47 protein-coding genes and 2 pseudogenes (2 of these 49 running past the window's edge) are annotated in these 57,671 nt (G+C 62.9%); 34 read left to right on the top strand and 15 right to left on the bottom strand.

Going from position 1 to position 57,671, the window contains the following annotated elements:
• The 6 genes and pseudogenes from AC1D1L_RS19535 to AC1D1L_RS19510 all read left to right on the top strand — a co-directional run.
• Positions 1 to 652: the 3' portion of a mandelate racemase/muconate lactonizing enzyme family protein gene (locus AC1D1L_RS19535; protein ID WP_477343088.1), read on the top strand. It extends 707 nt beyond the left edge of the window; only the last 652 of its 1,359 coding nucleotides appear in the window; its start codon lies beyond the left edge, outside the window; the stop codon is at positions 650 to 652.
• 103 nt (positions 653 to 755) lie between these two features.
• Positions 756 to 1,082 carry an NIPSNAP family protein gene (locus tag AC1D1L_RS19530; RefSeq protein ID WP_477343087.1) on the top strand — a complete coding sequence of 109 codons (327 nt, stop codon included), beginning with the start codon at positions 756 to 758 and terminating at the stop codon, positions 1,080 to 1,082.
• A gap of 8 nt (positions 1,083 to 1,090) precedes the next feature.
• Positions 1,091 to 2,290: a mandelate racemase/muconate lactonizing enzyme family protein gene (locus AC1D1L_RS19525; RefSeq protein WP_477343086.1), complete on the top strand. Its 1,200-nt coding sequence runs from the start codon at positions 1,091 to 1,093 to the stop codon at positions 2,288 to 2,290.
• Between the two features lie 397 nt (positions 2,291 to 2,687).
• A pseudogene (locus AC1D1L_RS19520) lies at positions 2,688 to 4,744 on the top strand (SPFH domain-containing protein).
• Positions 4,745 to 5,256: 512 nt separating this feature from the next.
• Positions 5,257 to 6,786, top strand: coding sequence for an MDR family MFS transporter (locus tag AC1D1L_RS19515; RefSeq protein ID WP_477343085.1), 1,530 nt, complete (start codon positions 5,257 to 5,259; stop codon positions 6,784 to 6,786).
• A 51-nt stretch (positions 6,787 to 6,837) separates the two neighbouring features.
• On the top strand, positions 6,838 to 7,674 hold the full coding sequence (locus AC1D1L_RS19510) for an amidohydrolase family protein (protein ID WP_477343084.1): 837 nt from the start codon (positions 6,838 to 6,840) through the stop codon (positions 7,672 to 7,674).
• 55 nt (positions 7,675 to 7,729) lie between these two features.
• On the opposite strand, the gene AC1D1L_RS19505 is transcribed toward AC1D1L_RS19510, so the two are convergent.
• On the bottom strand, positions 7,730 to 8,515 hold the full coding sequence (locus tag AC1D1L_RS19505) for an SDR family NAD(P)-dependent oxidoreductase (protein WP_477343083.1): 786 nt from the start codon (positions 8,513 to 8,515) through the stop codon (positions 7,730 to 7,732).
• Between the two features lie 83 nt (positions 8,516 to 8,598).
• Here AC1D1L_RS19505 and uxuA point away from each other — a divergent pair, with 83 nt between their 5' ends.
• A complete protein-coding gene (uxuA, locus tag AC1D1L_RS19500; protein WP_477343082.1) occupies positions 8,599 to 9,783 on the top strand; it encodes a mannonate dehydratase in 1,185 nt (394 codons plus the stop codon).
• Positions 9,784 to 9,795: 12 nt separating this feature from the next.
• Here uxuA and AC1D1L_RS19495 read toward each other — a convergent pair.
• Positions 9,796 to 10,152: pseudogene (locus tag AC1D1L_RS19495) on the bottom strand (amidohydrolase family protein); the annotation flags it as partial.
• A gap of 124 nt (positions 10,153 to 10,276) precedes the next feature.
• Between AC1D1L_RS19495 and AC1D1L_RS19490 the strand changes: the two are divergent.
• From AC1D1L_RS19490 to AC1D1L_RS19470, 5 genes are all read left to right on the top strand, one after another.
• A complete protein-coding gene (locus AC1D1L_RS19490; RefSeq protein WP_477343081.1) occupies positions 10,277 to 11,566 on the top strand; it encodes a D-arabinono-1,4-lactone oxidase in 1,290 nt (429 codons plus the stop codon).
• On the top strand, positions 11,563 to 12,735 hold the full coding sequence (locus tag AC1D1L_RS19485) for an alanine racemase (RefSeq protein WP_477343080.1): 1,173 nt from the start codon (positions 11,563 to 11,565) through the stop codon (positions 12,733 to 12,735). Before AC1D1L_RS19490 ends, AC1D1L_RS19485 begins: the two co-directional genes overlap by 4 nt.
• 23 nt (positions 12,736 to 12,758) lie before the next feature.
• Entirely contained in the window at positions 12,759 to 14,471 is a 1,713-nt protein-coding gene (locus AC1D1L_RS19480; RefSeq protein WP_477343079.1) for an aldehyde dehydrogenase family protein, read from the top strand.
• 61 nt (positions 14,472 to 14,532) lie between these two features.
• Positions 14,533 to 16,185 (top strand): FAD-binding dehydrogenase, encoded by a 1,653-nt coding sequence (locus tag AC1D1L_RS19475; protein ID WP_477343078.1) that lies wholly within the window; start codon positions 14,533 to 14,535, stop codon positions 16,183 to 16,185.
• A 157-nt stretch (positions 16,186 to 16,342) separates the two neighbouring features.
• The gene (locus AC1D1L_RS19470; protein WP_477343077.1) at positions 16,343 to 17,227 is read left to right on the top strand and encodes a hypothetical protein; all 885 of its coding nucleotides are present in this window, start codon (positions 16,343 to 16,345) and stop codon (positions 17,225 to 17,227) included.
• On the opposite strand, the gene AC1D1L_RS19465 is transcribed toward AC1D1L_RS19470, so the two are convergent.
• Genes AC1D1L_RS19465 through AC1D1L_RS19455 form a run of 3 tightly spaced genes read right to left on the bottom strand, consistent with a single transcriptional unit; the run spans position 17,199 to position 22,018 of the window.
• Positions 17,199 to 18,740: a hypothetical protein gene (locus AC1D1L_RS19465; RefSeq protein ID WP_477343076.1), complete on the bottom strand. Its 1,542-nt coding sequence runs from the start codon at positions 18,738 to 18,740 to the stop codon at positions 17,199 to 17,201. The genes AC1D1L_RS19470 and AC1D1L_RS19465 overlap by 29 nt on opposite strands.
• A complete protein-coding gene (locus AC1D1L_RS19460) occupies positions 18,737 to 19,867 on the bottom strand; it encodes a glycoside hydrolase family 5 protein (protein WP_477343075.1) in 1,131 nt (376 codons plus the stop codon). Before AC1D1L_RS19460 ends, AC1D1L_RS19465 begins: the two co-directional genes overlap by 4 nt.
• A gap of 3 nt (positions 19,868 to 19,870) precedes the next feature.
• Positions 19,871 to 22,018: a GumC family protein gene (locus AC1D1L_RS19455; RefSeq protein WP_477343074.1), complete on the bottom strand. Its 2,148-nt coding sequence runs from the start codon at positions 22,016 to 22,018 to the stop codon at positions 19,871 to 19,873.
• Positions 22,019 to 22,251: 233 nt separating this feature from the next.
• Between AC1D1L_RS19455 and AC1D1L_RS19450 the strand changes: the two genes are divergently transcribed.
• Entirely contained in the window at positions 22,252 to 23,664 is a 1,413-nt protein-coding gene (locus AC1D1L_RS19450; protein ID WP_477343073.1) for a lipopolysaccharide biosynthesis protein, read from the top strand.
• Positions 23,661 to 24,755: a glycosyltransferase family 4 protein gene (locus AC1D1L_RS19445; RefSeq protein ID WP_477343072.1), complete on the top strand. Its 1,095-nt coding sequence runs from the start codon at positions 23,661 to 23,663 to the stop codon at positions 24,753 to 24,755. The genes AC1D1L_RS19450 and AC1D1L_RS19445 overlap by 4 nt, the downstream gene beginning before the upstream one ends.
• A gap of 112 nt (positions 24,756 to 24,867) precedes the next feature.
• Here AC1D1L_RS19445 and AC1D1L_RS19440 read toward each other — a convergent pair whose 3' ends face one another.
• Positions 24,868 to 26,370, bottom strand: coding sequence for a glucosamine inositolphosphorylceramide transferase family protein (locus AC1D1L_RS19440; RefSeq protein WP_477343071.1), 1,503 nt, complete (start codon positions 26,368 to 26,370; stop codon positions 24,868 to 24,870).
• A gap of 259 nt (positions 26,371 to 26,629) precedes the next feature.
• On the opposite strand from AC1D1L_RS19440, the gene AC1D1L_RS19435 reads away from it, so the two are divergent.
• Positions 26,630 to 27,778: a GNAT family N-acetyltransferase gene (locus AC1D1L_RS19435; RefSeq protein ID WP_477343070.1), complete on the top strand. Its 1,149-nt coding sequence runs from the start codon at positions 26,630 to 26,632 to the stop codon at positions 27,776 to 27,778.
• A gap of 93 nt (positions 27,779 to 27,871) precedes the next feature.
• Here AC1D1L_RS19435 and AC1D1L_RS19430 read toward each other — a convergent pair whose 3' ends face one another.
• Both AC1D1L_RS19430 and AC1D1L_RS19425 read right to left on the bottom strand, forming a co-directional pair.
• Positions 27,872 to 29,095 (bottom strand): FAD-dependent oxidoreductase, encoded by a 1,224-nt coding sequence (locus tag AC1D1L_RS19430; protein ID WP_477343069.1) that lies wholly within the window; start codon positions 29,093 to 29,095, stop codon positions 27,872 to 27,874.
• Positions 29,092 to 29,865, bottom strand: coding sequence for a WecB/TagA/CpsF family glycosyltransferase (locus tag AC1D1L_RS19425; RefSeq protein WP_477343068.1), 774 nt, complete (start codon positions 29,863 to 29,865; stop codon positions 29,092 to 29,094). Before AC1D1L_RS19425 ends, AC1D1L_RS19430 begins: the two co-directional genes overlap by 4 nt.
• Before the next feature lie 889 nt (positions 29,866 to 30,754).
• Between AC1D1L_RS19425 and AC1D1L_RS19420 the strand changes: the two genes are divergently transcribed.
• Together AC1D1L_RS19420 and AC1D1L_RS19415 are read left to right on the top strand one after the other, a co-directional pair.
• Positions 30,755 to 31,807, top strand: coding sequence for a Dyp-type peroxidase (locus AC1D1L_RS19420; protein ID WP_477343067.1), 1,053 nt, complete (start codon positions 30,755 to 30,757; stop codon positions 31,805 to 31,807).
• Positions 31,804 to 32,610, top strand: a complete 807-nt coding sequence (locus tag AC1D1L_RS19415) for a family 1 encapsulin nanocompartment shell protein (RefSeq protein ID WP_477343065.1) — start codon at positions 31,804 to 31,806, stop codon at positions 32,608 to 32,610. Before AC1D1L_RS19420 ends, AC1D1L_RS19415 begins: the two co-directional genes overlap by 4 nt.
• Here AC1D1L_RS19415 and AC1D1L_RS19410 read toward each other — a convergent pair.
• Positions 32,572 to 33,585 carry a GlxA family transcriptional regulator gene (locus AC1D1L_RS19410; protein WP_477343064.1) on the bottom strand — a complete coding sequence of 338 codons (1,014 nt, stop codon included), beginning with the start codon at positions 33,583 to 33,585 and terminating at the stop codon, positions 32,572 to 32,574. The genes AC1D1L_RS19415 and AC1D1L_RS19410 overlap by 39 nt on opposite strands.
• A gap of 86 nt (positions 33,586 to 33,671) precedes the next feature.
• On the opposite strand from AC1D1L_RS19410, the gene AC1D1L_RS19405 reads away from it, so the two are divergent.
• From AC1D1L_RS19405 to AC1D1L_RS19375, 7 genes are all read left to right on the top strand, one after another.
• The gene (locus tag AC1D1L_RS19405; protein WP_477343063.1) at positions 33,672 to 34,379 is read left to right on the top strand and encodes a DJ-1/PfpI family protein; all 708 of its coding nucleotides are present in this window, start codon (positions 33,672 to 33,674) and stop codon (positions 34,377 to 34,379) included.
• A 123-nt stretch (positions 34,380 to 34,502) separates the two neighbouring features.
• On the top strand, positions 34,503 to 35,237 hold the full coding sequence (locus tag AC1D1L_RS19400; RefSeq protein ID WP_112562068.1) for a FadR/GntR family transcriptional regulator: 735 nt from the start codon (positions 34,503 to 34,505) through the stop codon (positions 35,235 to 35,237).
• A complete protein-coding gene (locus AC1D1L_RS19395; protein ID WP_142868185.1) occupies positions 35,234 to 36,430 on the top strand; it encodes a PLP-dependent transferase in 1,197 nt (398 codons plus the stop codon). Before AC1D1L_RS19400 ends, AC1D1L_RS19395 begins: the two co-directional genes overlap by 4 nt.
• Positions 36,431 to 36,456: 26 nt before the next feature.
• Positions 36,457 to 37,734, top strand: a complete 1,278-nt coding sequence (locus AC1D1L_RS19390) for an ABC transporter substrate-binding protein (protein WP_477343062.1) — start codon at positions 36,457 to 36,459, stop codon at positions 37,732 to 37,734.
• 216 nt (positions 37,735 to 37,950) lie between these two features.
• Positions 37,951 to 38,874, top strand: coding sequence for a carbohydrate ABC transporter permease (locus tag AC1D1L_RS19385; RefSeq protein ID WP_192259506.1), 924 nt, complete (start codon positions 37,951 to 37,953; stop codon positions 38,872 to 38,874).
• Positions 38,874 to 39,722 carry a carbohydrate ABC transporter permease gene (locus AC1D1L_RS19380; RefSeq protein ID WP_477343061.1) on the top strand — a complete coding sequence of 283 codons (849 nt, stop codon included), beginning with the start codon at positions 38,874 to 38,876 and terminating at the stop codon, positions 39,720 to 39,722. The genes AC1D1L_RS19385 and AC1D1L_RS19380 overlap by 1 nt, the downstream gene beginning before the upstream one ends.
• A 3-nt stretch (positions 39,723 to 39,725) precedes the next feature.
• Positions 39,726 to 40,793, top strand: coding sequence for a sn-glycerol-3-phosphate ABC transporter ATP-binding protein UgpC (locus tag AC1D1L_RS19375; protein ID WP_112562063.1), 1,068 nt, complete (start codon positions 39,726 to 39,728; stop codon positions 40,791 to 40,793).
• A gap of 19 nt (positions 40,794 to 40,812) precedes the next feature.
• On the opposite strand, the gene AC1D1L_RS19370 is transcribed toward AC1D1L_RS19375, so the two are convergent.
• Positions 40,813 to 41,655 carry an AraC family ligand binding domain-containing protein gene (locus tag AC1D1L_RS19370; protein WP_477343126.1) on the bottom strand — a complete coding sequence of 281 codons (843 nt, stop codon included), beginning with the start codon at positions 41,653 to 41,655 and terminating at the stop codon, positions 40,813 to 40,815.
• 247 nt (positions 41,656 to 41,902) lie between these two features.
• Here AC1D1L_RS19370 and melA (AC1D1L_RS19365) point away from each other — a divergent pair, with 247 nt between their 5' ends.
• The 6 genes from melA (AC1D1L_RS19365) to melA (AC1D1L_RS19340) all read left to right on the top strand — a co-directional run bounded on the left by melA (AC1D1L_RS19365) (position 41,903) and on the right by melA (AC1D1L_RS19340) (position 50,889).
• Positions 41,903 to 43,369: an alpha-galactosidase gene (melA, locus tag AC1D1L_RS19365; RefSeq protein WP_477343059.1), complete on the top strand. Its 1,467-nt coding sequence runs from the start codon at positions 41,903 to 41,905 to the stop codon at positions 43,367 to 43,369.
• A 97-nt stretch (positions 43,370 to 43,466) separates the two neighbouring features.
• A complete protein-coding gene (locus AC1D1L_RS19360) occupies positions 43,467 to 45,575 on the top strand; it encodes an ABC transporter substrate-binding protein (protein WP_477343058.1) in 2,109 nt (702 codons plus the stop codon).
• A gap of 102 nt (positions 45,576 to 45,677) precedes the next feature.
• A complete protein-coding gene (locus AC1D1L_RS19355; RefSeq protein ID WP_477343057.1) occupies positions 45,678 to 46,685 on the top strand; it encodes an ABC transporter permease in 1,008 nt (335 codons plus the stop codon).
• A complete protein-coding gene (locus AC1D1L_RS19350; protein ID WP_477343056.1) occupies positions 46,686 to 47,819 on the top strand; it encodes an ABC transporter permease in 1,134 nt (377 codons plus the stop codon).
• A 10-nt stretch (positions 47,820 to 47,829) separates the two neighbouring features.
• Positions 47,830 to 49,497: an ABC transporter ATP-binding protein gene (locus AC1D1L_RS19345; RefSeq protein ID WP_477343055.1), complete on the top strand. Its 1,668-nt coding sequence runs from the start codon at positions 47,830 to 47,832 to the stop codon at positions 49,495 to 49,497.
• A 21-nt stretch (positions 49,498 to 49,518) separates the two neighbouring features.
• Positions 49,519 to 50,889: an alpha-galactosidase gene (gene melA, locus AC1D1L_RS19340; RefSeq protein WP_477343054.1), complete on the top strand. Its 1,371-nt coding sequence runs from the start codon at positions 49,519 to 49,521 to the stop codon at positions 50,887 to 50,889.
• A 32-nt stretch (positions 50,890 to 50,921) separates the two neighbouring features.
• Here the strand turns inward: melA (AC1D1L_RS19340) and AC1D1L_RS19335 are convergent, their stop codons facing one another.
• Positions 50,922 to 52,568, bottom strand: a complete 1,647-nt coding sequence (locus AC1D1L_RS19335; RefSeq protein WP_477343053.1) for an acetolactate synthase large subunit — start codon at positions 52,566 to 52,568, stop codon at positions 50,922 to 50,924.
• Between the two features lie 272 nt (positions 52,569 to 52,840).
• Here AC1D1L_RS19335 and msuE point away from each other — a divergent pair, with 272 nt between their 5' ends.
• The 3 genes from msuE (at position 52,841) to AC1D1L_RS19320 (ending at position 54,110) form a co-directional block, all read left to right on the top strand.
• A complete protein-coding gene (gene msuE / locus AC1D1L_RS19330) occupies positions 52,841 to 53,401 on the top strand; it encodes an FMN reductase (protein WP_477343052.1) in 561 nt (186 codons plus the stop codon).
• A 239-nt stretch (positions 53,402 to 53,640) separates the two neighbouring features.
• Entirely contained in the window at positions 53,641 to 53,898 is a 258-nt protein-coding gene (locus AC1D1L_RS19325; RefSeq protein ID WP_477343051.1) for a hypothetical protein, read from the top strand.
• A complete protein-coding gene (locus AC1D1L_RS19320) occupies positions 53,898 to 54,110 on the top strand; it encodes a YciI family protein (RefSeq protein WP_477343050.1) in 213 nt (70 codons plus the stop codon). The genes AC1D1L_RS19325 and AC1D1L_RS19320 overlap by 1 nt, the downstream gene beginning before the upstream one ends.
• Positions 54,111 to 54,115: 5 nt before the next feature.
• Here the strand turns inward: AC1D1L_RS19320 and AC1D1L_RS19315 are convergent, their stop codons facing one another.
• The 3 genes from AC1D1L_RS19315 to AC1D1L_RS19305 form a co-directional block, all read right to left on the bottom strand.
• Complete coding sequence (locus AC1D1L_RS19315; protein WP_477343049.1) at positions 54,116 to 54,238, bottom strand: hypothetical protein; 123 nt, start codon at positions 54,236 to 54,238, stop codon at positions 54,116 to 54,118.
• 42 nt (positions 54,239 to 54,280) lie between these two features.
• Positions 54,281 to 54,520, bottom strand: coding sequence for an exopolysaccharide production repressor protein (locus AC1D1L_RS19310; protein WP_477231669.1), 240 nt, complete (start codon positions 54,518 to 54,520; stop codon positions 54,281 to 54,283).
• A 190-nt stretch (positions 54,521 to 54,710) separates the two neighbouring features.
• A complete protein-coding gene (locus tag AC1D1L_RS19305) occupies positions 54,711 to 55,742 on the bottom strand; it encodes a hydroxyacid dehydrogenase (RefSeq protein ID WP_477343048.1) in 1,032 nt (343 codons plus the stop codon).
• A gap of 200 nt (positions 55,743 to 55,942) precedes the next feature.
• On the opposite strand from AC1D1L_RS19305, the gene AC1D1L_RS19300 reads away from it, so the two are divergent.
• Positions 55,943 to 56,998, top strand: coding sequence for a LacI family DNA-binding transcriptional regulator (locus AC1D1L_RS19300; RefSeq protein WP_477343047.1), 1,056 nt, complete (start codon positions 55,943 to 55,945; stop codon positions 56,996 to 56,998).
• A gap of 28 nt (positions 56,999 to 57,026) precedes the next feature.
• On the opposite strand, the gene AC1D1L_RS19295 is transcribed toward AC1D1L_RS19300, so the two are convergent.
• Positions 57,027 to 57,671: the 3' end of an aldehyde dehydrogenase gene (locus tag AC1D1L_RS19295; protein ID WP_477343046.1), read on the bottom strand. Its footprint extends 801 nt past the window's final position; the window shows 645 of its 1,446 coding nt (coding positions 802-1,446); its start codon lies beyond the right edge, outside the window; its stop codon occupies positions 57,027 to 57,029.

Here is a 57,671-nt window from a genome sequence, read left to right as displayed (position 1 = left end):
TATCCACGAAGTCCGCGAGGTGATCGGCTACGAGATTCCGCTCGCCGTCGACCATGTCGGCCACATCTCGCTGCAGGATGGCATTCGTCTAGCCCGGCGGATCGAGAAATACGCACCGGCCTGGCTCGAAGACGTGATCCCCTGGCAGTACACCGAACAGTATCGGCAGCTGCAGCAGGCTACGTCGGTGCCGATCTGCACAGGCGAGGACATCTACCTGAGGCAGGCATTCGAGCCGCTGCTCAACGCGGGCATCTCGGTCATTCACCCAGACCTGCTGACGTCAGGCGGCATTCTCGAGACCAAGAAGATCGGCGACGCGGCGCAGGAGCATGGCGTTGCCATGGCCATTCACATGGCGGAAAGCCCGATCGCGGCGATGGCCGCCGCGCATGTCGCGGTGGCCACGGAAAACTTCATGGCGCTCGAATATCACAGCGTCGAAGTAGACTGGTGGGACGATATCGTCACGGGCCTGCCCAAGCCGCTGGTCAAGGACGGCTTCATCACCGTGCCGGACAAGCCAGGCCTCGGCATAGACGACGTCGTCGACGAAGTTATCAGCCAGCATTTGCAGCCCGGTGTCACGGGGATATGGCAATCCACCGAGCATTGGGACAATGAACATAGCTGGGACCGGACCTGGAGTTAGCCCAGACCCCCCGCCCTCATTCCCCCAGGCTCACGGGGCCAACGACCGACCATTCGTGTCGACCTCTCCCAAGGTAGAGGCGAAGAAAGAAACGGACGAAACCATGATCTACGAACTGCGTATCTATGACTGTCTGCCGGGCAGGCTGCCGGCTTTGCTCAAGCGCTTTTCCGACCAAACGCTGGCCATCTGGGAAAAGCATGGCATCCGCCAAGCCGGGTTCTTCACCACGGTGGTCGGCGAAAGCAGCAATCGACTGACCTATTTCGTCGCCTGGGAATCCCTTGCCGAGCGCGAAGTGAAATGGAAGGCCTTCACCACCGATCCGGCATGGCTCAAGGTCCGCGACGAGTCCGAGCGCGATGGCCCGATCCTGGCCAATATTTCCAGCCAGTTTCTCGCGCCAACCGCCTTCTCGTCGGTGAAATAGAGGACATCATGAAGATCACCGATCTCCGGTGCGCCGTCATCGGCAAGCACCCCATCGTGCGCATCGTCACTGACGAAGGCCTCTATGGCCTCGGCGAGGTCGAGTACACCAAGCCCTATCTCAAGCCTTGGGTGCTGCATTTCCGCGAGGTATTGATCGGCGAGGATCCGACGGATGTCGAACGCTGTATGCTGAAGATCCGCCAGCGGGGCTCGTTCAAGCCCTATGGCGCCGCCGTCAGCGCCATCGAGCATGCGCTGTGGGACATCGCCGGCAAGGCGGCAGGCGTTCCTGTCTACAAGCTGCTCGGCGGCAAGGTCCGCGACCAGGTGCGGGTCTATAACGGCTCCATACGCAAGAAGCGCACCGGCGACAGGCCGGAGGACTACGCGGCCGACGTCAAATGGATGATGGAGCGGCCGGAAAACTTCTTCATGGTCAAGCAAGGCATCAGCTTTCACTCCAACATGAAGACCAGCGTGCCCGACTTCCACTACGGCGTGCGCCAGCCGCCGACCTATCATGGGGCGATGGACCAGGGCCAGATCAGCGAGCGCGGCATGGCGCATATGATCGAATGCGTCATCGCCATGAAGGAGGTGCTCGGCGACAAGGTCTCGCTGGCGCTGGATTGCGGTCCCGGCTGGTTCCTGCCCGACGCCATCCGCTTTGCGCAGGCCGTCGAGAAATACAATCTGATGTGGCTGGAGGACATGCTGACCGGCGACTACGTGCCATGGGTCAATCCGCAGGCCTACCGCGAACTCACGACATCGACGTCTACTCCCATCCACACCGGAGAACAGATCTACCTGCGGCATAATTTCAAGGAACTGATCGAAACGCAGGCCGTGCGCGTCATCGGTCCGGATCCCGCCGATATTGGCGGCATCGCCGAGCTCAAATGGGTGGCCGAGCACGCCTATATGCACTCGATCATGATGGCGCCGCACGGTACGGCGAACGGCCTGCTCGGCCTCGGCGCACTGATCAATGTCTGCGCCACGCTGCCCGCCAACTATATCGCCTTCGAATATCCCAGCGCCTCCGACCCCTGGTGGGAGGATATCGTTGTTGGTCTGCCCAAGGGGCAGATCGTGAAGGATTCGATGGTCGACCTGCTCGAAGCACCGGGGCTGGGCCTCGACATCGATGCCGCGGGAGCGAAAAAATATCTTGCGGAAGAGGACGCCGGTTTCTTCGACTAGCGTGTGCGGTCACGGGGGCCGACGGTTCTAACCCGTCAGGAGCGCCGTTTCGCGCTCTTGCCAATTATAAAAGCCAACGACCACGCTATTCGAAATAGCATTGGAAATAATTATTCGGTTTTCGCGCGAAGTATCTTTAAACCCGTTGGCGCTATGCCTACGTCATTTGGTGTAGTGTCTATCAAGGCAACACCGATGTGAGATAGCTCACGGCCACGCCTCCCTTCACTGGGGACTCGGGACGCGCGGTCGTTTTTCCACACAATGAGCAGCCCAAACGTTCGACACGCCCTAAGTGCGTCGAGCGTTTTGGTGCGCAGTCTCCCCGTTTCATCAATCAACACCAACCGGGTGACCCTCGGGTGAACGAACCCGCGCGCCCCATAGGAGAGAAGAGATGGACGCCCTACAATATCTCGGCCCGATCGAATGGACGGCGGTCGAGGTCGCCGTGCTGGTCATCGTGCTTGCAATCCTGCTCTGGTGGAGCGGCGTGGTCCGCTACATCCCAAACGACAGGCTCGGCATCCTGGAAAAACTATGGAGTTTTCGCGGTTCCATCAGCAATGGCTTCATCGCGCTCAACCGTGAGGCAGGCTACCAGCCGGAAGTCGTGCGCGGGGCCTGCATTTCTTCATGCCGTTCCAATATTCGATGCATCGCGCCAATCTTGTCACTATCCCGCAGGGTCAGATCGGCTATGTCTTTGCCCGTGATGGCAAACCGCTGCCTCCGACGCAGACACTTGCTTCCAACACCGACGCCGATGATTTCCAGGATGTTCGCGGCTTTCTCGAAAAAGGCGGACAGAAAGGGCCGCAGCGCAAGATCTTGCGTGAAGGCACCTATGCCATCAATCTCGCACAATTCATCGTGCTGACCGCCCAGTCGATCTATGCCGTCAATCTGAGCTCGTCGGAACAAAGCCTTTTTTCCAACATGTCCAGCATGATCTCGGAGCGGGGCGGCTTTGAGCCGGTCGTCATCCATAATTCCGATGACATGATCGGCATCGTCACCATCCATGACGGTCCGGCCCTGCCGGACGGCGAGATCATCGCACCGACCGTCGCCAACGATCCGAACGATCCGAACTTCCACAACAATTTTCAGGACCCGGAGAAGTTTCTCAAAGCCGGTGGCTACCGTGGCCGGCAGTTGCAGGTGCTGGCCGACGGCAGCTACTTCCTCAATCGCATTTTCGCGACCGTCGAACTGGTCGAGAAGACGATCATTGACGTTGGCACGGTTGGTGTCGTCGTCTCCTATAACGGTCGCCACGGCACGGATATATCCGGGCAGGCATACCGTCACGGCGAGCTCGTCGAAATCGGGGCACGGGGTGTCTGGTCAACGCCGCTGCTGCCAGGCAAGTATGCGTTCAATACCTATGCCGGCAAAATCATCACAGTGCCGACCACCAACTTCGTGCTCAAATGGACGAAGGAGCAGTTTGGCGAACACAGGCTTGACGAGAACCTGTCTGAAGTGTCGTTGATCACCAAGGATGCGTTCGAGCCTGTGCTGCCGCTCTCCGTCGTTGTGCATATCGACTATATGAAGGCGCCGCTCGTGGTGCAGCGTTTCGGTGACATCAAGCGGCTGGTCGAACAAACGCTCGATCCGATGGTTTCTGCCTACTTCAAGAATATCGCCCAGACAAAGACGCTGATCCAGCTTTTGCAGGAGCGTAGCGATATCCAGCGCAAATCGGGCGAGGAGATGCGCGAAAAATTCAATACCTACAGCCTCGAGCTGCAGGAAGTGTTGATTGGTACGCCCCGTGCTGCCAATGGCCAGAACAGCATAGAGCAGATCCTGATCCAGCTGCGCGAGCGCCAGATCGCAGTCGAAAAGGTCGAGACTTATAAATTGCACGAGAAGGCGGCCATTCAGGAACGCACGTTGCGTGAGAAGGAGGCGCTCGCCGAACAGCAAGCCAAGATCACGACGTCCGCACTTACCATCGAGATCAGTGAGAACGAGGGCAAGGCGCAACTCGCCCGCACCCGCCAGGAGGCGGAAACCATTCAGGTGACTGCCAAGGCGGAGGCCGAGAAGGTGCGTCTCGGCGGCCAGGGCGAGGCCGACATGATCAAGGCTATCGCGCTTGCCGATGCCGAGCGCATCAAGGCGACCGGTTTTGCGGAAGCCGAGAAGGTGCGTGCCCTCGGTCTGGCGGAGGCCGAGGCCACCGAGAAGAAGGTCGCGGCCTTCGGCGGCCCGGACTATCAGCTCAACTCGCAGGTTCTTATGCGCTTCGCCGAGGCGATCGAAAATGGCAGGCTACCGCTCGTGCCGCAGATCCAGATCGGCGCCACCGGTGGCGGGAAGGGGGCCGCCAACGGCCTTGTGGAAATGATGCTTTCGATGCTCGTTGCCGACCGGGTTGGACAGCAGAACCTACCGGATGCGATCCCGGCACCCGTTGAGGAGGAATCCGTTGAGGATTGATTGAAAATGGGCCGTTGTACCGGCCCATTCTGCGCCCTGCCGAAACATACCCGGCGGGGCGCAGGAACCCACTCATGCCGGCCGGTCCGTACACCGGCATAGACAGGCATGCGAAAGCGTTCCCGCATCGGCTGAATCCCGGCGCGCGGCGGAAACCCTTCCCGATATCGGCATAGTCGTCAGGGTCGATGGATTGTTGCCAGAACCGGATTTCTCGTTGAGGATCTGGCCGCAATGTTGCGCATCCGGAAAGAATAGATGGACCGTATCGAAGCCATGCGGGTGTTTGTAGCGGCGCTGGACGAGGGCAGTCTGGCGGCTGCATTGACAGCATCGTCGACCTGATCGCGCGCGACCCCGCGGAACAGGTCGCGACGATCATCCACGACTGCACGGTCCGCTGGGGCTCTTCCTTTTAACCGGACGGACTGCGTCCAGGCATGGCGTTATCGCCTATTTGACACCTCTCGGCCGTGGGCACATAAATCGCGCCCCAAGTTACGGAGACCCCGATGACTGTCGACCAGACGCTGCCGGATGCGGCGCCCGTGGAGGCCGAAGCCAGGCCTGATCTGACGACACTGGTCGTCTATTTCGGTGCGTTGATCGCCATGTTCATGGCCACCATCGACATCCAGATCGTCGTCACCGCCTTGCCCACCATTGCCGGTGAACTCGGCAATCTGCATCTGTTCGGCTGGGTGGGTGCCGCCTATCTGCTGTCGACCGCCGCAGTCTCGCCTTTCTATGGCAAGCTCGGCGATATGTATGGCCGCAAGAATGTCGTGTTGACGGCGATCGGCCTGTTTCTCGTAGGGTCGCTGGTCTGCGGCATGGCTTGGTCGATGGAGAGCCTGATCGCCGCGCGGGTGCTGCAGGGCATCGGCGGCGGCGGGCTGATGGTCTCGGCCTTCGCCATGATCGGCGAGTTGTTCGGGCCGCGCGACCGCGCCAAATACCAGGGCTATAGTTCGGCAGTGTTTGCGCTGTCGTCGGTGCTCGGTCCGCTGGCCGGCGGCTACATCACCAGCCTGTTCGGCTGGCGCTGGGTGTTCCTGGTCAACCTGCCGATCGGCATTATCGTAATGGCGGTGCTGGCCTTCGCCATGCGCAGCCGGTTCAACGAGAGAAAGCACCACATCGACTATCTCGGCGGCGCGCTGCTCGCCATCGGCACGACGGCCATCGTCTATTGGGGCTATCATGTGCTCGACCCGACAGGGCCGGACCTCATCACCTTCGCGCTGCCGCTGGTTGCGCTGGTCGCCATCGTCCTGTTCATCATGGTGGAGCGCCGGGCGGAAGAACCGATCGTGCCGTTGCGGCTGTTCGGCAACTCGACGGTCAGCATCGTCTCCGGCGTGTCGCTGGTCGCCGGAACGGTGACGCTGGGCATGTTCTTCTATTTCGCGCTCTACATGCAGACGCTGACGGGTTTAAGCCCGGCCGAAGTCGGCTTCCTGTTCCTGCCGGCGTCGCTGACGTCGATGGTCATCTCAATCGTCGCCGGTCGCGTGATTGCCGCAACCGGACGCTACAAATGGATGCCGGTGGTCGCGATGGCTATCGGCGGGTTCCTGATGCTGGGCTTCATCGTCACCAACCAGCACACGCCGATCTGGGTGCTGGCGACAATGATGGCTGTGTTCGGCATCAGCATGGGTCTGCAGTTCCAGGTGTTGATCGTGGCGATCCAGGCGGCGGCGCCCCTGCAGGACATCGGCGCGGTGACGTCGCTGATCACCCAGGCGCGGACCTTGGGGGCATCACTGGGACTGGCGCTGAATGGCGCGGTGATGATCTGGGCCCTGAACCGGCAGACTGCCGAACTCCCCGCCGATGCCGCAGCCCTGCTGCCGCAGGGCCTGAACGGGTTGACCCCCCACCTCGCGTCGAGCCTGCCGGGCGCGATCCGCGAAGTGGTGCTCGACCATTACTCCAGCGGGTTCAACGTGATGTTCATCTGGGTGGCGGCGCTCTACTTCGTTGCCATGGGGCTGACGTTGCTGCTCGAGGACAAAGAGATCCCGAAGCGGCATTGAACCAGGCCTGGAATATCTGGCGACGATACGAAATCGACTCGCGAGGAAAGCATGATCATCGACACCCATCTGCACCTGATCGATCTGTCGGCGCTGCGCTATCCCTGGCTTGCCGGCGCACCGGCGCTCAATCGCGATTTCCCGCATGAGGAGTATGCGACGCAGGCCCGCCGCGCCGGCATCGAGGCGGCATTGCATATGGAGGTCGATGTCGATCAAGCCTACATCGAGGCCGAGACCAGCCATGTCAAGGCGCAGTCGCAGCAGGCGGGTAGTCTTTTGCGCGGCGCGATTGCCGCTTGTCGTCCAGAGGAGAGCGGTTTTGCCGCCTATCTCGAACGCCAACAGGGCGATCCCTTCATCAAGGGGTTCCGCCGCGTGCTGCATGTCATGCCGGACGAGCTTTCGGACAGTGCGCTGTTTCGCGACAACATCAAACGGCTTTCCGGCAGTGGGCTGACCTTCGATCTCGTGGTCCTGCCGCATCAGATTCCACGCGCGATTGCACTCGCCGATCTCGCGCCGGACGTCCAGTTCGTTCTCGACCATTGCGGCGTGCCCGATATCAAAGGCCGCGCCGAGCACCCATGGCGCGAGCACATGGCCGAGATCGCGCGGCGCCCCAATGTTATTGGCAAGATTTCGGGCGTCGTGGCCTATGCGGACCCCAGCTCGTGGAGTGTCGAGAACTTGCGCCCCTATGTCGAACACACGATCGGGTCTTTCGGTTGGGATCGCGTCGTCTGGGGCAGCGACTGGCCGGTGTGCACGCTTGGCGGAGGGCTCGCGACCTGGGTGGCGGCGACGCACGCGCTGATCGCGGGCGCCAGCCCCGAGGAGAGGATGAAATTGCTGTCGGGCAATGCCAGGCGGATGTGGAAGCTATAGGGCGATCGGACAAGGTTCGCGATTGCCGGCAAGCGTGCAGAACGCCACCACAGCCTTACTTCACGCCAATGCCTGCCGTCAGGCCGCCATCAATCTTGTAGTCGGCGCCGGTGCAGAAACCGGCTTTCGACGAGCACAGGAAGGCGATGAGTTCCGCCACTTCCTCCGGTTCGCCGATGCGGCCGAGCGGATGCGCCGCGCCGAAGCGCTTGAAGGCGTCTTCGAGATCGGCATCGCTGCCACTCTCGCCGCGCGCGGCCTTCTCCAGGATCGGTGTGCGGATCGAGCCGGGGCTCACCGAATTGACGCGGATGCCTGCGGCCGCGTAGTCGAGCGCCAGCGAGCGCGTCAGCGTGTGGATGGCGCCTTTGGTGGTGGCGTAGGCGGCTACGTTCTGCTGGCAGGCGAAGCCCTGCACGGAGGCGACGTTGACGATGGCACCGCCGCCGCGCTTGATCATTTCCGGAATGCCGAAATGCGCGGTCAGATAGATCGAGCCGACATTGACCGTCATTGCCCGGTTCCAGGTTTCCCAATCGGTGGTCGTCGCGGTACCGTAGGGATGCACCGCTGCCGAATTGACGATGACGTCGAGACCGCCGAACTTCGCCACGCCAGCCGCCACCGCGTCGCGTACCTGGTCGAAGACTGAGACGTCGGTGTCGATGACCAGCGCTGAGGTTCCAGTGCTTTCCAGTTGCGCTTTCATCGCCGCATTGGCGGCGCGGTCGATGCCACAGGCGATGATTGCAGCGCCGCCGGCCGCAAGGCGCTTGGCGGTCGCCAGACCAATGCCGGTCGTACCCGTCACCAGGCCCACCTTGCCCTCGAAATCCGTCATTTCTAAAAACTCCTTCCTTTTCTATCGACTCCCGTCGCGGTCCAACAATAAGTTGCCAACCTCTCGCAGAAGGAAAGCCGAAAATGGAACAATGCTGGCGCTGGTATGGACCCGACGATCCGGTGACGCTCGATCATGTCAAGCAGGCTGGCGCCACCGGCGTTGTCTCGGCACTTCACCACATCTATGACGGCAGGGCGTGGCCTGAAGCCGAAGTGCTGGAGCGCAAGCGCATCATCGAGGAAGCCGGACTGACCTGGTCGGTCGTCGAGAGCATCCCGGTCCACAATTCCTTCAAGATCGGCGCGCCGGAACGAGAGCGCTATGCCGGCTACTATCGCGATAGCATCCGCGCGCTGGCCAAGGCCGGCATCGCCACGATCTGCTACAATTTCATGCCGGTGGTCGACTGGACCCGCACTGACCTTGCCTACCGGCTGCCGACGACGGGCTATGCCCTGCGTTTCGATGCGATCGATTTCGCCGCCTACGATCTGTTCGTGCTGAAGCGCCAAGACGGCGCCGACAGCTATACGCCGGCGCGCATTGCCGAGGCGGAGAAGCGGCTCAAGGAATTGCCGCCCGAGAAGATCGACCAGATCGAGCGCAACCTCATCGCCGGCCTGCCGGCGACCGAGCGCAAATATGATCGCGAGAGTTTTCGCGAGGCGCTTGCCGACTATGACGGGATCGGGCCGAAGGAGCTGCGCGACAACCTCGCCTGGTTCCTGCGCGAGATCATTCCGGTGGCGGAAGAGGAGGGGGTGCGCATGTGCATTCACCCCGACGATCCGCCGTTCTCGCTCTACGGCCTGCCGCGCGTCGTTTCGACCGCTGAGGATGCACGTTTCATTCTCAATGCCGTCGACAGCCAGGCCAACGGGCTGACGTTCTGCACCGGCTCCTACGGCACGCGCGCCGACAACGACATTGTCGCCATGGTCAAGGAATTCGCCGACCGCATCCATTTTGCCCATCTGCGCAACATCACCATCGAGAAGGACGGCTCGTTCTACGAGGCCGAGCATCTCGAGGGTGGCACCGACATGGCGCATGTCATCCTGGCGCTGATGCAGGAAGAGGCGCGCCGCCATAGAGAAGGCCGCGCCGACTGGCAAATCCCGATGCGGCCGGACCATGGCCATCTGCTCGCCGATGATATCGGCAAGACAAGGATCAATCCCGGCTACTCGCTGATCGGCCGCCTGAAGGGCCTCGCCGAACTGCGCGGCATCATGCGCGCCGTGGAGACGTTCGGGCTGGCGTGACAGGGCTGGACTTTATGCCCCGTCATCCCGGCGCCGGCCCAGCGTGCCGTCGCTATAGATCATGCGGCCGGCACGGAATGTCGCCCGTACCCGCGCCACCGGCTGGCGATCGGCCACCACGAGATCGGCCAGAAGTCCAGGCTCCATGGCGCCGCGATCGGTCAGGCCTAGCGCTGTCGCCGGATTGGCGCTCGTCAGCGCTGCCGCCGCCACAAGACTGCCTCCGCGCAGTTCCGCCAGGCCGAGCACGGCGGGCAGGATCGAGGCCGGATGATAGTCGCTGGCCAGCATGTCGAGCAGCCCGGCTTCATAAGCATGGCGTGCCGAAAGATTGCCGGAATAGGACTGGCCGCGCAGCGCATTGGGCGCTTGCCGTTCGATTGCCAGCTTGACAGAAAGCTGACAATGTATCATATCCAAAAGCTGACTATGTATCATATTATTCCATGCGGCTGTTAAGACCGGTCAAACCGGAGGTCCCAGGGAGGCGATTGTGGGAGAGACTATCAGCCAGTGGAGCAATTGGTCGGGCTATGTCACGGCCACGCCCCAGGCTTTTGCCGAACCGCAAACTCTCGAAGCGTTGAGCGTCGCCATTCGCAATTCGCCGGGACCGGTTCGTTTCGCTGGCACGGGGCACTCCTTCACGCCATTGGTCAAGAATGACGGAACCATCCTGTCGCTCGACCGCTTCGAAGGCCTGAAGGCGCATGATCCCGAAAGACTGACGGCGAGGGTCGGCGCCGGCACCAAGATCGGCACGCTGGCAAAACTTCTGCACGGCGTCGGCCAAGCGCTGCCGAATATGGGCGACATCGACAAGCAAGCGTTTGGCGGCGCGCTTGGCACCGCCACGCATGGTTCGGGCATCACGCTCGGCGCCTATCATACGCAGCTCGAGGCGATGCAGATCGTCGACGGGCGTGGCGCGGTCAAGGAGTTCGACCGAGCCGAGAGCTCCGACATGATCGATGCCATGGGCGCCTCGCTCGGCGCTTTCGGCGCCGTCACCGAAGTGACGATCCGCAATATGGCGAGTTACCGGATGCGGCACCGCCGCTGGACGGCGCCGGTTGCCGACGTGCTTGCGCAATTCGAAAGCATCATGACGGCGCATCGCTCGGCCGAGTTCTACTACGTGCCGTTCTCCGGCCAGGCGCTGCTGATCGCCAGCGACATCACCGAGGCGCCGGCGACGGTGCGGCCGCCGACGGAAGACGACGATGCCGTCACCACGCTGAGGAAGCTGCGCGACTATCTCACATGGTTCCCCTGGCTGCGCCGCCGTCTCATCGGCTCGGCCTTCGCCAAGGTGCCGGCCGAGGACTATGTCGAGGACTGGCTGAAGGTCTTCACCTCGGAGCGCAACGTCAAGTTCAACGAGATGGAGTACCACCTTCCGTTCGAGGAGGGGGCGGCGGCGCTCGGCGAGATCATTGCTATGCTCGAGACGCGGTTCCCAGAGGTCTACTTTCCGATGGAGGTGCGCGTCGTCGCGCCTGACAACATCTGGCTGAGCCCGTTCTACAAGCGCCCGACCTGTTCCATCGCCATTCATCACGGCGTCGAGCGCGATCCGATGGCATTCTTCAACGCCGCCGAGCCGATCTTCAGGAAGCGGGGCGGCCGCCCGCATTGGGGCAAGATGCACAGCCTGACATCGAGGGACTTGAGCGCGCTCTATCCGCGCTGGAACGATGCCATGGCGGTCCGCCGCGAGATGGACCCGGACAACCGTTTCGTGTCGCCCTATATGGCAAGGCTGCTCGGCGTCGCGGCATGAGCCTGACCGACACCTATTTCGCTGACCTATCCGGCGCACTCAGGGCGGCCGGGATCTTCCAGCCTTGCCTGGTGCTTGATCTCGACCGGCTCGATCACAACATCGCTGCGATCAAGGCGAAGTTCGCCACCGGCCTCGACCTGCGCCTCGTCGACAAGTCGCTGCCATGCCTGCCGCTCATCGAGCACATCCGCGCGGCGTTTTCGACCCACAGGCTGATGAGCTTCCATCTGCCGATCAGCGCCGAAATGCTGCGGAACTTTGCCGATGTCGATCTCCTGCTTGGCAAGCCGATGCCAGTCGCCGGCGCCAGGCACGCACTGACCAAGGGTGTTCTCGCCGGTCTTGGCGAAGCGACGTCGCGCATCGTCTGGCTGATCGACACCGAGGAGCGGCTTGCCGCCTATGGTGCACTTGCCACTGAGCTCGACCGTGAGCTGCGCATCTGCTTCGAGGTCGATGTCGGCCTGCATCGCGGCGGTATCAGCGATCCCGACGCGTTGGCTCGGGCGGTTGCCTCGCGGGCGAATTATCCGCGGCTGAAATGCGATGGCGTCATGGCCTATGAGGCGCATATCGGCCACATCCCCAAACTGCTCGGCGGACCGGCCAAAGCACGCGCCAAGGCGGTCAGCCTGTTTCGCCAGTATGTCGGCTGCCTCGCGCCCGACCAGCGCAAGATCCTCAATCTTGGCGGCAGCAGCACCGCTTTGCTCTACGACAGCTGGGTCGGCGCCAATGAATTGTCCATCGGATCGGCCTTTGTGCTGCCGACCGATTTCGACGTGTCCAGCCTCAGCCAATTGCAGCCAGCCGCTTTCATCGCGACGCCGATCCTGAAGGTGGTCGATGTCCAGCTGCCGGGCCTCGACGAGCGCTCCTGGCTGCTGCAGAAACTCGGACTGTTGCCGCGCCGCGGCTGTTTCCTCTATGGCGGCAAGTGGATGGCCAAGCCTGTCCATCCCGCCGGGATGAAGGCCGACAAGACGTTCGGCTTTTCGACCAATCAGCAATTCATGGCGCTGCCCGACGACGCGAATATCGGACCCGACGACTACGCCTTCCTGCGTCCGACGCAGAGCGAATTCGTGCTACAGCAATTCGGTTCGATCCAGGTCTATTCCGGCGGTAAGATCGTCGCGCAATGGGCCGCGCTGCCGTTTTCGTAAAATCGAAGTGGGAGGAAGAAACGATGGTCGCCAAGGCAATCAAGACCCAGCCCACCGAGCCTGAATGGGCAGCCGAACTCGACCTCGCGCTGACCGATCTCGACGCTAGGAAGGATGACTGGGCGCTGACCTCGAACAGCGAGCGCATCGCGCTGCTGCGACAGGTCAAGGACCATGTCCGCGAGGTCGCCGAGGCCTGGGTCAAGACCGCCACCCGGAAGAAGGGCATCCCGACCGGCTCGTCGCTCGAAGGCGAGGAATGGCTGGCCGGCCCGGCGGCGCTGATGGATGGCTGCAACCAGTTCATCCACACGCTCAGCCTGATGGAGGGCAAGACCTTCCTCGACGGGCTGCCGGTCCGCACCTTGCCCAACGGGCAGGTGGCGGTGACGGTGGTTCCGAACTCGGTCTGGGACAAGGTGCTGTTCACCGGTCTGAAGGCCGAGATATGGATGCAGCCCGGCGTGACCAAGGCCAATCTGGCCGAAAACACCGCCTCGGCCTATGACGCGCCGGCGAGGAGCCGCAAGGGCAAGATCGGCCTCGTGCTCGGCGCCGGCAATGTCGCCTCGATCGCGCCGCTCGACTGCCTGCACAAGCTGCTCGTCGAACACCAGGTCGTCCTGCTCAAGATGAACCCGGTCAACGACTATCTCATCGATTTCCTGCGGCCGGCGCTGCGGCCGCTGATCGAATTCGGCGCGCTGCGCATCGTGCGCGGCGGCGCCGATGTCGGCGCCTATCTGTGCAATCACGATCTGGTCGACGACATCCACATCACCGGTGCCGCCGCCTCGCACGACGCGATCGTCTGGGGTGCCGGCGAGGAGGGTCGCAAGAACAAGGCTGCGGGCACGCCGGGGAACAGAAGGCGTATCACATCCGAGCTTGGCGGCGTGGCGCCGACCATCGTGGTGCCCGGCCCATGGTCGAACGCCGACATCGCCTACCAGGCCGAACTGATCGCAACCCAGAAGCTCAACAATTCCGGCTTCAACTGCATCGCTTGCCAGATGCTGGTGCTGCCGGAGAGCTGGAACAAATCCGATGCGCTGCTGGCAGCGCTGGAGAAGGTGATGCAGGCGGCCCCGTCGCGGCCAGCCTACTATCCCGGTGCCACCGAGCGCCTCGCCGCGTTCGAAGCGCATGCCGATAGCGTGCAGAAATTCGAGCGGCCCGGCGGGCCGGCCTGCGTGGTGGTACCGTTCCGGTCAGGCACGGACACCTATCTCGAAAACGCCGAGGTGTTTGCGCCGGCGCTCAGCGTCATGCGATTGCCGGCGGGCAACGCCGAATCCTACCTGCGCGCCGCGGTCGCCTACGCCAATGAAAAGCTGCACGGCACCCTGGCCGCCAACATTCTCATCCATCCCAAGACGATCGCCGAGATCGGCCGGCAGCACTTCGAGGAGATAGTTGCCGAATTGCGCTATGGCGGCATCGGCATCAATTCCTGGAGCGGCGTTCTGTTTGCGCTGCTGCGGCCGACCTGGGGCGCATATCCCGGCCACACGCTCGATGACGTGCAGAGCGGCATCGGTGTCGTCCACAACACCTATTTGTTCGACAAACCGGAACGCAGCGTGCTCGAAGCGCCGTTCCGCATCATGCCGAAACCGGCATGGTTCCTGACCCACAAAAGGGCGCACATCGTCGGCCGGCTGATCACCGAGTTCCACTACAAACCGAGCGTCCTGAAACTGCCGCGTATCATCTGGAACGCGCTGCTGGGATAGTGCCGAGTGGCAAGCGACGATCCCAGGGCAGCATCGCAAAGGCGAGACAGGAGTTACGACAATGGCTGACGCGGATGCAATCATTGTGGGCGGCGGGCTGGCCGGTCTGGCCGCCGCCGCCGAACTCGGCGATGCCGGCAAGCGCGTGATCATCGTCGAGCAGGAAGGCGGCGGTTTTCTCGGCGGTCAGGCATTCTGGTCGCTCGGCGGCCTGTTTCTGGTCAACACGCCCGAGCAACGCCGCTTGCGCATCAGGGACAGCCGCGACCTCGCTTGGCAGGACTGGCTGGGTTCGGCCCAGTTCGACCGGCCCGAGGATCACTGGCCAAGGAAAGTGGCGGAGGCCTATGTCGATTTCGCCGCCGGCGAGATGCGGCCCTGGCTGCACGCCATGGGCATGCGTTGGTGGCCGGTGGTCGGTTGGGCCGAGCGCGGCGGCGCGCTGGCCAATGGCCACGGTAATTCGGTGCCGCGCTTCCATCTGACCTGGGGCACAGGGCCGGGCGTGGTCGCGCCGTTCGAAAGGCGCGTGCGCGAACACGTTGCCAAGGGGCTGATCACGCTGAAATTCCGTCATCAGGTCAGCCGGCTGATCAAGACCAACGGCGCGGTCACCGGCGTCGCGGGCGAAATCCTGGAGGCGTCCAACGTCGAGCGCGGCAAGCAATCGAACCGCACGGTCGTCGGTGATTTCGAACTCTCGGCCGGTGCCGTCATCGTCACCTCCGGCGGCATCGGCGGTAATCACGATCTTGTCCGCAAGGTCTGGCCGGTCGAGCGGCTCGGGCCGGCGCCGAAACGTATGGTTGCCGGCGTGCCGCACCATGTCGATGGCCGCATGGTGGCGATCACCCAGCAAGCCGGCGGCGCCGTCATCAACGCCGACCGCATGTGGCACTATGTCGAAGGGCTCAAGAACTGGAATCCGATCTGGCCGAACCATGGCATCCGCGTGCTGTCGGCGCCGTCGCCGCTATGGTTCGACGCGCTCGGACAGCGCATGGAGGCGCCGTTCTTCCCGAGCTTCGATTCGCTCGGCACGCTGAAGCGCATCCTGTCGACCGGCCACGACTATTCCTGGTTCGTGCTGACCAAGACGATCGCCTCGAAGGAGTTCGTGCTGTCGGGCTCCGAGCAGAACCTCGACTTTACGGCCAAGGATTGGCGCGCCGTGCTGAAGAACCGGCGCGGCGGCAAGGCGCCGCCGTCGGTGGCGGCATTTCTGGACAAGGGCGAGGACTTCGTCGTGCGCGAGAATCTGGCTGATCTGGTCGCCGGCATGAACGCGCTCTCCGGCGACAATCTGCTCGACTATGACAGGCTCAAGGCGCAGATCGTGGCGCGCGACCGTGAGGTCGAGCATGCCTACACCAAGGACGCGCAGGTCACGGCCATCCGCGGCGCCCGCAACTACATCGGCGACAAGATCTTCCGGGTAACCAAACCGCACAAGATACTCGACCCCAAGCACGGGCCGCTGATTGCGGTGCGCCTCAACATCCTGACGCGCAAGACGCTGGGCGGCCTGCACACCAACCTCAATTCGCAGGTTCTCGACGGCAATGGCGAGCCCATTGCCGGGCTCTATGCGGCGGGCGAGGTGGCCGGCGGCGGCGGCGGCGGCTATCACGGCTATAATGCGCTGGAAGGGACATTTCTTGGCAGCTGCATCTTTTCCGGCAGGAATGCAGGCCGGCACGCGGCGGGCAGGTGACGCCCTTGCCAACCCTGCAATCGATGCCGAGACAGGCCATCATCGGCGCTATAGCGGGGATATTTTCCGACGACAGAGCAGATTGTTAATCGTCCTGCGTTATTGGGGGCTTGGGGGTGAATGGATCTGGTAATCGGATCGTGTTCACGGATCGACTATGGCAGTATTTGGTACCGTTCCTCCCGATCTCAGCTGCCGGCCAATTCAACAGGGTGATTGGGACGGCGTAGCCGATTGCCTGCTCCGGGGCTTTCCAGAACGCAGCCGCAATTACTGGATGCGGGCGCTTGCCCGTTTGTCGCAACGTCCCGTCGTCGCCGATTTTCCACAATACGGCTTTGCCTTGGAGAATGCCGGCCGGATCGTTGGCGTCGTGCTGACACTCTACGCCCGCTTCCCTGGCCGGGAAGGCGACGAAATCCGCTGCAACATTTCCAGTTGGACGGTGGACGAAGGGTACCGTCCCCAAGCCATGAAGTTGATTTGGGCGATCCTCAGGCGCAGGGACGTGACCTTCACGAACATTTCGCCGGCGCCGGCGACATTGAAGGCCAACAAGGCGCTCGGCTTTCAGCTTTTTTCCAATGGACAGTTTGCCTTCCTGCCCGCCTTGAGTTCGGTGCGGTGGTCGTGTCGGGTGCTTGAGGTTCGTCCCGACCTTGCCGAGTTGGCGATGCTCTCCGACGGCGAAAGATACATCGTCCTGGAACACGCCGTGCTGGGCTGCATCTCTCTGGTCTGTATTTGCGACGGGGTGGCGTCTCCGCTGGTGTTGATGCCGCGCCGAATCCTGCATGGTCTTATCCCCTGCGCCCAGATCGTCTATTGCCGCTCCCTGGCGGATCTGAGCCGGTGTGCCGGCGCCGTGGGGCGTTTTGTCTTGCGAAGGGGGATCCTGCTTTGCCTCGTCGACGCCAAGGAGCCTATCCCTGGCCTGTTCGGCCGCTACTTCGCCAACCGGGGGATAAAATACTTCAAGGGTCCGAAGCCGCCGGCGCCCGGCGACCTGACCTTCACCGAGCTTGTGGTGTTTGGGCCGTAATTGCTCTTTGCATCGCCAGTTCGCGCCAGCGCGTGCCCAGCGACACGCCGACAAGCAGCAGGCAGAAGCCGAGCGCCAGCGGCGAGTAGAAGGCTTCTTCCTGCAGCACGGCATTGGCCGAGATGGTGACGATGACGACGAAGCCGAACAGGAAATCTGGGTCGCGGGTTTCGATCAGCTGCCGCCGCGCCGCCATGGCGAGCGCCGCCAGGAAGCCGAAGAAGACAAAGCTGCCTATGCCCATCTGATAGAGCATAACGCCGACGGCGCTTTCGACGGGAACGGAGGCGACACCTTCCGCCTGGGCGTTGGCCCAGCTGAGATTGAGGCTGGTGCTCGACAAATTGCCGCCAAAGCCCAGTCCCTGTCCAAGCGGGTTGGCCAGGAAGTCGCGCAGGCCGGCCGTCAGGCCAAGCACGTGATAGTCCCCATGCGTCGCGCCATAGCCGATTGCCGCGGTCGTCCAGGCTAAAGCCAGGACTATGACGGCGGTGAGCGTAAAACCGGCACGGGAGGGGCTGTAGATCAGACGCATGGCGAGCGCGATGAGCAGCAGGAACGTCGCGCCCTTGGAGCCGATGACGAGCAGCAGCGGCAAGGCCGCAATGGGCAGCAGCCAGCGTCCCTTGAACAGCAGCCAGGCCGATATGATGCTGAGGGCATAGGCATAGCTGATCGGATGAAAATTCGGGCCGCCGACACGAAAGACGTTGGGCAGGATGTCGTTGAAGAACGGCGTGTTGAAGAAAGTCGTGGTCATCACGTCCTCAAGCCCACGGAAAACGAAGCCGGTCTCCTGTAGCGCCTTCTCCCAGACGCCGGTCTCGATCTGCCGCGATATGCTGCGTTCGATGTAAAGGTCGCCATGGAAGAGGCTGAGGAAATTCATCGTGAAGATCAATTCCAGATATCCGTAGACGACCGCGCCGGCACCGAGCCACAACATGCTCTTGCGCAGGTCGACCGGATAGAGGCTGGCGGCGAGCACGGCGATGTGGAAGCAGGCAAGCGGCGTGATCGTGTTGCGGAAATAGACGACCGCGTCCTTGGGCTGACCGTGCACGACCCCCAGGGCGAGATAGAAGGTGATGGTTCCACAGAGCACGAGGCTGAGCAGCAGCCAGAAGCGCAATTCGATCAGGGCGCGCACGCGGTGCTGGAACGACGCGGCAAGGAAAATGCCGAAGGCGCTCATCAGGATGACGAAATTGGTACCGCGCAGCGAATCGAACGTATCGTTGTCTGGGATGTAAGGGGTGTACCAGGTGACCACGAGGTTCTGGTAGAGGAAGGCGCAGATGATCAGGACGGGAACGCCCGCGGGCAGGGCGTTGGACACAATCAGCGTCAGGAGGAAGGTCGCGGCAATGCCGAACGGGGTCCAGACGGCAAAGGCCGAAACCGTCAAGACAACAACGATCAGCGACACGCAGACATGCAGCAGTGCGTCGCGCGGGGCTGCCAGGCTTTGCGCGCGCAGGCCGACTGGCGGATAGGCTCCGGTGACGCTCATTGCCCAGCAGCCTCACCGCCCAGGAGGGCAGCCATCATCGAAATGTTGAAGCCTTCTGTGCTCTGCCTGCTGGGGATGAAGCCAAAGCCCTGGTCGAGCTCCCAATAGGTCCAGCCGATATGGTTGGCTTCGGCGGCCTCGCGCACGGCGCGGACCCAAGCCGCGCGGCTTTGCGCATCGACGCAGAAATTGAGCACGCCGAATTCGTTCAGCATCACCGGGCAGTCATGAGCCGCCGACCAGCGTGCGGCCTCGGCAAAGTTCGAAGCAATCGCGGCCGCCGTCCATGGGTTCGAAAGTTCGTTCTCGAGCAGGGAAGCGGCTTCTTCGTCGCCAGCAGTGCGCAGTCTTGCAATGAGCTCGCGGACCGCCGGAGTCTCCCTTGTCGCGGGAAAGGGCAGGTTGGCCATGCGGGCGAGCGGCGACGTATCCCAGTTCTCGCATTGATGGGTAAACGCCATAGGCGCATAGAAGTGGATGGCGGCGATCTGATTGTCGTCGGCCAGAGGCGGCGTATCGGCTATTTCCCATATGCCCTGGAAGCGTGCAGGGCCCCAGACCAGTGTGTGGCGCGGACATGTTTCGCGCAGCGTCTCGGCGAGCCTGTCGCGCAGCGCCAGCCAGACGGCGCGCTCCATCGGTGGCTCGTTCAGCAGCTCCGGATAGACCGAGGCCGCCGGCAGATCGGCGATGACGGGACGCAAGGCCGTCCACGCCTGCACAACCTGTTCGCTTGCGGCTGCCGGATCGCGCTCGAAAGCGGCGTGAAGGTCGGCGGACGGGTGCATGTCGACGAGAACGGCAAAGCCCAGCCCGGCAAGGTCGGCGACGCCGTCACGGATGCGGCGGAGCCCGACCGTGTCGCCGGCCGAGATAAGATCGCTGTTTACCGGCAAGCGGATGGTTTCGAACCCCGACTGGCGCAGCTTTTCCAGCGTCGCAGTGGCGGGAGCAATCCCCGCCTCGCGATCGAGCCATCCCGGAAGATTGAAGCCACGTGACGGAATGCTGCGCGCGGTCGTCGTGGCGGAGGCCGGGAAGGGGAGGGCGGCAAGCACAGCCCCGCCGGCCAGAGCGAGCGCCTGCCGCCGTGACATCACCGGCAGCGATGTCAGCTCCGCCGGCACGGATCAGCTCCTCGCAGCCGAGCTGCGGCGCCAGTCGCCGGCATCGGATGGCTGCACAGGCGTGCGCGCGCCAGTCGCCACGGTCTGCGGGGCGATCACCAGCGTGGCACTGCGTCCGATCTGGGCGACGCCCAGCCGTTGCACCAACAGGGTGGCAGCGTCGGCTGCCTGCTCCGACAGGGTCAGCGCCAGAAGCGTCAGATCGGCCGGCGTGAAAAACTCCGGGGACCACGCCTTTTCGCTGAAGGCCGGGGCACTGACGAGGATGAAGTCGAAGGCATTTCCAGCCTCGGTCAGGACGTCGCCCAAGGTCCGGCCGCCTTTTTGCCCCTGCGGGCTGCAGATGGCGGTTCTGAGGCCGCTGGCGCTGTCGACGAATATGCCGGGGCCGTGGTCCGCCGAAGCGGATGGCTGGCCTTCGATCTCGACGACCAGCACGTTCTGCTCGACGCGCTGCAGGCTGATCCCAATCAATGCGCCGGCAAGCCTTGCCTCGAGGCTGCCGCGCGTCGAGGACACCGCCAGCACAAAGGGTTTGGGATGGTCGTGCAGGCGCAGGATGATCTGCCGCATCAGCTTCAGCACGTCGCGCGAAAGCGCCTCGTCGCCGTCCTGGAACAATGAGGCCCTGATTGCCTTGATGCCTGAAAGCGCCGTACCGCTGGCCGGCACGCGGTATTCGCCTAGACTGGCCGGCAGCGGCTGCGGAGCCGGCTGGGCAGCGGCACGCCGTGCGTCCTGCCTCGGCTGGACCGCCGGCACCACTTCTTCCTTGGGCGCTTGCGGTTCGTCTTTGGGCCGGCGGACCGGGCCGAACGCCAGAGCGAGACCGCATCCGGCGAGAAGGCCAAGAACCGCGCTCACTGGCAACAGAAGGGCCGGCTTCGGCCAGGTCGGTTGCAGTGGCGGCGAAGCCTTGGCGATCGTGCGCGCCTCGGAGGTCTGGACGCCCTCCATCTGCGAGGTTTCCTTGGCGCGCTTCAGATAGTCGTCGAGGACGCCGCGAGCGGCCTGGGCTTTGGAGTCCAGCTGCCGCAGCTGCACCTGGGCAAGGCTCGAGTCGGAAGACTGCTGGCGCAAGGCTTCGAGCTTGGCCTGCAACTTGCCGACATTTTGCGCCGCAAGATCGTAGCTGGCCTTCAGCTGCTGCCTGATGCGGTCGGCCTCGGCACCCATGAGCCGGTTCATCCGCTCAAGCTCGGACCGCAGCCGCGCGATCGCCGGATGGCGCGGCCCATACATGGTTTCGAGATTGGCGAGTTCGGCGGCGCGCTGGTTATAGTCGTCGCGCAATTTTATGGCCGAGTTGGAGGACAGGATTTCCGCCAGCCTGGCCAGACCCGCAGGCGAGCTGCCCACGGCAAGCGCCTGATTGTAGCGGTCCCTTGCCTGGTCGGCGTCGCCCTGAGCGGTGATCAGCTGCGTCGTCAGCTGGTCGAGCTGGAATTGCAGCGTGCCGCCATCGGTCGGGTCGACGATCCTGTGCGTCGTCTTGAAATCCTCGACCGCGCGTTCGGCGTCGCTGACGTCCTTCTGCAGGCCCTTGATCCGGTCGTTGAGGAGGGAGTTCACATCGCTGTTGGCGCCTTCGCGCTCTCCGGCAAGACCGGTCCGGTAGCGCTCGACGATGGCGTTGGCGATGCGCGCGGCCGTCTCCGGCGATTTCGAGGTGAAGCTGACATTGATGACATAGGTGAGCCCTTCGCGCTCCACAGTCACCGCTTTTTGAAAGCGCTTGAAGGTCGCGTCGCGCGTGGCTTTCTTGTCCGATCCGAATATGGAAAACAGCCGCGATACCAGGCCGCGGCCCGAGTATTCGGGGTCGTTCTCCACCTTTTGACCGTCGAATACATCTCCCAGCAGATCCTGCGATTCGATGACGAAGACCTGGCTGGCAATGGCGGCGCTGTCGGAGCCGATGCCGGGAAGAACATTGTTGAAATTGGTGGAACGCGAATCGCGCGGGTCGATCAGGATCGAGGCTGTTGCCGTGTAGCTCGGGCTGGTCACGGCGAGATAGAGCACCGTCAGCAGCAGCACGGCACCTGTAATGACAAAAATCATCAGGCGACGGCCCCAAAGAATCGCCCAGAGCGCCGCGATATCAAACAGCGGTGGAAGCGTGCGATCGTCGATGCTGGCAGGACTCATCATTTTTCCTCTGCAGAGTCACATCACTCTACACCTCGCACTATTTCCCATTATCGTTAGCCCTTCGTTAAGGTTACCAAAGCGTTTCACCTTTGTATGCAGGGGCGCCAGTAACCATTCGTCGCGTTGGCACTGGCGCTTGCGGGAGTTTTTGTTCTATTCAGAGACAGGTTTCAGGGTCGGTTCGGCTGCCGCGGGGGCAAGGCCATTGCCGGTCGTCACGGGAGCCGATCTTGGATGACAACATAAGCGACAACAAAGCCGCAATGGCTGGGAGCGGCAATCCGGCAGCCGACATGCGCATGTCCATCCCCGCGCTCGCCAGGAGCGGGGCGGTCGCGGGTGTGATCAAGCTCGCCAGTGCCGGCCTGTCGTTCCTGATGTTCGTGGCCGTGGCGATGGTGATGGACGAGCGGCAGTTCGGCCTCTACAGCGCCACCTATGCCGGCGCCAGCCTGGTTTCTTTCTTTGCATCGGTTGGCCAGCAGAGCACCGTGCTCAGGTTCTGGCCGCAATATGCCGGCCTCGGCGACCTCAATTCGGCGCATGGCATGATGGCGCGCGCCATATTGGTGGCGCTGCTCGGGCTTGTCGTCTCCAGCCTGCTCATCCTGGTAGCGGGGTTTTTGCCGTTCGTCGGCGGCGGCACGCCCGAATGGCTATCACTGTGCCTGGCTGCCGCGGTGCTGTCATTCTCGCTCGGCTGGTCGGAATTCACCTCCGGCGCCTTCCGCGCCAAGCATGCACTCATTTACGGCCTGTTGCCGCGCGATATCATATGGCGGGCGGCGACCATTGCCGCCATGCTCGGGTGCCGCTTCCTGCGTATCGAGATGGGTGCGGTCGCAGCGACCTTTCTGACCGCGGGGCTGCTCATCCTTTCGGTCGTGCCACAGACGGTGCTTCTGCTGCGCGAAACCGCGCGCGCCGAGCGCGGCCCGCTCAGCCCAGCGCAAAAGCAGGAATTCAAGACGGTGACACTTGGCCTGTGGGGCGTCACCTCGCTGCCGCCGGCGCTCGGCCAGGTCAGCACCTTGCTGGTGGCCATGATCCTTGGGCCGGTGCCGGCCGGCGCCATCTTCGTGGCCGACCGGACAACCCGTTTCGTGGCGCTCGCGCTCAACGGCATCAACCAGGCGCTGGCGCCGCAGATTTCGAGCGCCTTCTATAGCGGCGACAGGGCGCATGTGCAGCGCATCACCAGCCTTGCGGCACTTGGCAGCTTCGCCATTGCGCTCTGCGTGCTGGCGGCGTTCTGGCTTTTCGGCGGCTTCATCCTGTCCATTTTCAATCCGGCCTATGACACGCCGACCATGCGTACGACGCTCGTCATCTTCGGCATCGGCGCGACCTTCGCCACCGCTTGCGGCCCGATCGAGATACTGCTGCAACTGACCGGCCTCCAGCATGCACTGTTCAAGGTGCTGATCATCGTCAACGTGCTGGGGCTCGCCGCGACGGCGGCGACGACCTACTATTTCGGGCCGGTCGGCGCGGCGGTCACCATCGCCGGAACGGTGATTGCCTGGACTGCCCTCGCAGTGTCGATCGCGCGGCGCCGAATAGGCATAAACCCGTCCATCTTCGGCCTCGCGATGGGCAAGGCGGCAGCCGTTTCCCGTCCTGTGCTTAGAGACCGCACGTGAAGATCGTGCAGGTCCAGACGCAGGCGGAGGCGGCCGGTGCGCAACGCGTTTCCGACATGGTGGGTGAAGGATTGCGGGCGCGTGGCCATGATGTCCGCACCGTCTTCATGTACCGGAAGACCGACGCATTCGACCACGACGCCAGCGCCGATTTCATCCTTACCGAGCCGCCAAAAGGCTTGCCGGGACAGATCCGGGCGACCATCGGACTGGTGAGCTATCTGCGCAAGGCGCGGCCGGATGCCGTCATCACCTATCAGCATTATGGCAACATCTTCGGCACGATCGGCGCGCGACTGGCCGGGGTCAGGCACATCGTCGCCAACCAGAGCGGCGCACCGCACACCAAGGGCACCATGGGCCTGCTCTCCCAGATCGACAAGCTTATGGGCGTGACCGGCCTTTACCATGCAAACATCGTCAACTCGGCCTGGACCGAAGCCCAATTCGATCACTATCCGCATGCCTACCGGCGCCGACTCCATCGCATCGATCACGGTGTATCGGCGCCGCGTGAGCAATTCGACAAGGCTGCTGTGCGCGCCCGCTTCGGCTTGCCAGGCAATGCGTGGCTTGCCGTCTCGTCCGGACGCCTGACGCGGACGAAGAACCAGATCGCGCTGGTCGGGGCACTTGCACGGTTGTCCGACATTCATGTCGCGCTTGCCGGCGTCGGACCGGAACTCGAGACGCTTGTCACCTTTGCCAGGGAGCGGGGCGTGGCGGACCGGTTGCATCTGGTCGGCGAAGTTCCGCCGGCACAGATTTTCGAATTCCTGGCGGCGGGCGATGTCTACGCCTTTCCGTCGACGAGCGAGACCTTCGGTCTTGCCTGCGTCGAAGCGGCGATTTCCGGGCTGCCGGTGGTGGCGAACAATCTTGCGGTGATGCGCGAGGTGCTGACCGCGCAAGACGGCGAACCGGCTGCGATCTTCGTCGAGGCCGACGCCGCCGGCATGGCCACGGGGCTTGCCGAGATGATCGCCAGGCCGGAGCTCATGACCAGGCTTTCGGCGGCCGGTCGGCGGCTCAAGGACAAGTACTCGCCGGCCCAGATGTGTGCCGGCTACGAGGCGCTACTGCTTTCCTAGAGCGGTTCATGGAAACGGTGAATCGCTCTATGTCTTTATTTTGCGCAATTCCCAAGGGAAAGCGCTGCGCGCTTTTCCCGGGAAAACCGCTCACACTTTTCCTGGAATTGCTTTAGCGCCTCCGCACCGCCGCGATCCCGTCGATTACTTCCAGCCTGCCGGCGCGGTTGAGCGTGTGGATTTTCGGGTATGGCCAGTCGCCATCGGCAACGATCGGCCGGGGTGCTGAAAGCCGCACCGTCTGCCGGTCGAGCTGCAACAGTTCGGACAGGCCGAGGCCACCGCCATAGCCGAGCGTTCCGTCCTGTACGGGAAGAACGATACGGCCGTCGCGGCTGTGTACGAAAGCGCCACCCGGACGCGCCATGCGATGGTCGATCAGGATCGGGTTGCCGGGATGTGGCGTCCAGGGGCCGGTGAGGGCAGGAGCCGAAAACACCACCAGCGTGTCGGAGGTGCTGCCGTAGCCGTCGCGGTCGGTGGCGAACAGCCAGAGCTGCCCGTCATGTTCGAGCAGCGTTGCGTCGGAAACCTCGCCCTCGACCAAAACGGTCTCGGCGGTCCAGCGATCCGGGAAAGCTGACGCGCGATAGAGGGTGAGCTTGCCGCTGGCGCTGGCTTCGGGCAGCATCCAGACTGCCCCGTCACGCTCGAACACCTGGGGATAGGAGAGGTGGTGCAGTTCCTCCAGAACCACCCTCGGCGCCTCCGGAACCCCGTTGGCATCGAACGCAACGACCGAGATGACAGCCTTGCCGGTGGCATGGGGATAGTCCTCGACGAACAGGAACGACTGGCCCTGCCATTCGAACGGGAACGGATCGGCGTAGAAATGGTCGCCGGGGTCGGGCAGCACCGACCAGCCGCTGCCCAGCCTGCCGGTTTCCACGACGCCGGGGGTATCGGCAAAGCGGTAGCCGACCCGCCAATGCGCGTGGCGATAGCTGACGCGCCGGATGATTTCACGGCCAAGCCGCGGCAGCGCCGAACCGAGATAGGCGGGCAGGAATTGCGTTACCGGAGCGCTACGAGCTTCAGACGACGGTTCGTTCTGCATGGGCCGGCCGTCGGCAAAAGCCTTGGCGAGCGAGACGATCAGGGTAATGGCGCGTGCGAGCACATCTTCCGTTCCGAGCGCCACCGATTCCCGCTTGTCCACCATCGGCCGTGCCTGGCCGACCACTTTTCCATCAAGGACGGCATCGATAACAGGCAACTTTCCGGCCGCGACCACTGTTGCCACTGCAAGATCGGACCGAGATCCGTAAAAAAGGAGGCCAATGGTTGGTACATCGGATCGCGGCGCATTGCCGGCAAGGTCCAGCCTGAGTGCTGCGGGCCGGCCGGCCGGCTGGACCGGAATCTCGTTCAACGCTGCGGCCAGATTGGGACGGCGGCGCCGAAACAGCAGCTGTTCGAACGCGAACGCGGCTTTGGTCGAACCTGGCCAGCCTGCCGTTCCCGGCTGCTGCAGCACGGCGACATCGTGGCCGTCCGATTGCAGTTGCTCGATGACGATCTTCTGCCACAGGCGCGGTGCAGTTTGTGGAACAATGACGTCGATCGCCAGCATGTCGTACCAGTTCGCGATTGTATCGGGACCCGGCCTGGACATTTGAAGAGAAATGACCGGTACAAACAAATGACTGACTGAAAAAACTTACCTTGCGGTTACTTGCAAGTCTGGCCATTCGCTTTACGGGAAGAACTTGACCAATCCTGCCGGGCAGCCGCGCAATGCTGGATTAACGGTAGATATGCAATCAGCGCTTGAGGCCCCGCATATACCAAGTTTCGAACATTCCATGCGGTTGACCTTGACGTGGAACGCAAGACAGCGTCGATAGACCATACCCAGCCGGTTCGGACCATACATGTTTGAAGTCACAGTCGAGGATTCGTTCGATTTTCGTTCGAAGGAATATGCCGAGCTTTTCGCCAGCTCGGCCGCGACTGCTTTTCAGCACCCCATTTGGCTCGCCCTGCTGTACGAGAAGATCGTCGGAAATGGTGCGGCCACGCCGCTGATCATCGTCGTGCGGGCAGGCGGAAGACTGGCGATGGTCCTGCCGCTGGTCAGGCGTCGCTACACGCTCTTGAAAGTCGTGGAATTCGCCGACATGCGTGTTTCCGACTACATATCGCCGGTCGCCGACGAGGAGACGTTTTCGCGTATCGTGGCAGATGGCCGCACTGTGGCCGCCATCCGAAAATATCTGAAGCCCTATGACCTGCTGCGCATCGGCAAGCTGGCCGACCGCTCGCTGGCAATCGAGCGCCTGTTTGGCATCGACAAGCGCGAAAGCATGGGCATGAGCGCCTATTCGAGCAAGCTGGAGCCGACATTCGCGGCGTGGCGCGAACACCAGCTTGACAATTCCTACCGCAAGGAACTCGACAAGAAGTCGCGGCAGCTCGGCCGGATGGGCCAGGCGCGTTTTGAATGTTCGGATAGTATCGACGCCATCCGGAGGACATTCGATGCGCTCAAATTGTATCGCGGCAAGCGTTTCGACGGCAGCGACGGCCCGGCCGACCTGTTGCAGTCGCCGTCCTATTTCGAGTTCTATATGGCTGTGGCGGCAGAGGGATGTGGCGGCTTTGCCCGCACCTACACCTTCTGGATGGACGATCGGGCGATCGCCGGCGCGCTTGGTCTCGCCCATCGCGGCTCGCTGCTGGTCATTCTCGGCGGCTTTGACGAGGCGGGTTACCGGAAGCAGTCGATCGGCAGCCTGATGTTCGAACAGATCGCCCGCGACTGCATCGAGCGCGGCGACCATTCGCTCGACTTCACGATTGGCGACGAACCCTACAAGATTACCTTTGGTGGCCGGCCATCGCCGATGTGGCAGATTTTCAGGGCCGGCAGCCCGCTCGGCTATGCTGCGCACATGACCGTCGAGAAACTGCCGGCGGCCAAGGTGCTGGCGCGGCGGCTGGTCGGGTCGCATGGCAAGAAGCCCAAGTCCGGCCGCACCGTGCTGCCGCAGGCGCCCAGCGACGAGGCGGCCGGCTCCTAGAACAATTACAGGAAAAGGGTGAAGCGGTTTTTCGCGGGAAAAGCGCGCCAGCGCTTTCGCCGCGGAATTGCGTAAGAACAAAGATAGAGCGTTTCAGGTTGTGGCTTCTATGCCTGGCTTTCTGAAACCGCGCAGCCTGGCCGCGAAAGCGGGGCTAAAATTGCTGATCTTCTGCATGACGCGACGACGGCTGAAATGAAGCTGCCGGTGCGCGCGCCAGCGCAGGTCCGTGTCGATGGTCAGGCTGCGGCGAAAATCAGCCATATGCAGGCCGTGTTCGTCCATCGCCTGCTTTACCGGATCGTCGTAGAATGTTGCGATCTTGGCCGCCGTCATGCCGGGCGAAGCCATCCACTGCGGTACATGCACCGTGCACAACCGTTCGACATCGGTGAGCAGCCGGCTGACGCCGGTTCCGGCGGCCGGACAGGATGTCTGATAGGCATCGCCGATCAAAACAACGCCGTTGCGCACGCAGTTCTGCGCCACGGTGATGTCGGTGAGCCAGCTGTCGACTCGGTTGATGACTTCGAAATCGCCGAACGCGTTGACCAGCCCCGGCAGCGTCTCGATGAGCGTCTCGCGTGGACGTTCGCGCAGCGCCTTCACCCAGGGATCACGGTGATCGCGGAAGACGAACAGATTGGCGCGCGTGACGTCGGCGGCGGGAAAGAAATTGAGGTAGTCGATGCCGTCGGAGACCCCGCCGTAATAGGTGAGGGCCGGGTGCTTGAAGGCGCCTGCTCCCACCGGGCGCAGATTGAAGCCGAAGGTCAGCGACTGCTTCTGATGGACGAAATGGCGCTCGATGCCGAGGTCGCGTTTCAGAATGTCGCCCATGCCGGTGGCGAGCACGAGCAGCCGCGCCGTCACGTCGTGGTGGTCGAGGATCGACACACGCTGGCGGTCCGCTCCCGTCTCCAATGCGTTCACGCGGCCGGCTATGAAGCGAACGTTTTCGGGCAGTTCGGCGCGCATGGCGGCAACGAGGTCATCGTAGAAAATGCCGTAGTGGCGCGCATGCGTGCGATCGAGAAATCGTCCCCTGCGGATGTTGACGATCTCGTCAAAAGCCACGGCAGCCGTCGAAAGCCTGTCCAGAAGGCCAAGCCGGCGCAGTTTTTCAATCTGGTCGCCGGCGACTTTCTCGACACGGAATTCCCTGGGAAAGACCGAATGGCGATCGATCAGGATGACGCTGTAACCGGCCCGTGCGAGTACATTCGCCGCAATGGTGCCGGAAAGTCCGGCGCCGACGATGGCGATCTCGGCATCGGTCCCTTCCGGCAGTGAGCTGTGGCGATGCTCGGCAGTCATTTGGAATACCTCAATATGGCGTAGACGGCGCGGGGGCTGGTCGTGAAGTAGCGCCAGAAAAGCCGGCGCGGCTCCATCATCACACGCCAGAGCCATTCGAAGCCAGCCTTCTGCACCCATAGCGGGGCGCGCCGGACCTTGCCCGCGATATGGTCGAAAAGCCCGCCCGACGTCTTGATCAGGCCGACATTGTGGAGCCGCGATGCATAATCGCGGATAAAGATCTGCTCGCGCGGCACGCCGAGGCCCAGCCACAATATGTCGGGCGCAAGCGCGTTGATCTCGTCGAGTTTCCTTTCAAGCGCCTGGCCGGCGAGAAAGCCGTGACAATTGCCGGAGATGCGCAGGCGAGGGTATTTGGCGCTGATACGGGCGACAGCCTTGTTGTTCGCCGCCTCCGTCGAACCCAGCAGGTAGAATGTCGTGCCTTCCTGTTCGGCGAGCTTGGCCACATCATGGAACAGGTCAGTGGTGGCGACCCGCTCGGGCAGCTGCACGCTGCACAGCAGGCGCGAGGCGAAAACCAGCGGCTGGCCATCGGCGAAGATCTGGTCGGCCTGGCGAAACAGCCCGGCGACCTCCGTGTTCTGCCCCACCTGGGCGATGACATCGCCATTGGCGGAGGTGAAATAATAAGGGCGGGTGTTGGGCAGATGCCCGCGCGCCGACGCGATCATCAGCCGGGCGGCGTCTTGCCGATCGATAACGGTGATCGGCAGGCCGCCGAGCAAAACCGTCGGCAAGGCGGGAAACTGCGCGCCGGTTGTCACGCCTGCGGGTGCGGTCTCGCCAAGTGAGCGGGGATGGGAAGCCTCACCTGCTGCGGACGCCTCGGGGCGCCGCGCATCCGCTTCGCGGATCGCGCTCTTACCCCCTTGAGATTTTTTTGAAACGTCACGCATCGTGGAAGTTACCCATTTCGAAGTATTCTAAGTAAAACGAGGGGGAAGTTAAGCGATACGTTAATAGTTAGTTAACGGGTAAATTTTTCATAAAATTGTCAGATATATCAATGTGTTGCATCGCCGCAGCGAAGCGTTGTCAAAATCGCGAAGAACGGACCATTTCAGGTCGAGTTTGTTTTTTGGTCCTGGAGCAAAAAACCCAATTGGATCAACGCGCTCTTTGCATTTTGTCGGCCTACAGAATTCGATTGCAGTGTGGCGGGGAGTTTGGCATCGCGAACGCCTACGCAGCCGCTGGACGACATGGAAATGTCGACGCGGCCTGCGTCAAGAAAAGGTCGATGAGAACCGGATTTCCGTCATGTTCCATGGATAGCGATTGCTTTAGATTGGATGTCAAAAACACCAACCGATCCGATGTTTACAAGCAACCGCTGTTGGTAAAACTATGTTGTTCTGGTTGCATTTACTTGCAGACATCGTTCTCATGCCATGCGTCGAGAATTCGACGCCGCTGCTTTTCATAGCCCGCTTCGCCCCGTCGGACCTGCCCACGATACGGTAATCGAAGGGCAGGCGCATCGTGAGGCAATCGGATCAAAAATCCTTCCGACCTATTCCTTGGAGGGATGCCCATTGCGGCGGGAATACCGTATCGTCGAGGGCGGGCGCAAGCACCAAATCCGGTGAACCAACCTGAGTACGATGCTGCTTGATTCAGGCACCGCGTCAGAGGATACCGAACGGATCAAGCATGGAGTCCAGTTTGCCAGCCGTTGTTTCGCAACCGGTCGTCGCCCTCCTGACGCGGGCCGCGATTTTTCTTGTCGTTACGCTCAAACCCGGCCCCGAACACGACGCGACCGCACGCGGCCTGTGCGCCGGTCTTTCCGCACTCAAGCGAGCGGTCGGCTTCCGCGACCTCGAGGGCGGGTTGTCCTGTGTCATGGCAATTGGCTCCAACGCGTGGGACCGGCTGTTCGCAACCCCAAAGCCTAGGGATCTGCATCCGTTCCGCGAGATCCGCGGCCAGCATCACGCTGTTTCGACGCCGGGCGACATGCTGTTTCATATCCGTGCGGCGCGAATGGACCTCTGCTTCGAACTGGCGACGCAGATCATGGCGCGGCTTGGTAGCGCTGTCGCCACGACGGACGAGGTGCAGGGCTTCAACTATTTCGACAACCGCGATCTGATCGGTTTCGTCGATGGCACCGAGAACCCCGTGGATCAGGGCGCAATCGACGCCACCATCATCGGCGAGGAGGATTCTGACTTTGCCGGCGGCAGCTACGTCATCGTGCAGAAATACCTGCACGACCTGACGCGCTGGAACGAAGTGCCGGTGGCGGAGCAGGAGAAGATCATCGGCCGGACCAAGCTTTCCGACGTCGAACTCGACGACGCGGTCAAACCGACATCGGCGCACAATGCGCTGACGTCGATCACCGAGGACGGCGAAGAGCTGGAGATCCTGCGCGACAACATGCCGTTCGGCGATGCCGGCAAGGGCGAGTTCGGCACTTACTTCATCGGTTATGCCCGCTCGCCGCGGCGCATCGAACAGATGCTGGAGAACATGTTCATCGGCCGCCCGCCCGGCAATTACGACCGGCTGCTCGACTTCAGCCGCGCGGTGACGGGCACACTGTTTTTCGTGCCGTCTGCGACTTTTCTTGACGGTGTTGCGGCGGATGCGACTGCTGCTCCGCTGTCGACCCAGCCTGAGGCGACGGATCAAACCCAGTCGCGCCCGCGCGATGGTTCACTCGGTATCGGATCTCTCAAGGATGTGAGGCAGACATGAACACGCTTTACCGGGAACTCGCTCCCATTTCCGACGGCGCTTGGGCGCAGATCGATGACGAGGCATCGCGCACGCTCAAGCGACATCTGGCGGCGCGGCGCGTCGTCGATGTCGTCGGCCCGAAGGGTTTTGACCTGTCTTCCGTCGGCACCGGCCATACCAAGCCGATCGCGGCGCCAGGCGAGGGGGTTCAATCGACACAGCGCGAGGTCAAGGCGCTGGTCGAGTTGCGGGTTCCGTTCGAATTGACGCGCCAGGCGATCGACGATGTCGACCGGGGTGCCACGGATTCAGATTGGTCCGCGGTGAAGGAAGCGGCGCGCAAGATCGCTTTTGCCGAGGATCGCTCGGTGTTCGACGGCTACGCCGCCGCCGGTATCCAGGGCATTCGTGAAGGCACCAGCAATCCGGTCGTGGCGCTGCCGGCCAATGTGATGGGCTATCCGGAAGCGGTTGCCCAGGCGGTCAGCCAGTTGCGGCTCGCCGGGGTCAACGGCCCCTATGCGCTGGTGCTGGGTGCGGCGGCCTACACGGCCGTCAGCGGCGGCAGCGACGAGGGTTACCCGGTCTTCCATCATATCGAGCGCATGGTCGATGGCGGCATCATCTGGGCGCCGGCCATCGAAGATGGGTTCGTGCTCTCCACGCGCGGCGGGGATTTCGAGCTCGATATCGGCCAGGACTTGTCGATCGGCTACCTCTCGCATTCCAGCACGAGCGTCGAGCTTTATCTGCAGGAGACGTTCACCTTCCGGCTGCTGACCTCAGAGGCCTGCGTTACGCTTGCGCCGCCGCGGAAGTGAACGCGAAGTCGTAGCGGCCTGACCGCAAGAGAAGCGCTCGCGATAGGCGCGCGGATTGGTGCCCAGCACGCGCAGAAAGCCGCGCCGCATCGTTTCTTCCGAGCCGAAACCGCAGCGGCGGGCCGTCTGGTTGACGGGCTGGCCGCGTTCAAGCATCCGCCGCGCCGCCTCGATCCGGATCTCCTCGATCGCGCGGGCTGGCGTCCGGCCGGTCGCCTCGCGATAGCGTCGCGAAAAACTGCGCGGGCTCATATTGGCGTGGTCGGCCAACTGCGCCAGCGACAGGTCGCGCGACAGGTTTTCAAGGATCCAGCCATGCAGCCGGTCGAAGCGCCCGTCGCCTTGCTGCAGCTTGAGGGTCTGGCTGAATTGTGCCTGGCCGCCGGGACGTTTCAGGAAAACCACCAATTCGCGCGCCACCGCCAGCGCCGTGTGCCGGCCAAGATCGGCCTCGACGAGGGAGAGGGCGAGATCGATCCCCGCCGTTACGCCGGCGGATGTCCAGACATTGCCGTCGCGGATGAAGATCGGATCGGGTTCGAGGCGGACCGCGGGAAAGCGGCGGGCGAACTCAGCGCAACGTCCCCAATGGGTCACCGCGCGACGCCCGTCGAGCAGACCCGCCTGCGCCAGCAGCATGGCGCCGCTGCAGACGGAAGCGGTTCGCGTGGCATCGCGCGAGCGACCGGCGATCCACTGGACCAGCACGGGATCGTCGCAGGCCGCGTTGACGCCCCATCCGCCGGGCACGATCAACGTATCGATCTCGCCTCCGTGCGCCGGCAGCACTGCTGCCTCCAGCACAAGGCCTGCCGAAGTGCGGATACGCGCCGAGGCGGCGACGACCACGACCTCGTAGGGCGCTGGTTCGCCGCCCTGCCTCTTGAAGTCGTTGGCGCTGGCAAAGACCTGAAGCGGTCCGCTGACGTCGAGGAGCTGGATATCGGGATAGGCAAGCACTTCGATACGGCGCATTGGTTTGGCCTGAAACGAGGGGTGAATGGCAATCGTGCCAAACCATGATCCCCTAGATTGGCGGAAGTCAACCCACGGAGATTTCCATGACCCTGCGTTTCGGCATCCTCGTATTCCCCAACGTCCAGCAGCTCGACCTCACCGGACCTTACGAAGTCCTGGCAACTGCCAAGGGCGCGGAAGTGGAATTGATCTGGAAGGATCGCAACCCGGTGATGTCCTCGACACGACTGTCCCTTACGCCGACGGCGACCTTCGACGATTGCCCGCCTCTCGACGTGCTGTGCATTCCGGGCGGAGGCGGGGTCAACCCGCTGCTGGAGGACCAGACAGTCCTCGATTTCGTCTGGGAGCGCGCGGCGCAGGTGCGCTACATCACCTCGGTATGCAGCGGCGCCCTGGTGCTCGGCGCGGCCGGGTTGCTGAAGGGCAAGCGGGCGACGACGCACTGGTATGCACATGATTTCCTTGAGGAGTTCGGGGCGATCCCCGTCGATGAGCGTATCGTGGAGGACGGCAAGCTCATCACCGCCGGCGGCGTCACCTCCGGCATCGATTTCGGGCTGGCGCTGATTGCAAGGCTGCTTGGACAGGAGGAGGCCGAGATCGTGCAGCTCTCGCTCGAATATGCCCCGGCTCCTCCTTTCCGCTCGGGCACGCCCGCCGAGGCTTCGCCTGCCGTGCTGGCGCAGGCAAAGGAGCGGCTCGCGGGTTCGAGACGGGTTCGCGAGGAAATGTTCGCTCGTTGGCGCGAGGCTCGCGCGGCCGCTGCGCCGGCGCGCATCCACGGCTGAAGCGGCAGGGCCGAAGGAGCATCTCTCTGGCCCTTCGGCCCGACTGCGTTTCAACGGTTGACACGTCTCTTCGTCTGTGCAGAAATTGGTTGGACCATTGAACCACTTTGAGTTTGCACAGGCGTGACCGAATTCAGCCTTCCGCCGATCCAGACGACGGCCCGCGACGATGCGGTGCTGAAGGCGTTGGCCGGGTTCGTCATGCGCGAAAAGCTGGAACCCGGCGAGAGATTGCCGACCGAACGCATCCTCGCCGAGCGCCTGAAGGTCAGCCGCAACACCGTGCGCGAGGCGCTGACGCGCTGGGAAGGGCTTGGCCTGGTCGAGCGCCGGCAGGGCTCGGGCACCTATCTCAAGGCCGCCGTCTCGCTCGACATGCTGCACATGCCGCTGACACTCGCCGGCGGCAATGATTTCACCGGGCTGATGCGCACGCTGGAAATCCGCCGCGCACTGGAAGCGGAAGCCGCCGCGCTTTGCGCCGTCCGTGCCGACGAGGACGATCTTGCCGAGATCGAGCGCAAGCTCGACATCATGGAGGAGGAGTTTCTCAACCGGGCCGGCATGTCGTCGGAAGAGGACTGGGAATTCCATCAGGCGATCTATCGCGCCTGCGGCAATCCGTTGTTCGAGCAGATCATCGCCGCCATGCACGAACTGTTCCACCGCTTCTGGGAACATCCGCTCGGCGTGCGTGATTTCGGCCATGCCAGCTTTCCCTACCACCGCACCATGTTCAATTGCATCGCCGCGCACGATCCGGAAGGCGCCCGGGCCGAGGCGCTGAAGCTGATCGCTACCGTCGAGGACGACCTGAAGCGCGGCGCGGCCAACCTCAAACTTGCGGACCGCAAATGAACGAGCACAGCTTCGACCCAGGCATTTCCGGCAGCGACTATCTCGCCGAGGCGGCAACGCTTCTGGCGCATGACGATCCGTTCCCCGGCAATGCCGTGGTGCCGCCGATCTACCAGACCTCGCTGTTCACCTTCGGCAGCTATGCCGAGATGGCCGACACCTTTGCCGGTCGCCGCAAGCAGCCGATCTATTCGCGCGGCGACAATCCGACGGTGATGGAATTCGAGTCGCGGGTCGCAGCGCTTGAAGGCGCCGAGGCGGCGCGTGGCTTCTCCAGCGGCATGGCGGCAATCAGCTCTACCGTGCTTGCCTTTGTCGGCGCCGGCGAGCGCATTGTCGCTGTGCGCAACTGCTATGGCGACGCCTACCGGCTGTTCGAGCGGCTGTTTCCGCGGCTCAACATCAAGGTCGACTATGTCGACGGCTCCGATCCGGACGCGATTGCTGCGGCACTGCCCGGCGCGAAACTGCTTTATCTGGAAAGCCCGACCTCGATGATGTTCGAGCTGCAGGACATCGCGCATCTGGCGCGGTTGGCCAAGGAGCAGGGCATCGTCACCACCATCGACAATTCCTGGGCGACGCCGGTGTTCCAGAAGCCGATCCTGCACGGCGTCGATCTGGTGCTGCACTCGGCCTCGAAATATCTCGGCGGCCACAGCGACACCGTCGCCGGCGTGGTGGCGGGCTCGGCCGCCCACATCAAGCACATCAACGACCAGACCTACTCCCAGCTCGGCGCTAAGCTGTCGCCTTTCGAGGGCTGGCTGCTGCTGCGCGGCCTGCGCACGCTGCCGCTCAGGCTGCCGCATCACATGAAGAGCGGGCTCACCATCGCCGAGCGGCTGAAGGCGCATGACAAGGTCGAGCGGGTCAATCATCCCGCCTATTCCAACCATCCCGGCAAGAAGACGCTTGCCGGCTATGCCGGGCTGTTCTCCTTCGAGGTGACGGAGGATGTCGACATTCCGGCTTTCGTCGATGCGCTGAAATTCTTCCGCATCGGCGTCAGCTGGGGCGGCCATGAAAGCCTGGTCGTGCCGGCAAAGGCCTCGCTCGAGCAGACGCCGGGTCTGAATTCGATGGCGCGCTTCGGCGTCAGCCCCCGAACCATCCGCTTCAATGTCGGATTGGAAAGCGTCGAAGACCTCTGGGCCGACATCGCCCAGGCCTTCGACAAAGCAAAAAAATAACTGGGTTCAAAATGGGAGTTCTGAACATGAGAAGACTGAGCATCATGCTTGCCACCGCTGCCGGCCTGGCAATTTCTGCCAGCGGCGCGCTGGCCGACACCACCCTCAAACTGGTCGAGGTCATCACCAGCCCGCAGCGCACCGAATTCCTGAAGAAGCAGATCGCCGAGTTCGAGGCCGCCAATGCGGGCGTCAAGGTCGAGGTGGTCTCGCTGCCCTGGGGCCAGGCGTTCGAGAAATTCCTGACCATGGTGCAGGCCGGCGATACGCCCGACATCGTCGAGATGCCGGAGCGCTGGATGGGTCTCTACGCCACCAACGGCCAGCTCGAGGATCTCGGCCCCTACATGGCCAAATGGGACGATGCCAAGACGCTCGGCGAGCGCGCCAAGCAGTTCGGCTCGACCGTCAACAACACTCAGTTCATGATCCCCTACGGCTATTATGTGAACGCGCTGTTCTGGAACAAGAAGCTGTTCAAGGAAGCCGGTCTCGACGGCCCGCCGGCGACGCTCGACGACTTCATTGCCGATTCAAAGAAGATCTCCGCCATTCCCGGCAAATATGGCTACTGCTTGCGTGGCGGCCCGGGCGCCTTCAACGGCATGCACATGTTCATGAACATCGCTCAGGGCAAGGGGGGCTACTTCAATGAGGACGGCACCTCGACCATCAATGAGGAAGGCTCGGTCAAGGGCCTGCAGATGCTGGCCGACATGTACAAGGACGGGCTGGCGCCGAAGGATGCGGTGAGCTGGGGCTTCAACGAAACGGTCACCGGCTTCTATTCCGGCACCTGCGCCATGCTCAACCAGGATCCGGATGCGCTGATCGGCATTGCCGACAAGATGAGCGCCGACGATTTTGCCGTGGCGCCGCTGCCAGTCGGACCGAGCGGCAAATCCTATCCGACGCTGGGCTATGCCGGCTGGGCGATGTTTGCCAATTCGCAGCACAAGGACGATGCCTGGAAGCTGATGGCGACGCTGTTGTCGCCCAAGGACAATCTGGAATGGGCCAAGGAAGTCGGCGTCGTGCCGATCCACAATGGTGCCGACCAGGACGCCCATTTCAAGACCGAGCAGTTCAAGGGCTGGTTCACCGAGCTCAGCGACACCTCCAAATATGAAATGGTGACGCCGCCGACGCATCTGGAGAACCTCGGCAACTTCGTCGACCAGGTGGCGATCAAGAATTTCCAGGAAGTGCTGCTCGGCCAGAAGTCGGCCAAGGACGTTGCCGACCAGTGGGCCGCGTTCCTGACCAAGGAACAGCAGGACTGGATGGCCAAAAACAAAAAGTAGGCGCCGCCTTCTTCTTCCTCTCCCCGTTTTACGGGGAGAAGGTGGGATGAGGGGCAGCGCGAGCACCCCAATGTTGGCGCTGCCCCTCATCTGCCTGCCCGTCCTCCGCAGCAGCTGCGCTGCAGCTACGGAGGGTGGACCGGCATCTTTCCCCGTGAGCGGGGAGGACGCTTGTCGCCAATTCCGGCGCTCCTCCAGGAGACGATTTAGCACCCGATGACCTATGCCGTGTCCACAATACGACCCGCAGGCCGGCCGCGAAAGAAGCGGCTGACGCATGCCGCCATCGAACCCTGGCTTTATCTCTCGCCGGCGATCGTTCTGCTCGTCGTGGTGCTGTTGGTGCCGTTGATCATCGGCATCAGCTATTCCTTCCGCAAATTCTCAGCCTTCAAATCCGAATATGTCGGCCTTGGCCAATATGAGGCGATGCTCTCCGACCAGGTGCTGGGGCAGGCGCTGGTCAACACGCTGTGGTGGACCGTCGCCAGCCTGTTCTTCCAGTTCTTCCTCGGGCTTGGCCTCGCGCTGCTGCTCGACAAGCCATTCATCGGCCGCAAGTTCGTCCAGGCGGTCGTCTTCCTGCCCTGGGCGGTGCCGTCCTTCCTGTCGGGCCTGACCTGGGCATGGCTGTTCAACCCGATCATCGGACCGCTGCCGCACTGGCTCTTCGCGCTTGGGCTGAAGGCCGAGCCGACCAATGTGCTGTCCGATCCGGCCACCGCCATGTGGGGGCCGATCATCGCCAACATCTGGTTCGGCATCCCGTTCTTCGCCATCACGCTGCTGGCGGCGCTGAAGTCCATCCCGTCGGAATTGCATGAGGCGGCGGCCATCGATGGCGCTTCGCCCTGGCAGCGCTTCACCAAGGTGACGCTACCTTTCCTGGCGCCGACCATTGTCATCACCGTCATGCTGCGCACGATCTGGATCGCCACCTTCGCCGATCTGATCTTCGTCATGACCGAAGGCGGGCCGGCCGGCTCGACCAGCACGGTGCCGGTCTACATCTATGTCAGCGCCTTCAAGTCGCTGGACAAGGGCTATGCCTCGGCGGTCGCGGTGCTGCTGCTGGTCCTGCTCATCGCCTATGCGATCGCGCTGATCGCCATCCGTCGCTTGCTGGTGAGGCACGTCTGATGATCGCCGGACGCTCCACCTCCTCGCGCATCTTCAGCGGCATCGGCCTCTACGCGGCGATTGGCGCCTATATGATCTTCGCGCTGTTTCCCATCTTCTGGACACTGAAGATCTCCGTGACCCCGGAGCGGCTGCTCTATTCCGAAGGCATCACTTTGTGGCCCTCGGAAACGACATTCCACAACTTCGTCACCGTGCTCGAAGCCTCTGATTTCCCGCGCTATTTCCTCAACAGCGTCATCGTCTCGGTGTCGACGGCGGCATTCGTCACCGTCATCGCCACGCTCGCCGGCTATGCCATGTCGCGCTTCAACTTCCGCGGCAAGGCGACATTGGCGATCATGCTTTTGCTGACGCAAACCTTTCCGTTGGTGATGGTCATTCCGCCGATCTACCGCGTCATGGGCGAGCTTGGCCTGACCAACAGCCTGGTCGGGCTGATCATCATCTACACCGCCTTCAACACCGCCTTTGCCACCTTCCTGATGCAGTCCTTTTTCGACGGCATTCCGAAAGATCTGGAAGAAGCCGCGATGATCGACGGCTGCACCCGTGCGCAGGCAATGCGCAAGGTGATCGTGCCGCTGACGTTGCCCGGCATGGGCGCGACGCTCGGCTTCGTCTTCACCGCTGCCTGGAGCGAATTGCTGTTTGCGCTGATGCTGATCTCCAGCGACGACCAGAAGACGTTTGCCGTCGGCCTGCTCACCTATATCGGCAAGTTCGCCGTCGACTGGGGGCAGATGATGGCGGCGTCGATCCTGGCGCTGATTCCGGTCTGCATCTTCTTCGCCTTCCTGCAACGCTATCTCGTCACCGGCCTCACCGCCGGCGCGGTCAAAGGATAATCGATGGCTTCCGTCACGCTGCAAAACGTCGAGAAGGACTACGGTTCGCTGCGCATCCTGCACGGCGTCGATCTCGAAATCGCCGATGGCGAGTTCGTCGTGCTGGTCGGCCCGTCCGGCTGCGGCAAGTCGACCTTGCTGCGCATGATTGCCGGGCTGGAGGAAGTGTCTGGCGGCGAGATCCGCATCGGCGAGCGGCTGGTCAATGATGTCGCGCCGAAGGACCGCGACATCGCCATGGTGTTCCAGTCCTACGCGCTCTACCCGCATATGGATGTGTCCTCGAATATGGGCTTCAGCCTGCTGCTCAAGAAGGCGGAGAAGACGACGATCGACGGCAGGGTAGGGGCCGCCGCCAAGCGGCTCGGCCTCGACAGTTTCCTCGGCCGGCTGCCGCGGCAATTGTCCGGGGGCCAACGCCAGCGCGTGGCCATGGGCCGCGCCATCGTGCGCGATCCCAAAGTGTTCCTCTTTGACGAACCGCTCAGCAATCTCGACGCCAAGCTGCGCGTGCATATGCGCGCCGAAATCAAGGCGCTGCACCAGCAGCTCAAGACCACTTCGGTCTATGTCACGCACGACCAGATCGAAGCCATGACCATGGCCGACCGCATCGTCGTCATGCATGACGGCTATGTCCAACAGGTCGGCCATCCGCTCGAACTTTACGACCGGCCGGTCAACACCTTCGTTGCCGGCTTCATCGGCTCGCCCGGCATGAACTTTTTGCCGGCGACCGTCGCCAAGGCTGGCAAGGTCGATGCGGTGCTGGCCGACGGCCAGAAGCTGAGATTGCCTGATGGTCTGCCGCTCAAGGATGGCGACAAGCTGACTGTCGGGTTGCGGCCGGAACACATCCAGCTCGTCGATGATGGTCCGCTCAAGGCCGAGGTCGAAGTGGTTGAGCCGCTCGGCCTGTCGACGCAGTTCTATGTCAGGTTCGCGGGGCAGTTGGTCTGCGTCTTCGTCATGGGGCGCAGCACTATCCGGCCGGGCGACACGGTGCGGCTGTCCGCCGATCCGGCAGCGCTGCACCTGTTCGATCCGGAAAGCGGCAACCGCATCGGGTGAGAGTGCCTGAAGTCCCTCCTTACCGGTGGTTGCCCAGGCTGGCATACATGCCGGTGGTGCGGAACTGCGTCGGGTTGATGCCGTAGAGCCGGCGGAAGACTTTCGAAAAATAGTTGGCGTCCTCGAAGCCGCACAATATGGCGACTTCCTTGACCGGCAGGAAGTCGGCCCTGGTCAGAAGTTTCGCTGCCCGCTGCAGCCGCTGCTGCAGCACGAATTCGGCCGGCGGAATGCCTTCGCTTTCGGCGAAGCAGCGCGAAAAATGCGCGCGGCTGAGGCCACTGATTTGAACGAGATCGGCCACCGGCAAGGGCTTGTCGAGATTGGCGTTGATATGGTCGATCACCGGCTGCATGGCGCTCTGTTTCTCGGTGAAAGCGTGCGAGCCGAAGACATCGTCATAGAGCGCCATCGCCGCCTCGTACGCGATCGCCGAAGCAGCGCCCGGCGAGGCGCCGCCCTTGATCAGGCGCAGGCTGCAATCGGCGAGATGATCGATCGTCTCCGGCTGCAGCCGGAACACCGGGCCGGAGACGCTGAGAATGGATTTGTGGATGCGCAGCGCCTCCTCGCCATTCATCGAGATCCAGAAATATTCCCAGCGGTCGCCCTTCTCCAGCCAGTAGCGATGGTTGTGCGGCACCAGCACCAGCAGCGTGTCGTTGGCCTGCAGGCGGTAGTTGCGGCTCTCGTAGCGCAGCTGACCAGTGCCGCTGATCGTGTGCTGCAGCACGGTGAACGGCGTCTGGCCGCGCTTGCGCCCATCCCAGTCGTAGGTCACGCCTTCGCGCACCTCATAGCCGGTGCTGGTCGGCATGGCGTGCAGGCGCTGGCGGCCGCGCGGCAGCGAGATGGTCCGCATCAACTGTCCGTTGGCGATCAGATCACGCAGCACAAAATTACCCTCGAAAGCATAATCGTTCTCTGGCCGTGCCCGCGAATAACGGCATAATCCAAATCCTGAGAACGCGAAAGACCCGCGGTCGAGGAGCGGGCGGGAGGAGAATGAGCCGGAATTCCGGCTCGAATGGCATGCGCGCCATGGGCGCGCCGCCATGCACTCCTCCTTTGCTCCTTGCCTGGCATTCGATTGGATCGAGGTGAAGGTGATGAGTTTCAAAATCGCTATTATCGGCGCCGGCAGCGTCGGCTTCACCAAAAAGCTGTTCACCGACATTTTGTGCGTTCCGGAATTCGCCGACATCGAATTCGCGCTGACCGATCTCAGCGAGCACAATCTCGGGATGATCAAGGCGATCCTCGACCGCATCGTCGAGGCCAACAGGCTGCCGACAAAAGTCACAGCCACCACCGACCGTCGCAAGGCGCTGGAAAGCGCGCGCTATGTCATCAGCTGCGTGCGGGTCGGCGGGCTCGAAGCCTATGCCGACGACATCCGCATTCCCTTGAAATACGGCATCGACCAGTGCGTCGGGGACACGATCTGCGCCGGCGGCATCCTCTACGGCCAGCGCAACATTCCGGTCATCCTCGACTTCTGCAAGGACATCAGGGAACTCGCCGAGCCGGGCGCGAAATTCCTCAACTATGCCAACCCGATGGCGATGAACACCTGGGCGGCGATCGAATATGGCAAGGTCGACACGGTCGGCCTCTGCCATGGCGTCCAGCACGGCGCCGAACAGATCGCCGAAGTGCTCGGCGCCAAATCGCACAGTGAACTCGACTATGTCTGCTCCGGCATCAACCACCAGACCTGGTTCATTGACCTCCGCCTCAACGGCCGCAGAATAGGCAAGGATGAGCTGATCGCCGCCTTCGAGGCGCATCCGGTGTACTCGCAGCAGGAAAAACTGCGTATCGACGTGCTGAAGCGCTTCGGCGTCTATTCGACCGAAAGCAACGGCCACCTCTCCGAATATCTGCCGTGGTATCGCAAGCGGCCGGACGAAATCACCCGCTGGATCGACATGTCCGACTGGATCCACGGCGAGACCGGCGGCTACCTCCGTTATTCCACCGAAACGCGCAACTGGTTTGAGACCGAATATCCGCAATTCCTCGAAGCGGCCTCGAAGCCGCTCGACGCGTCGAAGCGCTCCAACGAGCACGCCAGCCACATTCTCGAAGCGCTGGAGACGAATCGCGTCTATCGCGGCCACTTCAACGTCAAGAACACCGGCATCATCACCAACCTGCCGCAGGACGCCATCATCGAGTCGCCCGGCTTCGTCGATCGCTTCGGCATCAACATGGCTTCCGGCATCACGCTGCCGGAAGCGTGCGCGGCCACCTGCATTTCGTCGATCAACGTCCAGCGCATGTCGGTGCATGCGGCGATATCCGGCGATATCGACCTGTTGAAACTCGCCGTGCTGCACGATCCGCTGGTCGGTGCGGTGTCGACGCCGGAAGAGGTGTGGCAGATGGTCGACGAGATGGTCGTCGCCCAGGCGCGCTGGCTGCCGCAATATGCCGAGGCCGTGCCGTCGGCGAAGGAGCGGCTTTCGAAGTCGAAGGTGAAGACCCGTGATTGGGCGGGTGCGGCGCGGCGCAATGTGCGCTCGATCGAGGAATTGCGCGCCGAAAAGACGGCACTGAAACAGGCCGGCTGAGAATGCTTGCAGGCGAACCGCGGGAGGCCGGTTCGCCAATCAGTCGTCGTGAAGTGATGCAGGCAGCAGCAGACGTCGAAACATCTGGGAGGAGACTATGAGGAACTTTCGCAGAATTCGCATTCTCACTGGGCGAAGAATTGGCATTCTCGCCGGCATGGCGCTGAGCGTCTCGGCATCGGCGCTCACCGCATACGCATCCGAGCCGACCACGCCGCCGGCGCCGGCGCCGTTTCCCGCCGAGGGCAAGATCAAATACGTCGCCCGCGATTCCATCCTGGAGTTCAAGTCGCTGCCCGAGTACCACGAGCCCGATTGGGTCACCGAGAAATACGTCAAGACCGGCAAGTTGCCGCCGGTCAAGGACCGGCTGCCCAAGGAGCCGCTGGTGTTCAAGACCGCCAACATGCCGGACGGCATCGGCGTCTATGGCGACACCATGCGCCACGTCATTGGCGGTCGGCCGGAAGGCTGGAACTATGGCGCCGGCCAGACGCAAGGCTGGGGCGGGATCGACATCGGCCTTTCCGAATGCCTGACACGGACTGCGCCACTGTTCCAGGTCGAGGCCAAGGACACCGAGCCGCTGCCGAACCTGGCCAAAAGCTGGGACTGGTCGAAGGACGGCCACACGCTGACGATGCACCTGGTCGAAGGCGCCAAATGGTCTGACGGCGTTGCGTTCAATGCCGACGATGTCATGTTCTACTGGGACGACGAAGTGGTCGATCCCAATGTCTCGCCGCTAAACGGCGCCACAGCGGAAACCTTCGGTGTCGGCACGACACTGAAGAAGATCGACGACTACACCGTCGAATGGACGTTCAAGGACGCCTTTCCCAAGCAGTATCTCTATGCCATGGCCTATGGCACTTTCTGCCCCGGCCCCGCGCATATATTAAAACCGCAGCATCCGAAATATTCGAAGAACACCTACGATCAGTTCAAGAATGCGTTCCCGCCGGAATATATGAATATGCCGGTGATGGGCGCCTGGGTGCCGGTGGAGTATCGGCCCGATGACATCATCGTTCTTCGCCGCAATCCCTACTACTGGAAGGTCGACGAGAAGGGCAATCAGCTGCCCTATCTCAACGAGCTGCACTACAAGCTGTCGACCTGGGCCGATCGCGATGTCCAGGCTGTTGCCGGGGCCGCCGATTTCTCCAACCTCGAGCAGCCGGAAAACTTCGTCGCCTCGCTGAAGCGCGCGGCGGACAAGAACGCACCGGCCCGGCTCGCCTTCGGCCCGCGCCTGATCGGCTACAATCTGCGCATGAATTTTTCCGCCAATGGCTGGGGCAATCCGGACGAACGCGGTCAGGCGATCCGCGAGCTCAACCGCAATGAGGACTTCCGCAAGGGCATCACCATGGCGCTCGACCGCAAGGCGCTCGGCGACTCGCTGGTCAAGGGTCCGTTCACCGCCATCTACCCCGGCGGCTTTTCCTCCGGCACCAGCTTCTATGACCGCAACTCGACCGTCTACTACCCCTTCGATCTCGAAGGCGCCAAGGCGGAGCTCGCCAAGGCCGGCCTCAAGGATACGGACGGCGACGGTATCGTGAACTTCCCAGCCGGCACCGCCGGCGGCAAGGATGTCGAGATCGTGATGCTGGTCAACAACGACTACACCACCGACAAGAGCCTTGCGGAAGGCGTCGTCGCGCAGATGGAGAAGCTGGGCTTGAGGATCGTGCTCAACGGCCTCAATGGCACCCAGCGCGATGCCACGCAATATTCCGGCCGCTTCGACTGGCTGATCCGGCGCAACGAGCAGGAGCTGACCTCCGTTGTGCAGAATACTGTGCAACTCGCTCCCGTCGGCCCCAAGACCAGTTGGGATCACCGCGCGCCGGAAAGCGGCCAGGTCGACCTGATGCCGTTCGAAAAGGATCTCGTCGACATCGTCAACAAGTTCGTTTCCTCGTCAGACAATGACGAGCGCGCCAGCCTGATGAAGGGGTTCCAGAAGATCTCGACCGAGCATGTCTACAATGTCGGCCTAACGGAATATCCCGGCGCCTTGATCGTCAATAAGCGCTTCTCCAACATCCCGCAGGGAACGCCGATCTTCATGTTCAACTGGGCCGAGGATTCGATCGTGCGCGAACGCGTGTTCGTCGCAGCCGACAAGCAGCAGAAATACGAACTCTTTCCCGAGCAGCTTCCCGGCAAGCCCGGCGACAAGGGTCCAACAAACTGAGTTACCTCCCCTGGCTGACGCCCGGCCGCGCTGCGCGCGCGGCCGGGACGGAGTAAGGTCGGCGGCAGAGAACCCTGAAACCGGCGACGAGGAGGCGAGACGGTGCTGCGATTCCTGGCCATGCGCATAGCATCGGCGTTACCGGTTATGGTCATCCTGAGCCTGGTCACCTTCGCCATCATCCAGGCGCCGCCGGGCGACTACGCCGACTATATCCGCTCGCAGCTCATCAACCAGGGCGGCGCGTCGTTTGCCGAAGCCGACGCGCAGGCGCAAGCCTACCGCGTCGAGCATGGTCTCGATAAACCGCTGCCGGTTCAGTACGTGAACTGGATCGCCGGCATCGTCACCCGCGGCGATTTCGGCTACAGCCTCTACTACAACAAGCCGGTCGCCGCCGTGGTCGGCGAGCGGCTGCCGCGCACCCTGCTGCTGGCGCTGGTCTGCCATCTGCTGGCTTCGGTGCTCGGCATCACCTTCGGCATCTGGGCGGCCACCCGGCAATACACCTGGATCGACTCGACGCTGTCGGCCATCTCCTTCCTCGGCATGACCGTGCCGCGCTTCCTGATGGCGCTGATCATCGTCTATCTCCTGGTCTTCCAGTTCAACGTGTCGGAGATCGGCAGTTTCTTCTCGCCGCAATATGGCGGCGCGCCGTGGTCGTGGGCAAAGTTCGCCGACCTCGTCAAACATGTCTGGCCGGTGGTGGCGATCGCCACCTTTGGCGGGCTCGCCTACAATATGCGCGTCATGCGCGGCAATCTGCTCGATACGCTGAACGCCCAGTATGTCGAGACGGCCAAGGCCAAGGGGCTTACCGGCGGCGCCGTCGTCCTGCGCCATGCCGTACCCAACGCGTTACACCCGCTCATCATGTATCAGGGCGTGGTGCTGCCCTACATGCTGACCGGCGAGATCGAGACGGCGATCATCTTCGCGCTGCCGACGGTCGGGCCGGCGATTGTCGGTTCGATGGCGGTCGGCGACGTCTATGTCACGGCGACGTTCATGATGGTGCTTTCGGCGACGCTGATCGTCGGCAACATCATCGCCGACATGCTGCTTGCGCTGCTCGACCCGCGCGTCCGCCAGTTCGGAGAGAGCTAGATGTTGGCACGCGACCCATCCCCGCCGCCGCCGGCCGAAGCAACAGCGATTCCGACACCGCGCGGCAATGAAAGCTACATGGCGCTGGTCTGGCGCCGGCTGCGGCGCTCCTGGACCGGCATGGCCGGGCTGATCCTTGTCGTGCTTCTTGTGCTGATGGCGCTGTTTGCCGATTTCTTCGCGCCGATGGACCCCAAGGCGACCGATGTCGCTTTCGCTCCGCCGCAGGTGATGAGTTTTCACGACAAGGACGGCAATTTCGTGCTCCAGCCGCGGGTCTATGCGCTGGCGGATTCGGCTGACGTCGACCCGGTCACCTTCCAGCCGGTCGTCGGACCGGACTACGAGCATCCGCGCCTGCTCGGCTTCTTCGTTAGGGGTGCCGAGTATCGGCTGCTTGGGCTGATCCGCGCCAACCGGCATTTCTTCGCCTCGACCGACGGCCAGCCGGTGCATTTCCTCGGCACCGACAAATTCGGCCGGGATGTGCTGTCGCGCGCTATCCATGGCTCGCGCGTCTCGTTGATGATCGCGCTGACGGTGGTGTTCATCATCACCGTCATCGGCACCACCGTCGGCATGGTTTCGGGCTATTTCGGCGGCCGGTTTGACGTCTGGGTGCAGCGCTTCGTCGAACTGGTGCTCGCCTTCCCGCAACTGCCGCTTTATCTGGCGCTGACGACGCTGATCCCGGTGACTGCGCCAACCAATGTCTTCCTCGCCTTCGTTATCATCGTCATGTCGGCGCTGGGCTGGGCGCAGATGTCGCGCGAGGTGCGCGGCAAGACGCTGGCGCTGGCGCGGATCGACTATGTGCGCGCCGCCATGGCGGTCGGCGCCACCGACATGCGCATCATCATGCAGCATATTTTTCCCAATGTGATGAGCCACGTCATCGTCGCGGTGACGATCGCGATCCCGACGGTGGTGCTGCTTGAAGCCTTTCTTGGTTTCCTCGGCTTCGCGGTGAAACCGCCGCTGATCTCGTGGGGTCTGATGCTGCAGGACACCGCGACCTATTCGGTCATCGGCACCTATCCGTGGATCCTGTCGCCGGTCGGTTTCGTGCTGATCACCGTCTTTGCCTTCAACGCGCTGGGCGACGGCCTGCGCGATGCCGTCGATCCCTATTGAGGTGGCCAGGATGACCGTCGCGCTCGCAGCCACCTTCGCACCAGCCGTCCGGCTCGACCATGCCGGACGCCACGACCAACCGATCATCGATGCCCGCAACGTCGAGGTCGCCTTCAAGGTCGAGCACGGTGTCGTCGAGGCGGTGAAGGATGTCTCGTTCCAGCTCTATCGCGGCGAGACGATCGCCATCGTCGGCGAGTCCGGCTCCGGCAAGTCGGTGACAGCGCGCACCGTCATGGGGCTCTTGTCGAAGCGGGCCACCGTGTCGCCGAAATCGAGCGTCGACTATTGCGGGCAGGACATACTGAAATTCCCCGAGAGCGCCCGGCGCAAGCTGCGCGGCAACCGCATCTCGATGATCTTCCAGGAGCCGATGAGTTCGCTCAACCCGATCTACACGGTCGGCAGCCAGATCGTCGAGGCGATCAGGGTGCATCGCAAGGTGAGCCGTAGGGAGGCCTGGGCACGGGCGCTCGAATTGCTGCGGCATGTCCAGATCCCCGAGCCGGAAGCACGCATCAAGCAGTATCCGCACCAGCTGTCGGGCGGGCAGCGCCAGCGCGTGATGATCGCCATGGCTTTGGCCAACGACCCCGATGTGCTGATCGCCGACGAGCCGACGACCGCGCTCGACGTCACGGTCCAGGCCCAGATCCTCAACCTGATCCGCAATCTGCAAAAAGAGCTCAGGATGGCGGTCATCCTGATCACCCACGACCTCACCGTGGTGCGGAAATTCTCCGACTATGTCTATGTCATGCAGTATGGCGAGATGTGCGAGCACAACGTCACCGAGCGTCTGTTCGCCGACCCGCAGCATCCCTACACCAAACGGTTGCTCGCCTCCGAGCCGCACGGCAAGCCACAGCCGCTGCCTCAGAACAGCGGCACGATCCTAGAAGCCCACGACATGCGTGTCTGCTTCATGCTGCGCCATGGCAGCTTCCTGAAGCCGGACTGGCGCGAACTCGTCGCCGTCGACGATCTCGGCCTGAAACTTTGCCGCCACGAAACACTTGGGCTGGTCGGCGAATCCGGCTCCGGCAAGACCACGTTCGGTCTCGCTCTGCTCAAGCTCACCGATGCCAAGCGCGGCGAGATCAGCTTCGACGGCCAGCCGATCCAGGGCCTGTCGCGCGCCGAGATGCGGCCGCTGCGCTCACGCATGCAGGTGGTCTTCCAGGATCCATTCTCGTCGCTCAATCCGCGCATGACGATCGGCCAGATCATCGAGGAAGGGTTGGTCGTTAACAGGTTAGGGGCGACGCGGCGCGAGCGGGTCGAGCGGGTGCGCGACGCGCTGGTCAGCGCGGGCATGCCGGGCGACATTCTTTCGCGCTTTCCGCACGAATTTTCCGGCGGCCAGCGGCAGCGCATAGCGATCGCCCGCGCCATTGCATTGGAACCGGAATTCATCCTGCTCGACGAGCCGACATCGGCGCTCGACCTCTCTGTGCAGGCGCAGATCATTGACCTGTTGCGCAAGCTGCAGGATGAGCGCGGCTTGAGTTATCTCTTCATTTCGCATGACCTCAAGGTGGTGCGCGCGCTCTGCCACCGCGTCATCGTCATGCAGAACGGCAAGATCGTCGAACAGGGACCCGTCGACGAGGTCCTCACCAATCCCAAGACCGCCTACACCGAACGGCTCGTCAGGGCCGCTTTCGACGTGGCGTAGCAAAGTGCCGGAGGTTTAAAAGTGGCAAGACATCCCAGGATCACCTTCATCGGCGCCGGCTCGACCGTGTTCATGAAGAACATTGTCGGCGACGTGCTGCAGCGGCCATCGCTGTCGGGCGCGACGATCGCGCTGATGGACATCAATCCGCAGCGGCTGGAAGAGAGCGCCATCGTCGTCAACAAGTTGATCGCAACGCTCGGCGTGAAGGCGAAGGCCGAGACCTATTCCGACCAGAAGAAGGCGCTCGCCGGCGCCGACTTCGTCGTCGTCGCCTTTCAGATTGGCGGCTACGAGCCGTGCACCGTCACAGATTTCGAGGTGCCGAAGAAATACGGCCTGCGCCAGACCATCGCCGATACGCTCGGCGTCGGCGGCATCATGCGGGGCCTCAGGACCGTGCCGCATCTGTGGAAGATCTGCGAGGACATGCTCGCCGTCTGTCCAGAGGCGATCATGCTGCAATACGTCAATCCGATGGCGATCAACACCTGGGCGATTTCAGAGAAATATCCCAGCATTAAGCAGGTCGGCCTTTGCCATTCGGTGCAAGGCACGGCGATGGAGCTGGCGCACGATCTCGACATTCCCTACGAGGAAATCCGCTACCGCTCGGCCGGCATCAACCACATGGCCTTCTATCTCAAATTCGAGCATCGCCAGGCGGACGGCACTTACCGCAACCTCTATCCCGACCTTGTCCGCGCCTATCGCGAGGGCAGGGCGCCGAAGCCCGGCTGGAACCCGCGCTGCCCTAACAAGGTGCGCTACGAGATGCTGACGCGGCTTGGCTATTTCGTCACCGAAAGCTCCGAGCATTTCGCCGAATACACGCCCTATTTCATCAAGGAAGGGCGCCCCGACCTGATCGAGAAATTCGGCATTCCGCTCGACGAATATCCCAAGCGCTGCATCGAGCAGATCGAGCGCTGGAAGGGACAGGCCGAGGCCTATCGCTCGGCCGACCGCATCGAGGTCGAGCAGTCGAAGGAATACGCCTCCTCGATCATGAATTCGGTGTGGACCGGCGAGCCGTCGGTTATCTACGGCAATGTCCGCAACAATGGCTGCATCACCTCGCTGCCGCACAACTGCGCGGCCGAGGTGCCGTGCCTGGTCGACGCCTCAGGCATCCAGCCGACCTTCATCGGCGAGTTGCCGCCGCAGCTCACCGCGCTGATCCGCACCAACATCAACGTCCAGGAACTGACGGTGCAGGCGCTGATGACGGAAAACCGCGAGCACATCTACCACGCGGCGATGATGGACCCGCATACGGCGGCCGAACTCGATCTCGACCAGATCTGGTCGCTGGTCGATGAGCTGCTCTCCGCTCATGGCGACTGGCTGCCGGCCTGGGCGCGTGGGAGCGCCAAAGTCCGGGCGGCCTGATCGCCGCTGCAGAGGCGGCTCCCACCGCGTCGTCAAGCCTGCGGCGGCGCCGGCAGCCGGTGGCGCAGTTCCTCGACCAGGACGCGCTCGTTCTCCGAATAGTCGATCGGAACGACGACGAGATGGACGCCGCCGGCGGTGAACGCCGTTTCGAGCGTCGGCTTGAGGTCCGCAATGGCGCTGACCCTGGTGCCCTTGGCGCCATAGGCCTCGGCATATCTTACGAAATCGGGGTTGCCGAAGGTCATGCCGAAATCGGGAAACTGGTCGACCGCCTGCTTCCAGCGGATCATGCCGAATGCGTTGTCCTCGATGATCAGCACGACCAGGTTGAGTTTCAGCCTGACGGCGGTTTCCAGCTCCTGGCTGTTCATCATGAAGCCACCATCGCCGCAGATCGCCATGACGCGGCGCCCGGGATAGAGCATCGCCGCCGTCATCGCCGACGGCAGCCCGGCGCCCATCGTGGCCAGCGCATTGTCGAGCAGCAGCGTGTTGGCGACGCGGGTGCGGTAGTTGCGCGCAAACCAGATCTTGTACATGCCGTTGTCGAGAGCGAGGATGCCGTCGGCCGGCATGACCGCGCGGATATCGTGGACTAGGCGCTGCGGCGTGAACCGGTCCTCGGTGGCGCGCGCGGCAATGCGGCTCAAAATGCCTTCGCGCAGCGGCAGCAGCGCCTGCGCGTTGGCGATTTTGCCCTCGATGCGATCGGCAAGCAGCCGCAGTGAAGCGCCGATGTCGCCGATCACTTCGGTCTGCGGGAAATAGACCTGCTCGACATTGGCCGGCTGGTAGCCGACATGGATCACCTTCGGTCCCTTGTCGCCCATGATGAAGGGCGGCTTCTCGATCGTGTCGTGGCCGATGGTGATGATGAGGTCGGCCTGTTCGATCGCCTCATGCACATAGTCGCGCTCGGAGAGCGCGGCCGTGCCCATGTAGAGTTCGGTCCCGCCGGGCACCGTGCCCTTGCCCATCTGCGTGGTGAAATAGGGGATGCCGGTCCTGAGCACGAACTGGGCGAGGTCGGAGGTCGAGCGCGGCCGCGAGGCGGCGGCGCCCAGCATCGCCAGCGGGCGCTGTGCCTTGATGATCATCTGCGCGGCGCGGTCGAGCGCGAGCGGGCTCGCCAGCGGCAGCTCGACCGGATGCGGCGGGATCAGCGCGACGTCGTCGCATTCCTCGGCAGCGATGTCTTCAGGCAGTTCCAGATGCACCGGCCCGGGACGCTCTTCCTCGGCAATGCGGAAGGCCTCCCGCACCACGGCGGGGATCGTGCGCGGCGAGATGATCTGGCGCGACAGCTTGGTCAGCGGCTTCATCGCGGCGACTATATCGACAATCTGGAAGCGGGCCTGGCGCGACGACCGGATGCCCTTCTGCCCGGTGATCATGATCATCGGCATGGCGCCGAGCAACGCATAGGCAGCACCGGTCGTCAGGTTCAAGGCACCAGGCCCGAGCGTGGTGATGCACACACCTGGCTTGCCGGTCAGCCTGCCATGGGTGGCGGCCATGAACGCCGCCGCCTGCTCATGGCGGGTCAGGATGAGCTGGATCGAGGATTTGCGGATGGATTCCACGACATCGAGGTTTTCTTCGCCCGGAATGCCGAAGATGCGATCGACGCCCTCATTCTCGAGGGCGGCTACAAGCAGGTCAGAACCTTTGGGCACGAAGCATCTCCTGGGCAAAGCGGCGGCGAACCGCGTCGGATACGATCAGACATAGTCCTGAAAAAGCCCTAGCGCGAGGCATGGCCGCCGCCAACGTCGTTTGGCCTTACAGACCGTTCTGTTTCCGCGGCCTGAGACCAGCGAGCGAGTCGGCAAACGGAAAAAAAATTCCCTAGGGATGGCGCTGGAGGGCCTATCCTTGCTTCTTGCGGCAGGTGCAAGCCTGTAAATAGGCGATATGAAACGGCCACCGTCCTGAGAGGTGAGAGCACATGCCCAATCCAACCGTCGTCGGGTTTTCCGGCAATTTCACCCGGCCGTCCAAGACGCGTGGCTTCGTCGACCAGGTCGTCAGGGACATTGCGCGCCAGCATGGCCTGTCAGCGAGCACCTATGACATCGAAGACCTTGGCCCCTCGCTGGGCGCTGCCAAATGGGCGCGCGATCTCGACGGCCAGGCGCGGGCGATTTTCGACAGCGTCGTCAACGCCGATGTCCTGGTGGTGGGTTCGCCGACCTACAAGGGCAGCTACACCGGCCTGTTCAAGCACTTTTTCGATCTGTTCGATCCCGCTTCCTTGCGCGGCAAGCCGGTGGTGCTGCTCGCCACCGGCGGCAATGATCGCCATGCGTTGATCGTCGAGCACCAGTTGCGGCCGCTGTTCGGCTTCTTCGAGGCGCTCACGCTGCCGACAGGAGTCTACGCCACGGACAAGGATTTCTCCGACGGCGTGCTGCGGTCCGAACCCATCCTGAAGCGCGTCGAGCAGGTTGTCGGCGAGGTCGGGCTGGTGCTGGCCAATCGCTCGGCCGCCGGCGTCGCTGTCGGATAGAGCGCGGCGAGCAGGTCGCCTCCAGCATTAACGGCTCGGGAATGAAAAAAGGCCCGCCACCGACGCGAATCGTGACGGGCCTCCGCGGAGTACGCCGGGCTTCCCACCGCCCGGCTGCCTTGAAAACTATCCGGCGGAAGGATGGTTCCGCGAGATTCCTGCAAGTCCTCATGTCATAGCCAAAATCAATACCCCGCCGGCTAGGCCTGGCGGGGCATTGTTTGGAGGGTCTGGATCGAATGGGAACGATCCGGCTAGAAAACGCCCAGCACCGGACAAAGGTTCCCGCGCCGACCGGGCTTCAGCAGAGCGTGCCGGCTGGCTTTGCCGGAACCACCACGGCTGCCCAGCCATTGTCCTCGAACATGGAGGAACCAATTATGCCCAAGTATATCACCATCGGCTATGGCGACCGGGCCGGATATGACCGGACGCCGCAGGATGTCAGGCAGGCAGCCATGAACACGATGCATCGCTCAAGCAGCGCGGCGTGGTGATGGGCATCGCCGAAACGCCGGTGCAGGTGCGAAATCCGGACGCCAGCGGCGTGCTGACCGAAACCGGGCCCTATCTCTCGTCGGACTTGCCCATCGCCGGCTTTTCGATCATGGAAGCCAGCGACATGGATGAGGCGATCGCGCTGGCCTCGAAATCGCCTTGTGCGGTGGCGCATGGGGTGATCGAGATCTGGCCGCTCAACGAGCGGTAACTAGACTAGTTCCTGTCCGCCGGCTTCCAGCGCATCCGCGACACCGTCTCGCGTTCGGCGCGCTTGGAGGGCAGCGGCGGCGGGCCGTGGTCGATCGGGCCCATGGCCTCTGGCAGCATGTCGTCCACGCGCCTAGGGCTATCGCCGACGTGGCTTTCGACCTCGCCCGTTCAGAAAGTCTGAAATAAAAGCGGGCTTGTCGGATCCGCTGCCGAGCGTGCGTCCGATGGTTCCGATGATCGCCTAAACACCAAGTGAACGACCAGGCCGAAGTAACCGACCTGCAGGATTACCAGTGTCAGCACTGACCAGCCAAGGGTCGCCCAGATCGACCCGGTCTCCAGATAGGCCCAGATTGCAACGCCGATTGTCGTTGCAGACATCCCGACCAGAAATTGCGGAAAGTACATGTCTCTTTCCACCCCCATTTCCAACCCGTGGGCTGGGATCTGTTGCCAGCATCTTTAATTAAGTTGTCACTAAATTAGTAATATTGCAATCGCCTGCGGAGAGCACGGTCATAGCGGGTTTGAGCTTGTGTACGGCGCGCGGTGTTTCTCAAACCACGGACAGATCAGCGAAACGGTCCCCCGCCTGCCATCAATTCCGATCCGCCGGCTTCGAGCGCATCCTCGACACCGTCTCGCGCTCGGCGCGCTTGGAGCGCAGCGGCGGCAGGCCGCGGTCGATCAGGTCCATGTCTTCCAGCACCATGTCGCCCATGCGCTTGAAGGCGATGTCGAGCGCGCCGGCGCGGTGGGCGGAGCGCAGGAAGCCGGGGATTGTACGGACCGGATGGTCCTGCGCCAGCGGCTCTTCCGGGAAGACGTCACTGGCGGCGACGATGTGGCCGCTCTTTACCGCTGCCATCAGAGCAGGGAAGTCGACGACACTGGCGCGGCTGAGCAGGATGAAGGCCGCACCCTTGCGCATGCTGGCAAAAGCATCGGCGCCGAGGAAACCCTGGTTCTCCGAGGTCACCGAAGCGACGACGAAGACGAAGTCGCTCGATGTCAGGACATCGTCGAGCGAGGCCGGCTCGACGCCATTGTCGATCAGGATCGACGGCGGCAGCCAGGGATCGAACACTTTGGTGCGGGTGCGGAAACCCGACAGCAGCCGGTTCAGCGCCCGGCCGAGATCGCCGAAGCCGATGATGCCGACATCGGCGCCCGACAGCAGCCGCGCGGTGAGGTTGCCGTCGCCGCCCCACAGCTCCTCGCCTTTGCGGAAAGCGAGGTCGGCATCGACGATGTTGCGGGCGAGATTGAGCGCCATGGCAAGCCCGAGCTCGGCCACCGGCTCGGCAAAGACCAGGCCGGTGGTGACGACATGGATGCCGCGCGCAAACAGCGTCTCGTAGGGCATGTTGTTGACGAGGTTGGTCTCGACATTGAAGACGCAGCGCAGCGCCTTCATAGCTTCCAGCGTCTCAGGCGAGATTGGTGGCTGGCCGATGATGTAGCGGGCTTCGGCCAGCACATCGGCCGGCAGTTTCGCCACGCCGTCGGCCGTCGTCTCGACAATGCGGTAGTGCGCCTTGAGGCGCGCCAGCTGTGGCGGGGTGAAGATCAGCTCGAGCGTGCGTGGTTCCGGCGCGCTGATGACCAGCGGCAAGGCCTTGTTCGGCATGACGATTCCTCCCGGGGCGATCCGCATCGCGTATTTTTGCTTTGCACTTGTCGTTATCCCAAAACCGCATCACACTTTAGGACGACATGCGTTCGACGGGTAAAATACCCGCGATTAAACGATTTACAACTCCGAAAAATCGATTTACTCATTTCTCCAGCGGACGGAATGCCTCGGTCCGCGCCTCGGGAGGAGGACCAATGGCGCACAGGCAGGACCAGCAGCGGCGTGCGTCGATCCACGACGTGGCCAGCCGCGCCGGCGTGTCCGCCGCCACCGTCTCCAAGGTCATGGCCGGCGTCACCACGGTGAAGCCCGAAAATGCGCAGCGCGTCTTCGATGCGGTCGAACAGCTGGGTTATCGCATCGATCCGCTCGCCTCCGACATGCGCCGGGCCAAGCGCCGCATCATCGGCGCCATCATGCCCGAATTCGAAAGCGAATTTTTCGGCCAGATGGTCACGCAGCTCGAGAGCCTCGCCGAGCAGCGCGGCTACACGCTGGTGGCGGCGTCGAGCCGTGAATCGGAAGCGCGTGAGAAGGAAATCCTCGTCCGCATGCATGACTGGCGCGTCGCCGGCGTGGTGCTGGCGCCGGTGCGCAACGAGCATGGCCCGGCAGCCGACTTCATGAAGGCCAATGGCATGACCGGCGTGCTGATCGACCGTGTGCTCTCCGACGACGCCTTCGACACGGTGTCGGCCGATAGCGCCGCAGCCAGCGCCGAAGTGGCGCGCGAACTGATCGCCAAGGGCCATCGCCACATACTGGTCGTCGGCCTCGGCGAGCAGGCGGCCACGATGCGCGCCCGCCTCGACGGGTTTCGCACTACTGCGCTCAAACTGGCGCCGGATGTGCGCATCGATGTCGTACTGGCCGAAACCGACGTCGAGCCGCTGCGAGCGCAGTTGCGCGAGTATTTCGCGAAAGGCGAACGGCCGACGGCGGTCTATTCGCTGTTCCTCAAGGGCACGCTGGTGGCGCTGTCCGAGTTCCGCCGGCGCGGCTGGCATTGTCCCAATGACATCTCGCTGGTCGGCTTCGACGATGCCGAATGGATGCAGGTGACATGGCCGGCCATCGCCGCCGTGGTACAGCCGGTGCGCCAGATCGCCGGCCACGCCATGGAGGCGCTGTTTGCAAGAATTGAAGGTGGGGAGGGGCCGCCGATCGCGCGGCTCGAGCCTTGCCGGGTTTTGATGCGGGAATCCGTTGGCTCGCCAGGCAACGGCCCGTATTCCGGGGGAGGACAGTGACAATAGCCCCCATTGAAGGGAAGAAGAATCAGAACGGATAGTGCTGGTTCGGATCCTCGATGGTCAGCCAGCGCAGGTCGGTGAATTCGGCGATCGAGGCCTTGCCGCCGAAGCGGCCATAGCCCGAGCCCTTGACGCCGCCGAACGGCATTTGCGCCTCGTCGCCGACGGTCGGGCCGTTGATGTGGCAGATGCCGGCCTCGATGCGCGCGGCGACAGCCATGGCACGGCGGATGTCGCGGCTGAAGACGGCCGAGGAGAGGCCGTATTCGGTGTCGTTGGCGACGCGCACAGCCTCGTCCTCGCCGTTGACACGGATCACCGGCTTGACCGGCCCGAAGGATTCTTCGGCGTAGACGCGCATGGAAGGCGTGACAAGGTCGAGCAATGTTGCCTCGACCACGGTACCCGTGCGCTTGCCGCCGGCCACCAGCTTGGCGCCCTTGGCGACGGCGTCGGCCACCAGATCCTCCATCTTGTCGGCGGCCTGGCTGCTGATCAGCGAGCCCAGTACGACATGGCCGCGCGGGTCGCCGGCCGGCAATGCAGCGGCGCGGGCGGCAAGCTTGGCGACGAACTCGTCGGCGACCTTCTCATCGACGACCAGGCGTTCGGTCGACATGCAGATCTGGCCCTGATGCATATAGGCGCCGAAGGCCGCCGCATTGACCGC

It is taken from the genome of Mesorhizobium sp. P2_D6 (genome assembly GCF_056404315.1).
The sequence above is the reverse complement of the archived record's forward strand: the minus strand, read 5'-3'. Positions and strand labels throughout refer to the sequence as shown.

Coding starts and splice junctions, on each gene's coding strand:
- AC1D1L_RS19375 (WP_112562063.1), top strand. CDS start 39,726: ATGGCTTCCGTCACGCTGCAAAACGTCGAGAAGGACTACGGTTCGCTG.
- AC1D1L_RS19465 (WP_477343076.1), bottom strand. CDS start 18,740: ATGAGCGTCACCGGAGCCTATCCGCCAGTCGGCCTGCGCGCGCAAAGC.
- AC1D1L_RS19350 (WP_477343056.1), top strand. CDS start 46,686: ATGTTGGCACGCGACCCATCCCCGCCGCCGCCGGCCGAAGCAACAGCG.
- AC1D1L_RS19470 (WP_477343077.1), top strand. CDS start 16,343: ATGGCAGTATTTGGTACCGTTCCTCCCGATCTCAGCTGCCGGCCAATT.
- AC1D1L_RS19320 (WP_477343050.1), top strand. CDS start 53,898: ATGGGCATCGCCGAAACGCCGGTGCAGGTGCGAAATCCGGACGCCAGC.
- AC1D1L_RS19440 (WP_477343071.1), bottom strand. CDS start 26,370: ATGTCCAGGCCGGGTCCCGATACAATCGCGAACTGGTACGACATGCTG.
- AC1D1L_RS19395 (WP_142868185.1), top strand. CDS start 35,234: ATGAACGAGCACAGCTTCGACCCAGGCATTTCCGGCAGCGACTATCTC.
- AC1D1L_RS19515 (WP_477343085.1), top strand. CDS start 5,257: ATGACTGTCGACCAGACGCTGCCGGATGCGGCGCCCGTGGAGGCCGAA.
- AC1D1L_RS19325 (WP_477343051.1), top strand. CDS start 53,641: ATGGGAACGATCCGGCTAGAAAACGCCCAGCACCGGACAAAGGTTCCC.
- AC1D1L_RS19480 (WP_477343079.1), top strand. CDS start 12,759: ATGGTCGCCAAGGCAATCAAGACCCAGCCCACCGAGCCTGAATGGGCA.
- AC1D1L_RS19505 (WP_477343083.1), bottom strand. CDS start 8,515: ATGACGGATTTCGAGGGCAAGGTGGGCCTGGTGACGGGTACGACCGGC.
- AC1D1L_RS19385 (WP_192259506.1), top strand. CDS start 37,951: ATGACCTATGCCGTGTCCACAATACGACCCGCAGGCCGGCCGCGAAAG.
- AC1D1L_RS19390 (WP_477343062.1), top strand. CDS start 36,457: ATGAGAAGACTGAGCATCATGCTTGCCACCGCTGCCGGCCTGGCAATT.
- AC1D1L_RS19305 (WP_477343048.1), bottom strand. CDS start 55,742: ATGCCGAACAAGGCCTTGCCGCTGGTCATCAGCGCGCCGGAACCACGC.
- AC1D1L_RS19360 (WP_477343058.1), top strand. CDS start 43,467: ATGAGGAACTTTCGCAGAATTCGCATTCTCACTGGGCGAAGAATTGGC.
- AC1D1L_RS19300 (WP_477343047.1), top strand. CDS start 55,943: ATGGCGCACAGGCAGGACCAGCAGCGGCGTGCGTCGATCCACGACGTG.
- AC1D1L_RS19380 (WP_477343061.1), top strand. CDS start 38,874: ATGATCGCCGGACGCTCCACCTCCTCGCGCATCTTCAGCGGCATCGGC.
- AC1D1L_RS19435 (WP_477343070.1), top strand. CDS start 26,630: ATGTTTGAAGTCACAGTCGAGGATTCGTTCGATTTTCGTTCGAAGGAA.
- AC1D1L_RS19410 (WP_477343064.1), bottom strand. CDS start 33,585: ATGCGCCGTATCGAAGTGCTTGCCTATCCCGATATCCAGCTCCTCGAC.
- AC1D1L_RS19310 (WP_477231669.1), bottom strand. CDS start 54,520: ATGTACTTTCCGCAATTTCTGGTCGGGATGTCTGCAACGACAATCGGC.
- AC1D1L_RS19455 (WP_477343074.1), bottom strand. CDS start 22,018: ATGAGTCCTGCCAGCATCGACGATCGCACGCTTCCACCGCTGTTTGAT.
- AC1D1L_RS19530 (WP_477343087.1), top strand. CDS start 756: ATGATCTACGAACTGCGTATCTATGACTGTCTGCCGGGCAGGCTGCCG.
- AC1D1L_RS19475 (WP_477343078.1), top strand. CDS start 14,533: ATGGCTGACGCGGATGCAATCATTGTGGGCGGCGGGCTGGCCGGTCTG.
- AC1D1L_RS19415 (WP_477343065.1), top strand. CDS start 31,804: ATGAACACGCTTTACCGGGAACTCGCTCCCATTTCCGACGGCGCTTGG.
- AC1D1L_RS19510 (WP_477343084.1), top strand. CDS start 6,838: ATGATCATCGACACCCATCTGCACCTGATCGATCTGTCGGCGCTGCGC.
- AC1D1L_RS19485 (WP_477343080.1), top strand. CDS start 11,563: ATGAGCCTGACCGACACCTATTTCGCTGACCTATCCGGCGCACTCAGG.
- AC1D1L_RS19345 (WP_477343055.1), top strand. CDS start 47,830: ATGACCGTCGCGCTCGCAGCCACCTTCGCACCAGCCGTCCGGCTCGAC.
- AC1D1L_RS19405 (WP_477343063.1), top strand. CDS start 33,672: ATGACCCTGCGTTTCGGCATCCTCGTATTCCCCAACGTCCAGCAGCTC.
- msuE (WP_477343052.1), top strand. CDS start 52,841: ATGCCCAATCCAACCGTCGTCGGGTTTTCCGGCAATTTCACCCGGCCG.
- AC1D1L_RS19430 (WP_477343069.1), bottom strand. CDS start 29,095: ATGACTGCCGAGCATCGCCACAGCTCACTGCCGGAAGGGACCGATGCC.
- melA (WP_477343059.1), top strand. CDS start 41,903: ATGAGTTTCAAAATCGCTATTATCGGCGCCGGCAGCGTCGGCTTCACC.
- AC1D1L_RS19420 (WP_477343067.1), top strand. CDS start 30,755: ATGGAGTCCAGTTTGCCAGCCGTTGTTTCGCAACCGGTCGTCGCCCTC.
- AC1D1L_RS19370 (WP_477343126.1), bottom strand. CDS start 41,655: ATGCGGACCATCTCGCTGCCGCGCGGCCGCCAGCGCCTGCACGCCATG.
- uxuA (WP_477343082.1), top strand. CDS start 8,599: ATGGAACAATGCTGGCGCTGGTATGGACCCGACGATCCGGTGACGCTC.
- AC1D1L_RS19525 (WP_477343086.1), top strand. CDS start 1,091: ATGAAGATCACCGATCTCCGGTGCGCCGTCATCGGCAAGCACCCCATC.